We start from the raw sequence: 56,517 nt of genomic DNA on the forward strand, positions 1-56,517 counted from the left end.
GGACCGCTTCCGCGTGCTCACCGCGAAGTACCTGGTCTTCAGCATCACGGCCTTCGTGGCCACCACACTGTCCGTCTTCGTGGTCGGGATCGCCGCCTCCCTCGTGCACGGCGGCGCGGCCGCCGGTGCGCACACGGCCGACGAGTGGCTGGGCGCCGTGGCCGGCTGTCTCTACGTCACCCTGCTCGGCGTGCTCGCCCTCGCGATCGGCGCCCTGGTGCGGCACTCCGCGGGGGCGATCGCCGTCATGCTCGGCCTGGTCACGCTGCCGCCGGTGCTGGGGGCCATGCTCATCGTCTGGGAGGCCGTCGCCCCCATCGGGCGGGAGATCCTCCAGCGCAACGTGCCCGTCGCGCTGAGCCAGCTGTTCGGCATGGCGGAGGGCGGCGACCTGGGCGCGGCGCCCAGCAACCTCTCCAACGTGCTGATCATCCTGCTGATCACGGGAGCGACCGTGGCCGCCTCGTACGTCGTCGTCGGCCGCCGGGACGTCTAGGGCCGCGCCGGAGGTCAGTACTTCGGCGCGTTGCGGGACCGCTGCACCTTCGTGGTGCGGCGGTCCTTCGCGTTCCAGCATGCCTTGTGCCAGTGCCGCCGGTCGTCCACGCCGCCGTACTCCGGCCACGCCACCAGGTGCGGGGTGCCGGAGGGGATCTCCTGGTCGCAGCCGGGGCAGCGGTAGCGCTTGCCGGCCGCGCTTGCGCCCGCGACGTGTCTGACCTTCCAGTCCTCGCCCTGGTACTCCTCGGTGCGCTCCAGCCCGAAGCGGTCCAGACCGATGCCGGGGCGGTCGTCCGGGTTCTCGCCGCCCCTGGGGCGGTTGTTGCGCGGTGACACGTATACCTCACGGATGGGCCGACGGCAGTGACTTTCTTCCAGACTACGCGCAGCGAGGCCGGGTACCCGCAGGGTGTCCACGGGAGGACGGGCCGACGGCCGGGACTCGCCCGACAATCCCAATAACTTTCCTGTCAGCCCGTGCCTTTGGCACGTGTCAGACGTTGTTGCCATAGGAAGAACCGGTCCACCTGGGGGAGGCCGCGTCAGCCGCGAGGAGGCAGAAGGCGATGCGCGTAGGAGCGTTTGTACTGGCGGCCCAGTTCCCGGGCCAGGGACAGGGCGAGGCACTGCACCGGGCGGTGCGCACCGCGGAGGTGGCCGAGGAGGCCGGGCTCGACTCGGTCTGGCTGGCCGAGCACCACTTCGTCCCGTACGGGGTCTGCCCGTCCGCGGTGACCCTGGCGGGCCTGATGCTGGGCCGGACCCACCGGCTGCGGGTGGGCACGGCGGTGAGCGTGCTGCCGAGCACGCACCCGGTCGCCCTCGGGGAGCAGGCGGCCCTGCTGCACATGGCTTCGGGCGGCCGTTTCACCCTCGGGGTGGGGCGCGGCGGGCCGTGGGTCGACCTGGAGGTCTTCGGGAGCGGCCTGGACGCCTACGAGAACGGCTTCCCGGAGTCCCTGGACCTGCTGCGGCGATGGCTCACCGAGGCGCGGGTGGGCGCCGCCGGCGAGCGGTACTCCTTCCGCGAGGTGGCCGTCGTACCGCGGCCGTCGGAAGCCCTGGACGGCGACGGGTCGGGCCCGGAGGTCATCGTGGCCTGCACCTCGCCGTCGTCGGTGCGGATGGCCGGGCGGCGGGGGCTGCCGATGCTGCTGGGCATGCACTGCGGCGACGAGAACAAGGCCGAGATGGTCGCGCTGTGGCGCAGCACGGCGCTCGCGGCGGGCCACTCCCCCGAGCACGTGGCCGCGGCCGGGCACGTCTCGGCGGGCGTCTGCCAGATCGCGGACAGCGCCGCGGACGCGCGCGAGACCCTGCTGAAGTCCATGCCGGGCTGGCTCCGGCTGGGCCTGGACGCGCACGTGACCGTGGACGGCCGCGTGCGCGCGATGCGGGATCCGGTCGCGTACACGGAACTGCTCTGCGACCTGCACCCGGTGGGCACCCCGGAGCTTGCGGCGGACCGTCTGGCGGCCACCTCCGCGCGCACCGGGATCACTCGCTTCGCCCTCATGACGGAGGGCTCCGGAGACCTCGCCGCGACGGAGGAGAACGTACGACGGCTCGGCGTCGAGGTCCTGCCCCGTCTCGGCTGAGATCTACCGGCTCCGGCCCTGCTCAGCAGTCGCGCAGTTCCGGCGACTGGTTGAGCAGCTGACCGCGGATCGAAGTGAACTTGGCCAGCCGGTCGTCCACCGAGGGATCCAGCGGGAAGACCGCCACCCGGTGGCAGTTCTGGAATGCCAGGCGCACTCCGAAGTGCCGCTGCAGCGCACCACGTATCGCGTCACTCGCGAGTGCGCGCAACAGCTGCCCGCGCGCCTGCTCGTCCGGCGGCGGCGTCTGGTTGTCGGCGAACTGTCCGCCGTCCACCTTCAGCTGGGCCACCAGCGAGCTGATCATCTCCCATGCGTAGGGCAGGGAGGTCCGGACGCAGTCGACGAAAGCGGCTTCGTCGACCTCGCCTCGCTCGGCCTGTTCGAGTAGGGCCGGTGAGACGTCGAGCGACATGGGTTCTCCTCTCGCGACCCCGGCTGACTGGTTGCCGGAGTCTTACGGGCAGGGAAGGAGATCGCGACGCAGAGTGCACGCTCGACGACCTCCCGCTCACCACGGTAGGCGCCCCATGGGTGACGCACCAGGAGAATGCGCATACAACGCGCCATCGGCGAACGGGGCTTTCAGGGGCGAATCGCGTGGAGGGCGGTAGGTCGAGTAGCGTTGCCGACCATGCGTCTCGTGATTGCCCGGTGCTCCGTCGACTATGCGGGTCGGCTCACCGCCCATCTGCCCTCGGCACCCCGTCTGATCCTCGTGAAGGCCGACGGCAGTGTCTCGATCCACGCGGACGACCGGGCGTACAAACCGCTCAACTGGATGTCGCCGCCGTGCACCCTCAAAGAGGGGAGCGGTGACGACGCCGGTGTGTGGACGGTCGTCAACAAGGCGGGCGAGAAGCTCATCATCACCATGGAAGAGGTGCTCCACGACTCCTCCCACGAGCTCGGCACCGACCCGGGTCTCATCAAGGACGGCGTCGAGGCACACCTCCAGGAGCTGCTCGCCGACCGCATCGACACACTGGGCGAGGGCTACACCCTGATCCGGCGTGAATACATGACGGCGATCGGCCCGGTCGACATCCTGTGCCGGGACGCCTCGGGCGCCACGGTGGCCGTGGAGATCAAGCGCCGCGGCGAGATCGACGGTGTGGAGCAGCTGACCCGCTACCTGGAGCTGCTCAACCGCGACCCGCACCTGGCACCGGTCCGGGGCGTCTTCGCCGCGCAGGAGATCAAGCCGCAGGCGAAGGTGCTGGCGACGGACCGCGGGATGGACTGCGTGGTCCTGGACTACGACGCGCTGCGCGGCATCGAGGACGACAAGCTCCGCCTGTTCTGACCGGCCCGGAAGACCAAACGGCTCCGCCCTCGGGGACGGAGCCGTTGTGCGTTCAGGGCCCGGTGACCGGGGAGGTGGCGGTGGCCGTGGCCGTGCCCGTCGCTGTCCCCGTAGCGGTTTCCGTGGGCGTCGGCGCGGCGGTCTCCGTCGGCTGCTGGGTCGGCGCCTGGGAGGTCGTCGGGGACGAAGAGGGCGTCGGAGCCTGGGAGTTGGGGGCCGTCGTGGACGGGCGCCTGGACGGTGTCCGGCCGGGCGTACGGCCCGGGGCCGGGGCCGCGCTCACCCCCGCGGCCGGGACCGTGGCGTCCTGCGAGGGTGCCGTTGCGGGCGGCTCCGGCGCAGGATCGTTCCCTTCGGTCTGCCGGGTGGTGGAGGGCGTCCCCGGGGATGTCGGCGTCGAGGACACGGCCGGCCCCTGCGCGGGCGGCTCGGTGTCCGAGGGGCTCATCGCGAGGCTCACGACGGTGCCCAGCGCCACCACCGTCAGCGCTCCCGCCGCGACCAGCAGCACGCGCCTGCGGCGGCCGGCGTCCCGGCCGGGCGGTGCGGCCGGTGCGGGGGCGGGGGGCCCGTCCTGCTTCGGCGTCAGCGGGAAGGCGTCCTCGAACACCGCCGAGAGCGTCGTGGGCGGCTCCGCGCCCCGGGTCACCGGCACCACCGGGGTCATCCGCGTGAGCGCCTCAGAGGAGACGGGCACGGCCGGGGCGGCGGGGGCCGCGGGCGCCCCGGAGGCCGGCGTCGAGGGCGCGACGGCCGGGACGGTCCGGGCGGCCGGGGCCGGCCGGGCGGCGGAGTCCTCGCGGGCGGCCGGGGCCGCCGGGGTCGCCACGGTCGGCGCCTCGGTCGCCGACTCGGCCGCCGGGGTCGCCACGGTCTCCGCCTCGGTCGCCGACTCGGCCGCCGGGGTCGCCACGGTCACGGCCTCGGAGGCCGCCGAGGGCGTCCCGGGGGCCTCCAGCCGCAGCGGCGGCGACGCCGCCCCCGCGGCCTCCCGGTCCACGACGAGCGCCAGTGCCCGCCGGCCCGCCACGGTGCCCCGCTTGTCGGCCAGCGCGCCCCGCAGCCCGATCGAGGTCTCCAGCTCGGCGCGGGCCCGGTCCAGGCGCCCCTCGCACAGGGCGAGCACCCCGAGTTCGTGGTGGAAGTACGCCTGCTCGGCGACCTCTCCCGCCTTGCGCGCGGCCTCGGCTCCCGAACGCAGCACCCGCTCCCAGGCCTCCCAGTGCAGCGAGGCCGCGAAGGCGGGGGCGGCCGTACGCGCCAGCACGGCCGCGGCCACCACGTCCGCTCCGGCCAGCGCCGCGAGCACGGCGTCCGCCTCCGCCGCCACCCGCTCCGGTACCACCGAGGCGTGTCCGGTCCACCAGGCGTAGTGCCGGGCGGCCGTACGGGCCTCCTCCGACACGGTCTCCCCGTAGCCGACGTCCTCCAGCTGGCGCGCGACGCCGACCGCGAGCCGGTAGCGCGTCCCGACGGGCGTCAGCAGCCCGCAGGCCAGCAGTTCCGCCACTGCCGTGTCGGCGTGGGTGTCCCCCACGAGGGCCGGCAGGTGGGCGTGGTGCGGCAGCTCGCCGCCCAGCGCGCACGCGATCCGCAGGGCCGCGCGCGCCGACTCGCTGACCCGCGAGGCCAGCAGCTCCGCCGGGGCCGCGCCCTCGGCGAGCGTCGGCAGCGGCACCGCACCGCTGTCGCGCGGGCGCTCCTCGAAGACGCCGGGCTCCTCGTCGTCGTCCTCGGCGCCGTGGTTGAGCTCGTCCCGCTGCCGCAGCATCGCGGCGGCCTGTACGAAGCGCAGGGCCAGCCCCTCGGAGGCGAACCGCAGGTCTTCCGCCCAGGCCGTCTCCTCGTCCGTCAGGGGGCGTCCCACGCCCGCCTCCAGCAGGGCCACGCAGTCGGCCCGGCCGAGGCCGGTGAGGAAGACCTCCTCGATGTGGGAGTCGTCGGAGGGGGCCTTGGTGTCGGGGGTGGCCGCCAGCAGGTAGGCGCATTCGGGGGTGGCGCGCAGCAGCTCGTCGAGGGCGCTGCCGCCCATCTCCAGGTCGTCGAGGAGGACGACGGCCCCGATGTCGCGCACGCGGGCGAGGAGCTCGTCTTGTGCGGGGCGTTCCCGCGGGGCCTCGTACACGGCCGCGTGGAGCGCGTGGAGCAGTTCCGCGGGCTGCTGGTGTCCGTACCCGCTGAGGCGGACGACGCCGTCGGGCGCGACGCCCGTGCACCGGGTGGCGACCGCGTCGAGCAGTGCGCTGCGTCCGGATCCGGAAGGCCCGGTCAGGCGTACGGAGCGGCCGCGGCCCAGGAGCCGGACGAGGCGCTCCAGTTCCTGGTCCCGGGCGAGCAGGGGCCGGGCGGATATCGGGGGGCCCGGCAGTGCGGGCGGGCGGGCGGCGGCGTCGCGGGCCGCGCGGGCGGCGGCGTCGCGCCGGGCGGGGCGCCCGCGTTCGGTGCCGGGACGCAGCGTTTCGATCTCGCTGCCGTCGACGGGGTTGACGGTGAGGGTGAAGTCTCCGGCGGTCAGGGTGACCACCCGCGCGGGACCGGCGGGGGCGGGCGCCATCGGCCCGGGGGACGCGGGTGCGCAGGCGGGGGACGGCGACGCGGAACCGCCCGTGGCCTGCTTGCCCTGCCCGTTCTGCCCCTGTGTACGGTCCATGACCCACTCCCCCGATCGCGGGCCGCGCGCCTCGCCGTCGTGCCTCCCGGCCGTCGCGCACCCGCTGTCGCCACTGGTCCGGTTCCGCCCGAACCCTAGACCGTGGCCGGTCGTGCGGGAAACCGCAGGGGCACGATCACCACCGGACCGTTACTTTCCGCAGGAAATGCAGAGGTCAGCGGCTTGCGGATCGGACCTGGGTCAGACGCGGGGCAGGGACTCGGCCTCCAGGCCGCCCTCGATCGCGAGGATCCGGTGCAGCCGGGTCGCCACGAGCAGCCGCTGCATCTGCGGCGGCACCCCGCGCAGGACGAGCCGGCGCCCGGTCCGGCCGGCCCTGCGGTGCGCGCCCATGATCACGCCGAGGCCGGTCGCGTCCCAGGAGTCGAGCCCGGTGAGGTCGAGCACGAGGTCGCCCTGCCCGTCGTCGAGGGCGGTGTGGAGGGCCGTACGGGCGTCCGCCGCGCTGCGCACGTCGAGGCGGCCCCCGACAGCGAGTTCGGCGTGGTCGCCCCTGATGTGCATGTGTACTCCCGGCAGTACTGCGTACGTATGGCAACTGGTCCGTGGTCGGCAACTCTCACTGCAACTGACTGCCGCGCGGGCAGGGAAGTTGCCGACCGTGAGCGAACCGATACCTAATTCACCCTGACGGGTGAAGGCGTTCGAATGATGGCGCTCAGTGGCTGGACCGTTCTCAGTGCTTGTAGAAGCCCTGGCCGCTCTTGCGGCCGAAGTCCCCGGCGTCGACCATGCGGCGCATGAGCTCCGGCGGCGCGAACTTCTCGTCCTGGGACTCGGTGTAGATGTTGCTGGTGGCGTGCAGCAGGATGTCGACGCCCGTGAGGTCGGCGGTGGCCAGCGGCCCCATCGCGTGCCCGAAGCCCAGCTTGCAGGCGATGTCGATGTCCTCGGCGGAGGCCACGCCCGATTCGTACAGCTTGGCGGCCTCGACGACCAGCGCGGAGATCAGACGGGTCGTCACGAAGCCGGCGACGTCGCGGTTGACGACGATGCAGGTCTTGCCGACGGACTCGGCGAACGCGCGGGTGGCGGCCAGGGTCTCGTCGCTGGTCTTGTAGCCGCGTACGAGCTCGCACAGCTGCATCATCGGGACGGGCGAGAAGAAGTGCGCGCCGACGACCCGCTCCGGGCGCTCCGTCACAGCCGCGATCTTGGTGATCGGGATGGCGGAGGTGTTGGAGGCGAGGATGGCGTCCTCGCGCACGATCTTGTCGAGGGCGCGGAAGATCTCGTGCTTGATCTCGATCTTCTCGAAGGCCGCTTCCACCACGATGTCGACGTCGGCGACCGCGTCCAGGTCCGTGGTGGTCGTGATGCGCGCGAGCGCCGACTCGGCGTCCTCGGCCGTCAGCCTGCCCTTGGAGACGAACTTGTCGTACGAGGCCTTGATCCCGTCCGTGCCCCGGGTCAGCGCGGCGTCGGTGACATCGCGCAGCACGACGTCCCATCCCGCCTGAGCGGAGACCTGAGCGATCCCGGAACCCATCAGTCCCGCACCGATGACGGCGAGCTTCCCAGCCACTGCACACCCCTCGTTGTTCTCAAATACGGCACGGCTTCGCAGCCACTCCGGCGGAGACTAGCGCCCGGGCGGTGCGGTGTGACCGTGAAGTAACACGCGTCACGTCTCAGATGACGGACATCACACCGGTACGGCCCAGCAGCCCTGCCCCGCCGCCCAGTTCATGCGACGGGGGTCCCCGCGTACCGTCCGGCCAGTGCGCGCGGCCGGCGCGGCGCCCCGCGCGCGGCGCCCGGACGGCCTCGGCCCCGCCCGCCGCAGGTGGTACGTCGAGGCCACGCGGCCCCTCCGGGTTCCCGGGGGCCTTGCGGCCACGTCGGACCGTACGCGGGCGGTGGCGACCGCACCCGGAACTTCCCCGGCGGGCCCGTCTACCCTGGCCGCATGGTGAACCTCACGCGCATCTACACCCGTACCGGCGACCAGGGCACGACCGCCCTGGGCGACATGAGCCGCACGGCCAAGACCGATCTGCGCATCTCCGCCTACGCCGACGCCAACGAGGCCAACGCGGTCATCGGGACGGCCATCGCGCTGGGCGCGCTGCCCGCGGAGGTCGTGAAGGTCCTGGTCCGGGTGCAGAACGACCTCTTCGACGTCGGCGCGGACCTGTGCACCCCGGTGGTCGAGAACCCGGAGTACCCGCCGCTGCGCGTGGAGCAGTTCTACGTCGACAAGCTGGAGGCCGACTGCGACGTCTTCCTGGAGCAGGTGGAGAAGCTGCGCAGCTTCATCCTGCCCGGCGGCGCCCCCGGGGCGGCCCTGCTGCACCAGGCCTGCACGGTGGTCCGGCGTGCCGAGCGGTCGACGTGGGCGGCGCTGGAGGTGCACGGCGAGACGATGAACCCGCTCACCGCCACCTACCTCAACCGCCTCTCCGACCTCCTGTTCATCCTGGCCCGGGTGGCCAACAAGGAGGTCGGGGACGTGCTGTGGGTGCCGGGCGGCGAGCGGTAGGCCGCCCGGAGCCCCTGTCAGCGGGACTTCACCGGCGAGCGCCGGTCCTCCTCCGCCTCCGCCGGGGCCTTGCTCGGCCACACCGTGTAGGCGACGGCGACGAGGGCGTGGATGCCGACCACGCGCAGGGCGCCGCCCTGCCAGGCCCGCAGCGAGCTGATGTCGCCCGCGTCGCCGACGTACCAGATCGCCGCCTGGAGCAGGACGAGGGCGACGGCGGCGCCGAGGACGGTGCGGGCCCACAGCTTCCATTCGTGGACGGCCCGCGCCCTCCCGTGGCCGGCGCCGGCCGGCTTGGGTCCGCCGGCCAGGCGGTGGGCGGCATGCCCGTCGAGCCACTTGACCGTGTAGTGCCCGAAGGCGACGGTGTAGCCGATGTAGAGCGCGGCGAGACCGTGCTTCCAGTCCGGTTCGGCGCCGTTCTTGAGGTCGATCGTGGTGACGACCAGCAGGATCAGCTCCATCAGCGGCTCGCACAGCAGGACCGCGGCCCCCAGCCGGGGCATCTTCGCGAGGTAGCGAAGGGCCAGCCCTGCGGCCAGCAGGACCCAGAATCCGACCTCGCAGGCGATGATCAGAGCGACGATCACGGGATTCTCCGTCCGCTCGGGTGCGTCGTTCCCCCCAAGCCTCCCGTCCGCCGGCGGCCGATACGTCGTCGCCATTGACCATGTGCGCCTGCATCCTTCGATGTAGCCGCGCCTCGGCCGCTCCGCCGACGTGCGGGGGCCGCGGACCCTGTTGGATGGGAACGTGATCGACGAGAGCCTGCGCCCCCACCGTGACGACGTCCTCCTCGCGGTGGTCAGCGTGACCGCGGGCCTGGCGTTCTGGTCGCTCGGGGTCTACAGCAGCCCCGGGCGCGGCTCCCTGCCGGCCTGGGCGGCCCTGGTGCCCCTCGTGGCGCTCGGCGCGATGGAGCTGCTGCGCCGCACCGCACCGCGGGTGACCCTGACCGTCGGCACCGTCGGGGTGATCGCCGACCAGTTCACCGTCGGCAGCCTGGCCACCGTCATCATCTTCACCGACCTGATGTACGCCGCCGTGGTCTACGGAAAACCGGCCATGGCCCGGCGGCTCCCGGTCACCACCGGACTGATCACCGTTGTGGTCACCGTCGCCTCGCTGGCCTGGCTGCGCACCCCGCAGGCCCTGCTGATCGGCGCGGTCACCGGCATCGTGAGCTTCGCCCCGGCCCTGACCGGCGCCACGCTGCGCAACCACCGCGAGGCCGCCGAGGCCGCCCGGCTGCGCGCCGAGCAGACGGCTCTGCTGGCCGAAATGGACCGCAGTCAGGCCGTGGCCGCCGAGCGCGCCCGGATGGCACGCGAGCTGCACGACATGGTGGCCAACCACCTCTCCGCCATCGCCATCCACTCCACCGCCGCGCTCTCCATCGACACGGCCGAGACCAGCCGTGACGCGCTCGGGGTGATCCGCGAGAACAGCGTGCAGGGGCTGGCCGAGATGCGGCGCCTGATCGGGCTGCTGCGCGATGCCGGCGGCGACCAGGAGCCGGTGGCGGTGCCCTCGCTGGACGGCCTGGACGCCCTGATCGGACAGGCCGGGACCAACGGCTCGGCGAGCGGGCTGACCTTCGTCCTGCACGACGACCGGCCGTCCGGGCGGCCCGCGGCGGCCCCCGTGGAGCTGGCGGCGTACCGGATCGTCCAGGAGTCCCTGACCAACGCCCTCAAGCACGCCGCCCCCGGCACGGTCACGGTCCGCGTGGCGCACGAGGACGGCCTGCTGAGCGTGGTGGTGGACTCGCCCTACGGGGACCGCCCCGGACCCCGCGCGCCCGGTTCGGGCGCCGGGCTGATCGGCATGAGGGAGCGGACGGAACTGCTGGGCGGGGAGTTCACGGCGGGCCTGGCGGGCACCGTCTGGCACGTGCGGGCGATCCTGCCCGCCGAGGAGAAGGCGGTGGAGATTTGACATCCTCCCCGCCCTAAAGGACGGGGATCCCTGGCTCACGTTGGCCGGGGACCAGCGGTCCACCGGCGCTTACACGATCAGCACCAGCCGGGTTGAGACCAGCCCGGACGAGCATCACGCGGGCGGAGTTCTTGTCTCTGGGGGACACGGCTCCGCACGCGGTGCAGGCGTAGGTACGTTCCGAAAGAGGTAGTGCGTGCTTGGTTCTCGCTCCGCACTGCGCGCAGTCCATGGTGGTGTGCGCGGGGTTCACCAGGCGGATGTCCCGCCCGTGTTTGCGGCCCATCTCGATCAGGGCCGTCTTGGTGGCGCCGATCGCGGCGTCGGCTGCTGTGCGGGCCATGGTGGTCCTGGCGAGGAACTTCGGCCGGAAGTCCTCGACGGCGATCACGTCGTGGTCGCGGACGATGCGCCTGGCCCACTTGCGGCCGGTGTCCCGGCGCTGCCGGGCGATCTTCTTGGAGACCTTCGCGGCGGCGGTGCGGGCCTTGCGGTAGCCGGCGGTGTCGGGCCGGTTCTTCGGGGTGGCGCGGCGGGCCATCATCCGCTGGTAGCGGGCCAGCTTCTGCGCGGCGGTCTTCCCGTGCTGCGGGTGGGGGAGGTCGTGGGCGTCGGAGGTGGTGGTGGCGGTCTCGCGGACGCCCCAGTCGATGCCGATGGCCCGGCCGGTAGCGGGCAGCGGCTGCGTCTCGACGGCGACGACGAACGAGGCGTACCAGTGGCCGAGGCTGTCGCGGTAGACGCGGACCGATGTCGGGTCGGCGGGCAGCTCGCGGGACCACACCACGGTCAGCGCAATGCCGCCGGCCAGGTGCAGGCGCCCGTCCTTGAGGCGGAACCCGCGGCGGGTGTAGTTCAGCGACGGCGCGGACTCCCGCTTGCGCTTGATGCGGGGCATCCCGGCGCGCTGCCGCATCGGAAGCCGGGCCTTGATGTCCTTGAGCGCCTTCGCGCGGGACTTGGCGAAGTCCCGGATGATCTGCTGCTGCGGCACCGACGCGCCCTCGCGCAGCCAGGCCATCGCGGTGCGGGCCCCGGTCAGCATCCTGTCGAGCTGCGCCGGGCCGCACGTCGTCTTCTCGCCGGTCTCCCGGTTCGCGGCGTGGACCTTGCGGGACATGGCCACGCACTCGTTCCACACCCACCGGCAGCGCGCCCACTCGGCTTCCAGACCGGCCCGCGCGGTGGACGACACACGCAGGCGGTAGGTGTACCGGGCGTGCCCGGTCTCCTCCGCCAGTCGCGGTGTCGCCATGGTGTCACCCTAGCACTACGATCAAGGGCATGGACCATGAATCACGCATCACGCTGCGCCTCCCCGCCGACCTCCACGCATGGCTGGTCGCCCAGGCGAAGGCCGCCCACCGGTCACTCAACTCCGAGATCGTCCACCGGCTTGAGGGCGAGCGCGCCGCCACCCGGGATCACGCCGAATCGCCCTGACGGCGATTCGGCTTTCCCTGCCCTGCTCCGCAGGAGTCCGATTCCTCCCCGGCCTGAAGGCCAGGGCATCCTCGGAGGAACCCTGTGACCATCCGGGTGGTGGTGGCCGAGGACCAGGCCGCGGTGCGGGCCGGGCTGGTGCTCATCCTGCGCAGCGCGGGCGACATCGAGGTGGCGGGCGAGGCGGCCGACGGTGAGGAGGCGGTGCGCCTGGCCCGCGAGCTGCGGCCGGATCTCGTCCTCATGGACGTGCAGATGCCCCGGCTCGACGGGGTGTCCGCGACCCGCCGGGTCGTCGAGGACGGCCTGGCGGACGTACTGGTGCTGACCACCTTCGACCTCGACGAGTACGTCTTCGGGGCGCTGCGGGCGGGCGCCGCGGGCTTCCTGCTGAAGAACGCGGACGCGGCCGAGCTGATCGAGGCGGTACGGACCGTCGCGCGGGGGGAGGGGCTGATCGCCCCGGCGGTGACCCGGCGGCTGATCGCCGAGTTCGCCGCGCCCCGCCCGGCGCGTACCGCCGCGGCACCCGAGCGGGCGGCGGCGGTCGCCTCGCTCACCCGGCGGGAGCGGGAGGTGCTGGGCGCCTTGGGCGAGGGTCTGTCGAACGCGGAGATCGCCGAACGTCTGGGCATGGCGGAGGCGACGGCGAAGACGCACGTCAGCCGCCTGCTGGGCAAGCTGGAACTGCGCAGCAGACTCCAAGCTGCGGTCCTGGCACAGGAGTTGGGGATCTGACGGCTGCGGGCGGCACCGGTCTGGACCTCTTGACGGTTGGTCCAGACCTTTCTACGCTCGCGGCAACACTGTGGTGAGCATGCCATGACAAAGCGTGCTCACGGGCGGCGCAGGTCCCACCCCCATGTCGCAGTCGGCCCCACGGCCGCGACGGACCTACGGAGGAGCACCCTTGAGCACAGCATCCCCACCCCCCACCAGGCGCACCCGGTTCTTCACCAGGGTCGCGGCGGTCGTCGCCGCACTCGCCCTCCCCGTCACCGGGCTCGTGGCCCTGGCCGGCCCGGCCCAGGCCGCCGCCGCGGCGACCGCCACGTACACCAAGGTCTCCGACTGGGGTTCCGGCTTCGAGGGCAAGTGGGTGGTGAAAAACACCGGCACCACCACGCTCAGCAGCTGGACCGTGGAGTGGGACTACCCGGCGGGCACCTCGGTCACCTCGGCCTGGGACGCCACCGTGACGAGCTCGGGCACCCACTGGACCGCCAAGAACGTCGGCTGGAACGGCACCCTCGCCCCCGGGGCCACCGCCAGCTTCGGCTTCAACGGTTCCGGCTCCGGCGCCCCGAGCGGCTGCAAGATCAACGGCGCCTCCTGCGACGGCGGCACCCAGCCCGGCGACACTCCCCCCACCGCTCCCGGCACCCCCGCCGCGAGCAACGTCGCCGACACCTCGCTGACCCTGGCCTGGACCCCGGCCACCGACGACAAGGGCGTGAAGAACTACGACGTCTACCGGGGCTCCGCCAGGATCGCCACGGTCACCGGTACCAGCTACGCGGACTCGGGCCTGACCAAGGGCACGACGTACACCTACAGCGTCACCGCCCGCGACACCATCGACCAGACCGGCCCCTCCTCCGGCTCCACCACGGTCACCACCACGGGCGGGGTCATCCCCCCGGACCCGGGCGACAAGGTCAAGCTCGGCTACTTCACCAACTGGGGCGTCTACGGACGCAACTACCACGTGAAGAACCTGGTCACCTCGGGTACGGCAGGCAAGATCACGCACATCAACTACGCCTTCGGCAACGTCCAGAACGGCCGGTGCACGATCGGTGACGCCTACGCCGACTACGACAAGGCCTACACCGCCGCCCAGAGCGTCGACGGCGTCGCCGACACCTGGGACCAGCCGCTGCGCGGCAACTTCAACCAGCTGCGCAAACTGAAGAAGCAGTACCCGCACATCAAGGTGCTGTGGTCCTTCGGCGGCTGGACCTGGTCCGGCGGCTTCCCGCAGGCCGCCGCCAACCCGGCCGCCTTCGCCCAGTCCTGCTACGACCTGGTCGAGGACCCGCGCTGGGCCGACGTCTTCGACGGCATCGACCTGGACTGGGAGTACCCGAACGCCTGCGGCCTGTCCTGTGACAGCAGCGGCCCGGCCGCCTTCAAGAACCTGATGCAGGCCGTGAAGGCCCGGTTCGGCGCGAACAACCTGGTCACCGCCGCCATCACCGCCGACGCCTCCGACGGCGGCAAGATCGACAAGGCGGACTACGCGGGCGCCGCGCAGTACACCGACTTCTACAACGTCATGACGTACGACTTCTTCGGCGCCTGGGCGGCCCAGGGCCCGACCGCCCCGCACTCCCCGCTCACCTCGTACGCGGGCATCCCGCAGGCCGGCTTCAACTCGGCCGACGCCATCGCCAAGCTCAAGGCCAAGGGCGTGCCCGGCGCCAAGCTCAACCTCGGCATCGGCTTCTACGGCCGCGGCTGGACCGGGGTCACCCAGGCGGCCCCCGGCGGCGCCGCCACCGGACCGGCCCCCGGTACGTACGAGCAGGGCATCGAGGACTACAAGGTGCTCAAGAGCAGCTGCCCGGCCACCGGCACCGTCGCCGGCACGGCCTACGCCAAGTGCGGCAGCAACTGGTGGAGCTACGACACCCCCGCCACCATCGCCGGGAAGATGACCTGGGCCAAGCAGCAGGGCCTCAGGGGAGCCTTCTACTGGGAGTTCAGCGGCGACACCACCAACGGTGAGCTCGCGAACGCGGTCCACACCGGACTCCAGTAGCACGACGGAAGCCGGGGAGACGGGTCCGCCCCCCGTCTCCCCGGCTTCTCCATGCCATCCCGGCGTGGGACCCCCCAGGGGTACCTACGCCACGTTCACCCGCTGGCCGGGCGGAGCCGCCTCCAGCCACGCCAGGAAGCCCGTCAGCGCGTCCTCGCTCATCGCCAGCTCCAGGCGCGTCCCCCGGTGGAGACAGCCGAGCACGACGGCGTCGGACAGCAGGGCCAGCTCCTCCTCGCCCTCCGGGGCGCGGCGGGCCAGGACCTCGATGGAGGAACGCTCCAGCAGACGGCGCGGGCGCGGGGAGTACGAGAACACCCGGAACCACTCGATCCGGTCACCGCTGTAGCGCGCGACCCCGTAGACCCAGCCCTTGCCGGAGGCGTCCGGCTCCTCCGAGACACCCCAGCGCATGCTGCAGTCGAAGGTGCCGCCGGACCGCTGGATCAGTCTGCGGCGCAGTCCGAAGACGAACAGCCCGATCACCACCAGGGCTACGACCAGGCCGCTCACAAGCAGAGCGAGGAGCATCTTCACCGACCTCCTCGCTCATCGAATACGCATGAGAAAAAACAGACCTGCATCGCCTCAGCCGCGACCCGGTCTGGAAAATTCCAGAACGGACCGCGGCTGAGGTCTGCCGGGCCCCGGAGGTCGCCCTCCCGGACTCAGCGGTTGAAACTCCGACGGGCGTTCAGCCCGTTACGGCGCGCAGCCGGACATCCGCGCGACGCTCGGCGGCCGCGTCGGCCTCCGCCTTCGCGCGCTCCAGTGCCCGCTCCGCACGCTGGACATCGATCTCGTCCGCGAGCTCGGCGATCTCGGCCAGCAGGGACAGCTTGTTGTCCGCGAACGAGATGAATCCGCCGTGCACCGCGGCGATGACAGTGTTGCCCTCGCTGGTGCGGATGGTCACCGGGCCCGATTCCAGCACACCGAGAAGCGGCTGGTGACCGGGCATGACGCCGATGTCGCCGGACGTGGTGCGGGCGACAACAAGGGTGGCCTCGCCGGACCAGACATTGCGGTCCGCCGCGACCAGCTCGACGTGCAGCTCAGCAGCCAAGGTGGCTCCTCGGGTCACCACCCGGCGGGTCGGCCGGGTGTTGGGTCAAATTCTAATGGGCGTGGGGAGAGGGACGGGACACACCCGCCCCTCTCCTTCCGGGGGCACCTCCCAGCGGTAGCTGGGGGGCCTGCGAACCGGATGCGCTCCTCGCGGAGCGCGCCGGATCAGGAGACGCCCAGCTCCTTGGCGTTGGCCTTCAGGTCCTCGATGCCACCGCACATGAAGAACGCCTGCTCGGGGAAGTGGTCGTACTCACCGTCGCAGATCGCGTTGAACGCGGTGATCGACTCGTCGAGCGGAACGTCCGAACCGTCCACACCGGTGAACTGCTTCGCCACGTGGGTGTTCTGCGACAGGAAGCGCTCGACGCGACGGGCACGGTGGACAACGAGCTTGTCCTCCTCGCCCAGCTCGTCGATACCGAGGATCGCGATGATGTCCTGGAGGTCCTTGTACTTCTGCAGGATCCCCTTGACACGCATGGCGGCCGCGTAGTGGTCCGCCGCGATGTACCGCGGGTCGAGGATGCGGGACGTCGAGTCCAGCGGGTCCACGGCCGGGTAGATGCCCTTCTCGGAGATCGGACGGGAGAGAACCGTCGTCGCGTCGAGGTGGGCGAAGGTGGTCGCCGGCGCCGGGTCGGTCAGGTCGTCCGCGGGGACGTAGATCGCCTGCATCGAGGTGATCGAGTGACCACGGGTCGAGGTGATGCGCTCCTGGAGGAGACCCATCTCGTCGGCCAGGTTCGGCTGGTAACCCACCGCGGAGGGCATACGGCCGAGCAGGGTCGACACCTCGGAACCCGCCTGGGTGTACCGGAAGATGTTGTCGATGAAGAAGAGCACGTCCTGCTTCTGCACATCGCGGAAGTACTCCGCCATGGTCAGACCGGCCAGGGCGACGCGAAGACGGGTGCCCGGGGGCTCGTCCATCTGGCCGAAGACAAGGGCGGTCTTGTCGATGACGCCCGAGTCGCCCATCTCCTCGATGAGGTCGTTGCCCTCACGGGTACGCTCACCGACGCCCGCGAACACCGACACACCGTCGTGGTTGTTGGCGACGCGGTAGATCATTTCCTGGATCAGAACGGTCTTGCCGACACCGGCACCACCGAACAGACCGATCTTTCCACCCTTGACGTACGGGGTGAGAAGGTCGATGACCTTGACGCCGGTCTCGAACATCTCCGTCTTGGACTCAAGCTCGTCGAAGCTCGGGGCCTTGCGGTGGATGGGCCAGCGCTCGGTGACCTCGGCGTTCGCCTCGGGGTAGTTGAGCACCTCACCCAGGGTGTTGAACACCTTGCCCTTGGTGAAGTCGCCGACGGGGACGGTGATGCCCTCGCCCGTGTCGGTCACCGGGGCCTGGCGGACCAGACCGTCGGTGGGCTGCATCGAGATCGTGCGGACCAGGCCGTCACCCAGGTGCTGGGCGACCTCAAGGGTCAGCGTCTTGAGCGCGCCGTCCTCGGCCGGGTCGGCGACCTGGACCTTCAGCGCGTTGTAGATGTCGGGCATCGCGTCGACGGGGAACTCCACGTCGACGACCGGGCCGATGACCCGGGCGATGCGGCCCGTGGCAGCGGCCGTCTCAACAGAGGTCGTCATTACTTGTCACTCCCCGCGGTCGCGTCGGCCATGGCGCTGGCGCCACCGACGATCTCGCTGATTTCCTGGGTGATTTCGGCCTGGCGGGCCGCGTTGGCAAGCCGGGAGAGGCTCTTGATGAGGTCCCCGGCGTTGTCGGTCGCCGACTTCATCGCGCGGCGGCGGGCGGCGTGCTCGGAAGCGGCCGACTGCAGCAGTGCGTTGTAGATCCGGCTCTCGACGTAGCGCGGCAGAAGGGCGTCGAGGACGTCCTCCGCCGACGGCTCGAACTCGAACAGCGGAAGGATCTCGCCCTTCGCACCGTCCTCCTCCGCAGCCTTGTCGAGGCTGAGCGGCAGCATCCGGCCGTCGACCGCGTTCTGCGTCATCATCGACACGAATTCCGTGTAGACGATGTGCAGCTCGTCGACGCCGCCCTCGGCCGTTTCCAGCTGGATGGCCTCGATCAGCGGACCCGCGACGCGCTTGGCGTCGGCGTAGGCCGGGCTGTCGGTGAAGCCGGTCCACGAGTCCGTGACCTTGCGCTCACGGAAGCCGTAGTAGGCGACACCCTTACGGCCGACGATGTAGCTGTCGACCTCCTTGCCCTCGCCGCGCAGCCGCTCGGTGAGCCGCTCCGCCTGCTTGATGGCGTTCGAGGAGTAGCCGCCGGCCAGACCGCGGTCGCTCGTGATGAGCAGGACCGCGGCGCGGGTCGGCGTCTCCACCTCGGTGGTCAGGGCGTGCTTGTTGTTCGAGCCGGTCGCCACCGCGGTCACCGCACGGGTGAGCTCGGTCGCGTACGGCATCGACGCCGCCACCTTGCGCTGCGCCTTGACGATGCGCGAGGCGGCGATCATCTCCATCGCCTTGGTGATCTTCTTGGTCGCCGTGATGGCACGGATGCGACGCTTGTAGACCCGGAGCTGCGCTCCCATGAGTCAGGTCCCTTCCGTCGTCACTTGGAGACGTTGACGGCCGGCACGTCCTCGCCCAGGAGCTTGCCGTCCGAGGTCTCGAACTGGCGCTTGAAGGCCGCGATGGCGTCGGCGATCGAACCGAGGGTGTCGTCCGACATCTTGCCGCCGTCGGCGATGGAGGTCAGCAGGTCCTTGCGCTCGCGGCGCAGGTGCTCCAGCAGCTCCGACTCGAAGCGACGGATGTCGGCGACCGGGACGTCGTCCATCTTGCCGGTGGTGCCGGCCCAGACGGAGACGACCTGCTCCTCGACGGGCATCGGCTGGTACTGGCCCTGCTTCAGCAGCTCGACCATGCGCTTACCGCGCTCCAGCGAGGCCTTCGACGCGGCGTCCAGGTCGGAACCGAAGGCGGCGAACGCCTCCAGCTCGCGGTACTGGGCCAGGTCGACGCGGAGACGACCCGAAACCTGCTTCATGGCCTTGTGCTGGGCGGAGCCACCGACGCGGGAGACGGAGATACCGACGTTCAGCGCCGGGCGCTGGCCCGCGTTGAACAGGTCGGACTCCAGGAAGCACTGGCCGTCGGTGATGGAGATGACGTTGGTCGGGATGAACGCCGACACGTCGTTCGCCTTGGTCTCGACGATCGGCAGACCGGTCATCGAACCGGCACCCATCTCGTCGGACAGCTTCGCGCAGCGCTCCAGCAGACGGGAGTGCAGGTAGAAGACGTCACCCGGGTAGGCCTCACGGCCCGGCGGGCGGCGCAGCAGCAGCGACACGGCGCGGTAGGCGTCGGCCTGCTTCGACAGGTCGTCGAAGATGATCAGGACGTGCTTGCCGGCGTACATCCAGTGCTGGCCGATGGCGGAACCGGTGTACGGCGCCAGGTACTTGAAGCCGGCCGGGTCGGATGCCGGGGCCGCGACGATCGTCGTGTACTCGAGCGCGCCGGCCTCTTCCAGGGCGCCGCGAACGGACGCGATGGTCGAGCCCTTCTGGCCGATGGCGACGTAGATGCAGCGGACCTGCTTGTTCACGTCGCCCGAGCGCCAGTTGTCGCGCTGGTTGATGATCGTGTCGACGGCCAGAGCGGTCTTGCCGGTCTGACGGTCACCAATGATCAGCTGACGCTGGCCACGGCCGATCGGCACCATCGCGTCGACGGCCTTGTAGCCGGTCTGCATGGGCTCGTGCACCGACTTACGGACCATGACGCCCGGGGCCTGCAGCTCGAGGGCGCGGCGGCCCTCGGTCGCGATCTCGCCGAGGCCGTCGATCGGGTTGCCGAGCGGGTCGACGACACGGCCGAGGTAGCCCTCGCCGACACCTACGGAGAGAACCTCACCGGTGCGCTGCACCGGCTGGCCCTCCTCGATACCGCTGAACTCGCCGAGGACGATCGCACCGATCTCGCGCTCCTCAAGGTTGAGGGCGAGACCGAGGGTGCCGTCCTCGAACTTCAGCAGCTCGTTCGCCATGGCGGAGGGCAGGCCCTCCACCTTCGCGATGCCGTCGCCGGCAACGCTGACCGTTCCGACCTCCTCGCGCGAGGCCGCGTCCGGCTGGTACGACTGGACAAAGTTCTCCAGTGCGTCCCGGATCTCCTCCGGCCGGATCGTGAGCTCCGCCATCTGGGTTCCCTGCTCTCCTTGTTGGGCCTGAAGCTTCTTAGGGGTCTGGGGGCGACCCCCAGGAATCTTCTGCAAGTTCTGCACGGCCCAACCGGGCCGCTAGGAATGCTTTGTACTTGTGGTGGCTGGTCAGCCGGCCATGCGGCGGGACGCCTCGGCGAGGCGGTCCGCGATGGTGCCGTCGATGACCTCGTCGCCGACGCGCACCGAGATCCCGCCGAGGACCTCGGGGTCCACGTCCAGGTTCAGGTGCATCTGGCGGCCGTACAGCTTGGCCAGCACCGCGCCGAGACGCTGCTTCTGCACGTCGCTGAGCGGAACCGCGCTGGTCACGGTGGCGACCATGCGGTCACGGCGCTCGGCGGCGAGCTTGGAAAGGGACTCGAGTCCCGCTTCCAGGCTACGTCCACGCGGGTGGGTGACAAGACGGATCACCAGGCGCTCGGTGACGGCGCTCACCTTGCCATTGAGCAGGCTGCGCAGCAGCTGGCTCTTGGCGGAGGTGGTCGCCCCGCGGTCGGTCAGCGCGGCACGCAGCTCGGTGTTCGAGGACACGATCCGGCCGAAGCGGAAGATCTCGTCCTCGACGTTGTCGAGCACCTCTGCCTGCTGGGCCGCCGTGAGGTCGGCGGTGGCCGCCAGCTCCTCCAGCGAGTCCACCAGGTCGCGGGACTGCGACCAGCGGGACCGGGCCATGCCGGACACCAGGTCGAGGGTCTCCCCGCCGACCTGACCGCCGAGCAGCCGAGCGACGAGCTCGGCCTTGGCCTCGCCGGACTGCGCCGGGTCCGTGATGACCCGACGCAGCGAGACCTCACGGTCGAGCAGCGCGGTGACAGCGGCCAGCTCACCGGCGAGCTTCGCCGCGTCGACGGACGTGTTGTCCGTCAGCGCGTCGAGACGCTCGCGCGCGGAGGCCAGCGCCTCGCGGCTCGCTCCGTTCATCGGGCCGCCTCGGCCTTCTCCTCAAGCTCGCTGAGGAAGCGGTCGATGGTGCGGCTCTGCCGGGCGTGGTCCTCAAGGGACTCGCCGACGAGCTTGCCGGCCAGGTCGGTGGCGAGCTTGCCGACGTCCTGACGCAGCGCCTGAGAGGCGGCCTTGCGGTCTGCCGCGATCTGGGCGTGGCCGGCAGCGATGATCTCCTCACGCTGCCGCTGGCCCTCTGCGCGCAGTTCTTCCTTCAGCGCAGTGCCCTGCTCCAGCGCTTCCTGGCGCAGGCGCGCGGCCTCGTGCCGGGCTTCGGCGAGCTGGGCCTTGTACTGCTCCAGGACGCTCTGGGCCTCGGTCTGAGCGGCTTCCGCCTTCTCGATACCGCCCTCGATGGCCTCGCGGCGCTCGTCCAGAACCTTGTTGATGTTCGGGAGGAGCTTCTTCGCGAGGAAACCGAAGACGATGACGAAGGCGATCAGACCGATGACGAGCTCGGGGAGCGGCGGGATGAGAGGACTCTGAACTTCCTCGGCCGCGAGAACCATGAGGTTCACATCAGTGCCTTTCGTCTAGTGGTTGGTCGTGAATCCGAAGATCACGGACCGTAGACGAACGGCATGACCAGACCGATGAGGGCGAGCGCCTCACAGAAGGCGAAGCCGAGGATCTGGTTGGCGCGGATCAGACCGGCCGCCTCGGGCTGACGAGCAAGAGCCTGGGTGCCGTTACCGAAGATGATGCCGACGCCGACGCCGGGGCCGATGGCGGCGAGGCCGTAACCGATGGAGCCGAGGGAGCCGGTGACGGCGGCAAGGGTCTGGGACATGCCAGTTCTTCCTTCTCTTTCACGGACCGGTGGGGGTTGGCCACCGGACGACTAAGGGTTCAGGGGGATGGTCAGTGGTGCTCGGCGAGCGCGCCCTGAATGAAGCTGCAGGCCAGGAGCACAAAGACGTACGCCTGGACGGCCTGGATGAAGAGCTCGAAGGCGGTCATCACGATGACCATGACGAACGAGACGCCGGCGTAGGCGATGCCGATGCCGTTCAGCAGGTACCAGCTGGCGATCGTGAAGAGCAGCAGCAGGGTGTGACCGGCGAACATGTTCGCGAACAGTCGGACCGCGTGGGTGAAGGGGCGGACCAGGACGTTCGAGAAGAACTCGATGACCATGACCATCGGGAGGACCGGGCCGAGCGACTTGTCGTAGCCGGTCAGGTTCTTGAAGCCCCCGACGAAGCCGTGACGCTTGAAGGTCACGCTCATCCAGATCACGTACACGATGGCCGCGAGGGCCGCGGGGTACGCGATGATCGCGGTCACCGGGAACTGGGCCAGCGGAATGATGGACCAGAGGTTCATCATCCAGACGAAGAAGAAGATCGAGACCATCAGGGGGACGTACTTCTCGCCCTCCTTCTTGCCCAGCGTCTCGTAGACGATGCCGCGGCGCACGAAGTCGTAGCCGGCCTCGGCGACCATCTGGAGCTTGCCCGGGACGACCTTCGGCTTCCGGAACGCGGCCCAGAAGAACCCGACGATGATGATCGAGCCCAGCAGGGCCAGGAGCATCGTCTTGTTGAAGTACAGGCTGCTGTCCGCGTCACCGAAGATCGGCTCGAACAGGAACGAGTGCAGGCCGGGAGCCGGGAAGCCACAACCGTCGAAGATGTGGCAATCGGTCTCGAAGGCGAGCACCGTCGTCGGGTCAGCACTCACCGCGGGCTCCTTCAGCGTGGCGCATAGGTACGGCAACCTCGTTGTGTCGGCGCGGCGCACAGCCGCTGTTCGGCACTGGACTGGTGTTACGGATGATGTGGCGGCGATCAGGCATCGAGCCTCGCGATGGGACAGGCGTCAGCTCAGATGCCCGCGCCCGCAGTGCCGCAGTTGGCACCGGACGATAGCAGGATCTCGAACGCCCACTTATCCCGGCCCTACCCTTCACGACTTCGGCCCCGGATTTTCGGGCTTGTCGCCCTTCACCGAGTCCGGTTCGACGTAAAGGATCTTGGCCTTCATGTGGGCACGCGTCTGCGCGGCGATCCACACCAGGGTGGTGGCGACGAGCGTGATGGCGAAGGCCTTGGGGTTGAACAGCGTCGTGTTCTTGAACGCTGCGACAAAGACGAAAAGCAGCAGGATCTGGGCCGTGTAGAGCATGAGCCCCATGGCCTGGAAGAGGTGCGGAAGCGATTTCGCCGTGCGCTGCAGAACGACGAATCCGATGCCCATGAACAGGATCACGACCAGCGTCGCGACGACGGCTCCGACCGCGCCCTTGCCGCCGACGACAAGCCCGCTGACCAACGCGGCGAGTGCGCCGGCGACGGCCGTGGGCACGGCGGCTTGCAGAAGGGATCGGACGTCATCTGACCGCATGGCGGTTTGCTCCGCGTGGTGGTGGGGGCACTGGACTCGTACGGGACGAGCGTAAGCCCGGTCCGAGAGAGAACCTCGGGCCAAGGGACCGTCGCACTACGGTCCTTCGGCTCTGTCGCCGGGTTTAGTGAACGGTATCACAAACTATTTGATGAGAGCTTTACCTGCCGGGTGTGCCGACTGTCACACATGAGAGTGACCCTGCGCGTGTGTGCGCGACAGGAGGGTCGACTGTCTGCTAATGGGCGACGATGTCGGACATGTGACGCCGGTGTCAGCGAGTGGATTCAGCCTTACGCCGCTCGGGGAAGCGCGAACGGGGGCCCACGGCGGTCGCCCCGTTGACGCCCGAGACGCCCGCGGCGATCGGCCGGGCGGGCTGCGGCCCGGCGCCCGAGGCATCCCGCGCGGCCGCCTCCGCAGCCGCCTCCGCCGCCCGTGCGGCGTGCCGGTAACGCGGCGGGACCAGGCGCTCGGCCCAGACCGGGGTACGCGGCGTGAAGCGCGGCAGGAGCAGCAGGAACAGCCCGATCGCGCTGAGCACGGCGATCACCAGCACGATCCACATCGCGGCGGAGTGCACGGAGTAGGCCACGGTGCCGAAGGCGATCAGGCCCGACCAGAAGTACATGATCAGGACCGCACGGCTGTGCGAGTGGCCCAGTTCCAGCAGCCGGTGGTGCAGGTGCCCGCGGTCGGCCGCGAACGGCGACTGGCCCTTCCATGTACGGCGCACGATGGCCAGCACCAGGTCCGCCATCGGGATCGCGATCACCGTCAGCGGCAGGATCAGCGGGATGTAGGCGGGGAGCATCGCGTGCGTCGCGTTGCGCTCACCACCGGCGAACAGCGCCAGCGCGTCCGGGTCCACCTGGCCCGTCAGCGAGATCGCCGCGGCGGCCAGCACCAGCCCGATCAGCATCGAGCCGGAGTCCCCCATGAAGATCCGGGCGGGGTGCATGTTGTGCGGCAGGAAGCCCAGGCACATGCCCATCAGGATGGCCGCGAAGAGGGTGGCGGGCGCCGCGGACTCGATCCCGTAGCCGAACCAGATCCGGTAGGCGTACAGGAAGAGCGCCGCGGCGGCGATGCAGACCATGCCGGCGGCGAGGCCGTCGAGGCCGTCGACGAAGTTCACGGCGTTGATGGTGATCACGACGAGGGCCACGGTGAGCAGGTTGCCCTGCCACTGGGTGAGCGGGACCGTGCCGATGAAGGGCACCGGGATCCACAGGATCGTCAGTCCCTGCATGACCATCACACCGGCGGAGATCATCTGCGCGCCGAGCTTGATCAGGGCGTCGAGCTCGAACTTGTCGTCCAGTACGCCGATCAGCCAGATCAGCGCGGCACCGGAGAGCAGTGCGCGCGGTTCGTTCGACTTCTCGAAGACCGCGTTGAGGTTCTGCAGGTGGTCGGCGACCAGCAGACCCGCGCACAGGCCGCCGAACATCGCGATCCCGCCGAGGCGCGGCGTCGGCTCGCGGTGCACGTCGCGGGCGCGGATCTCCGGCATGGCCCCGGCCGCGATCGCGAACTTCCGCACGGGCCCGGTCAGCAGGTAGGTCACCGCGACCGTGACGCAAAGCGTCAGCAGATATTCACGCACTGGCTGCCCCAGATGTATCGCCGGCCATCTCAGCCCCACACATTAGCTGCGATGTCCCCTCTCCCGAGGACGCGAGGGGGCGGTAGACCGGTTCCACTACACCCCCCTTGCCCCATTTACTCCCCGTAAGGGGGAAATCCCTCCGTGAGCTCGCCGACCTCCGTACGTGTCTTCGCGGCTTCCCCGTGCAGCGCGGCCGTGAACAACTCCGCGATCCGGCGCATCTGCGTCTCCCCCATGCCCTGGGTGGTCACGGCGGCCGTTCCCAGCCGGACGCCCCGCTGGTCCCCGTACGGCAGGACGCACGTGTCCAGCACGATCCCGGCGGCGGCCAGCCGGCCGCGGGCGGTCGGGCCGTCCACGCCCAGCGGCGCCGGGTCCGCGGTGATCATGTGAGTGTCCGTGCCGCCGGTGGTCACCGTGAACCCGCGCTCCTCCAGCGCCCCCGCGAGCACCCGGGCATTGGCGACCACGCGGTGGGCGTAGGTGGCGAAGGCCGGCCGGGCCGCCTCGCCGAAGGCGACGGCCTTGGCGGCGATGGTGTGCATCTGGGCGCCGCCCTGGGTGAAGGGGAACACCGCCCGGTCGATGCGCTCGGCGAACTCGGCACCGCACAGGACCATCCCGCCGCGCGGCCCGCGCAGCACCTTGTGGGTGGTCGCGCACACGACGTCGGCGTACGGCACCGGACTCGGCGCGGCCCCGCCCGCCACCAGCCCGATGGGATGGGCGGCGTCGGCGATCAGATACGCCCCGACCTCGTCGGCGATCTCCCGGAAGGCGGAGTACTCGGGGTGGCGGGGGTAGGAGATGGACCCGCACACGATGGCTTTCGGCCGGTGCGCCCGGGCGAGGTCCTGCACCTGCCGGTAGTCGATGAGCCCGGTCCCGGCGTCGACCCCGTACCCGACGAAGGTGAACCACTGCCCGGAGATGTTGGCCGGCGAGCCGTGGGTGAGGTGTCCCCCGTACGGGAGCCCCATCGCCAGCACGGTGTCCCCCGGCCGCAGCAGCGCCGCGTAGGCGGCCAGGACGGCCGAGGAACCGGAATGCGGCTGCACGTTCGCGTGCTCGGTCCCGAACAACGCCTTGGCCCGCTCGGTCGCCGTCTTCTCGGCCAGGTCCGCGTACTCGCACCCGCCGTGGTAGCGGGCGCCGGGGTAGCCCTCGGCGTACTTGTTGGCGAGCGGGGACCCCAGCGTTGCCAGTACGGCCGTCGAGGTGAAGTTCTCCGCCGCGCTCAGCTGCAGCGTCCTGGCCTGCCTGCGGGACTCCCCGTCGAGCACGTCGGCCATCTGCGGGTCCTGTCGGCGCAGCAGGTCCGTGGGCTGGGTGATGACGCTCATGGCGCGGCTCCAGGGGGTACCGGGTTACCAGCCACTGTAGGCCCGCACCCCCCACGACGCCCTGCCGACGCCTCCCGGCGCGCCCCTCGGCCCGGCGGGCCTCCCCGGCTTCGGCCCGCTGCGCCGGCCTCCGGCCGCCGAGGTCAGCGACGGGCCGCCACACCCGTCAGAGCCGTCACCACGGGATCCAGCGCCTGGTTGATCTCGTCGCCGATGGAGCGGAAGAAGGTGATCGGCGCGCCGTACGGGTCGTACACCTCGTCCGCGTCGGGCGACGGCGCCAGCAGCCATCCGCGCAGCGCCGCGGCGGCCCGTACGAGCGCCCGCGCCCGCTCCGCCACGCCGTCGTCCAGCGGTGGCAGCGTGGCCGGATCTATGGCCCGGACCAGCCGGGTGAACTCCTTGAGCGTGAAGGTGCGCAGCCCCGCCGAATGCCCCATCGAGATGACCTGCGCACGGTGGTCGCGCGTGGCGGTCAGCACCAGGTCGGCGCGGATGACGTGCTCGTCGAGCAGCTCGCGGCCGGTGAACCCGGTCGCGTCGGCCCCGAAGTCGGCGAGCACGGCCGCCGCGTTCGCCTCCATCGGGGCGCCCTCGTGGCCCCAGGTGCCGGCGCTCTCCACGATGAGGTCCCCGCCGACGGGGCCGCCGAGGCGGTGCGAGAGGGCGTGCCGGGTCAGCCGCTCGGTGATCGGCGAGCGGCACACGTTGCCCGTGCTGACGTGGAGTATGCGGAAAGTGCTTCCCCCTGCTATGCCACGCCCCTCAGGGCTCACGGGGCCACCTCGAGGTCGGGTACGACCTCCCGCAGCTGGTCGGCGCTGAGCGCTCCCGCGCGCAGCAGCACGGGAACCTTCCCCGTGACGTCGACGATCGACGACGGCTCGATGCCGGGCGTCGGACCGCCGTCCAGGTAGACGGACACCGAGTCGCCGAGCATCTCGCGCGCCGCGTCGCAGTCCTCGGGAGCCGGGTGCCCGGAGAGGTTGGCCGAGGACACCGCCATCGGGCCGACCTCCGTCAGCAGCTCGATCGCGACCGGGTGCAGCGGCATGCGGACGGCGACGGTGCCCTGGGTGTCGCCGAGGTCCCACGCCAGCGACGGCTGGTGCTTGGCGACCAGCGTCAGCGCGCCGGGCCAGAAGGCGTCGACGAGCTCCCAGGCCTGCTCGGAGAAGTCCGTGACGAGGCCGTGCAGGGTGTTCGGGGAACCGATGAGCACCGGAGTGGGCATGCCGCGGCCGCGTCCCTTGGCGGCGAGCAGGTCGTGCACGGCCTCCGGGCTGAAGGCGTCCGCGCCGATCCCGTAGAGGGTGTCGGTGGGCAGCACGACGAGCTCGCCGCGGCGCACGGCGGATGCGGCTTCACGCAGGCCCGTCTTGCGGTCCGTCGCGTCGTTGCAGTCGTATCGCCGGGCCATCAGCGGGCCTCCTCGTGCAGCAGGGGGGTGGCGGGGTTCGTCGCGCCGGTCACGGCAGTGCCTTGCGGGCCGTGGCGAAGCGCGGGCGGTTGTTGAGGTCGGGGTGGTCGGCCGCGTCGGCCCAGCCCCGTTCCTCGGCGAAGATCCACGGGACCTGGCCGCCCTGGGTGTCGGCGTGCTCGACGACGACGATGCCGCCGGGCCGCAGCAGCCGGTGGGCGGTGCGCTCGATGCCCCGGATGGTGTCGAGTCCGTCCTCGCCGGAGAAGAGCGCCATCTCCGGGTCGTGGTCGCGGGCCTCGGGCGCCACGTACTCCCACTCGGTGAGCGGGATGTACGGCGGGTTGGAGATGACCAGGTCGACCTGGCCGTCGAGCTCGGGCAGCGCGCTCAGGGCGTCGCCCTGGTGGACGGTGACCCGGGAGCCCTCGGCGTTCTTGCGGGTCCACCGCAGGGCGTCCTCGGACAGCTCGACCGCGTGCACGCGCGAGCGCGGCACCTCCTGGGCCATGGCCAGCGCGATCGCGCCGGACCCGGTGCACAGGTCGACGATCAGCGGCTCGACGACGTCCATGGCCCGGACGGCCTGTATGGCCCAGTCGACGACCGACTCGGTCTCGGGCCGGGGTACGAACACCCCGGGCCCGACCTGGAGCTCCAGGTAGCGGAAGAAGGCGCGGCCGGTGATGTGCTGGAGCGGCTCGCGCGCCTCGCGGCGGGCGACGGCCTCCCAGTAGCGGGCGTCGAAGTCCGCGTCCTTGACGTGGTGCAGTTCCCCCCGTTTGACGCCGTGCACGAAGGCGGCGAGCTCCTCCGCGTCGAAGCGCGGTGAGGGCACGCCGGCGGCGGCCAGCCGCTGGGTGGCCTGGGCCACCTCGGCAAGCAGCAAGTTCACGCTGGTCCTCCGGGCTGCTGTCGTACGGGGGGTGGTGCGGGGTTCTGTCAGTTCGCGGCGGCGAGCTTGGCCGCGGAGTCCGTGTCCACGCAGGCCTGGATGACCGCGTCGAGGTCACCGTCGAGCACCTGGTCCAAGTTGTACGCCTTGAAACCGGTGCGGTGGTCCGAGATCCGGTTCTCCGGGAAGTTGTACGTACGGATCTTCTCGGACCGGTCGACGGAGCGGACCTGGCTGCGGCGCACGTCCGAGGCCTCCTGCTCGGCGGCCTCCTGGGCGGCGGCCAGCAGGCGGGAGCGCAGGATGCGCATGGCCTGCTCCTTGTTCTGGAGCTGGCTCTTCTCGTTCTGGCAGGAGGCGACCACACCGGTCGGGATGTGCGTGATGCGCACGGCCGAGTCGGTGGTGTTGACGGACTGGCCGCCGGGGCCGGAGGAGCGGTACACGTCGATGCGCAGGTCGTTCGCGTTGATCTCGACCTCGACCTCCTCGGCCTCCGGGGTGACGAGCACGCCGGCGGCGGAGGTGTGGATGCGGCCCTGCGATTCGGTGGCCGGAACGCGCTGGACGCGGTGCACGCCGCCCTCGTACTTCAGGCGGGCCCACACGCCCTGGCCGGGCTCGGTGGCGCCGTTGCCGCCCTTGGTACGGACGGAGACCTGGACGTCCTTGTAGCCGCCGAGCTCGGACTCGGTGGCGTCGATGATCTCGGTCTTCCAGCCCACCCGCTCGGCGTAGCGCAGGTACATGCGCAGCAGGTCACCGGCGAACAGGGCGGACTCGTCGCCGCCCGCTCCCGCCTTGACCTCCAGGAGCACGTCCTTGTCGTCGCTGGGGTCGCGCGGGACGAGCAGCAGGCGGAGCTTCTCGGTGAGCTCCTCGCGCGCCTGCGTCAGCTCCTTGACCTCGGCGGCGAAGTCCGGGTCGTCGGCCGCGAGCTCCTTCGCCGTCTCGATGTCGTCGCCCGTCTGCTTCCAGGCACGGAAGGTCGCGATGATCGGGGTCAGCTCCGCGTAGCGCTTGTTCAGCTTGCGCGCGTTGGCCTGATCGGAGTGGACCGAAGGGTCGGCGAGCTGCTTCTCGAGGTCGGCGTGTTCGCCGACCAGTTCCTCGACCGCCTCGAACATCGGGGGACTCCTGTGGTGAAAGTGCGGGGGGACTGCACGGGTGACGGGCTTGAACGACGACAAAGGCGCCGGTCCGGCCGCCCCCGAGTGGACAGGGGGCGGCCGGAGACCGGCGCCTGGGTCGCGCTACTTCTTGGCCGCGCCCTTGCCGAAGCGCGCCTCGAAGCGGGCCACACGGCCACCGGTGTCGAGGATCTTCTGCTTGCCCGTGTAGAACGGGTGGCACTCGGAGCAGACCTCGGCACGGATGGTGCCCTCGGTCAGGGTGCTACGGGTCGTGAACGACGCGCCGCAGGTGCAGCTGACCGCGGTCTCGACGTACTCGGGGTGAACATCGCGCTTCAAGGTGTCTCCTAGATTCGGGAGGGCGCCGGGTCGCAGGAGCCGAATTGCTATGTGCGTGAACCGGGGCCGACAGACCAGTCTGCCAGGACCGGGCCGCCTGTCAAAATTCTGAGGACGTCTGCTTCAACGGGAAGGGGTCCCGGTCTATTCCGGGGTCCGTTCCGCCGGGCGCGCCCGGTCACCGCACTACTGCACGAGGGTCCCCGCGGCGCTCTTGTCGCCGGTGGAGTTCGCGGTGGCCTCGGCGGGGATCGGCCGGTCGGCCAGCAGGGCGTCCCAGACCATCCTGGACTCCTTCCGCAGGGGTGTGACGCGGTTCGCGTCGAGCGCGTCCGTGGTCACGGGCAGGGTGATCATCTGCAGGTCACCGGGGTCGATGCCCTGGAGGCTCTGCGCGAGACCGGCGAGGGACTTCACGTCGCCGAGCGCCTTGTCGGTGGTGAGCGCCCTGGTCCCGGCACCGGCGAGGTCGAACAGCTTCTTGGGGTTGTCGAACACGCCGACGCCCTTGACCTGCTTGATCAGCGCCTTGATGAAGGCCTGCTGCAGCTGTATTCGGCCGAGGTCGCCGCCGTCCCCGACGCCGTGGCGGGTACGGACCAGGCCCAGGGCCTGCTCGCCGTTCAGCTTGGCGGGACCGGCCGGCAGGTCGAGGTGGCTGTACTCGTCCTTGATCGGCTCGGTGGTGGTGACCTCGACGCCGCCGAGGGTGTCGATGATCTTCTTGAACCCGGTGAAGTCGACCTCGATGTAGTGGTCCATGCGGATACCCGACATCTTCTCGACGGTCTTGACCGCGCAGGCGGCGCCACCGACGGTGTAGGCCTCGTTGAACTGCCGGCGCTGGCCGCCGGGGTCGGCCCTCCCCTTGCCCGTGGGGCACTCGGGACGGGAAGTCATGGTGTCGCGGGGTATGGACACGACACTGGCCTTCTCGTGCCCCTCGTACAGGTGGACGACCATCGCGGTGTCGGAGCGGGCGGAGCCGCCGTCGTCCTGGCCGTGCGCGCTGTTGGCGCCGCCACGGGAGTCCGAGCCGAGGACGAGTATGTCCATCGAGCCGTTGCCGACATCGGCGGGGCGGTCGGTACCCAGCGCCTGGTCGATGTCGACGGTCTTCAGGTTGCCGTTGAGCGTGAAGTAGAGGTAGCCGGCGCCCGCCCCGCCCAGCAGGACCACCGCCGCGGCGCTCCAGGTGGCCACGACGAGGGCCCGGCGGCGCGTCGCCGGTTCGCGTCGGCGGCGGCCCGCGGCCCGCCGGCCCCGGCCCTTGCTGTCCTCGGTCATGCTCTCTTCACTCCTGAGTCCGGTCCCCGGGTCCGTACAGGCCCGCCGCCCGCCCCGCGGGTCCTCTGACACAGACGGGCGAATGCCGTGAAGGGTTCCACGTCGGATGCAAGCCCCTCACGGCAGGCGCTTACCCATGAACCAGGACAAACACTGCATAGCGTGGCTTTCACCTGCGGTTTCGGGGTGCGCACCCGGGAGCCGCGCAGCGGGTGTGACGTGGCGAAGCTCGCAGGGGTCCGAACGGCTCCCCGGAGGCGCTCCGGAGCCCTCCGGAGCCCTCCGGGGCGCTCCCGTCGGCCTCGGAACGCACGGCAGCCCCCGCCGCGCGGTGCGGACGGGGGCTGCCGTGGCGATGCCTCACCACCGGCGCGGGGCGCCGGAGGAGGGACCTCAGTCGTCGTTCTTGCCCGACGGGGTCGTCTTCGCGATCTGCATCAGGAACTCGGCGTTCGACTTCGTCTGCTTCATCTTGTCGAGGAGCAGTTCGATCGCCTGCTGCGAGTCGAGCGCGTGCAGCACCCGGCGCAGCTTCCAGACGATGGCGAGCTCCTCCGCGTTGAGGAGGATCTCCTCCTTGCGGGTGCCCGACGGGTCGACGTCGACGGCCGGGAAGATGCGCTTGTCGGCGAGCTTCCGGTCGAGCTTGAGCTCCATGTTGCCGGTGCCCTTGAACTCCTCGAAGATCACCTCGTCCATGCGCGAGCCGGTGTCGACCAGCGCGGTGGCCAGGATGGTCAGCGAGCCGCCGTCCTCGATGTTGCGCGCGGCACCGAAGAAGCGCTTCGGCGGGTACAGCGCGGTCGAGTCGACACCACCGGACAGGATGCGGCCGGAGGCGGGCGCCGCGAGGTTGTACGCGCGGCCCAGACGGGTGATGGAGTCCAGCAGGACGACCACGTCGTGGCCCAGCTCGACGAGACGCTTGGCGCGCTCGATGGCCAGCTCGGCGACGGTGGTGTGGTCCTCGGCCGGGCGGTCGAAGGTCGAGGAGATGACCTCGCCCTTGACCGACCGCTGCATGTCGGTGACCTCTTCCGGACGCTCGTCGACCAGGACGACCATCAGGTGGCACTCGGGGTTGTTGGTGGTGATCGCGTTGGCGATCGCCTGCATGATCATGGTCTTGCCGGTCTTCGGCGGGGCCACGATCAGACCGCGCTGGCCCTTGCCGATCGGCGACACGAGGTCGATGATGCGGGTGGTCAGCACGCCCGGGTCGGTCTCCAGACGCAGCCGGTCCTGCGGGTACAGGGGCGTCAGCTTCTGGAACTCCGGTCGGCCGCGGCCGGATTCGGGCGCCATGCCGTTCACCGAGTCGAGGCGCACCAGGGCGTTGAACTTCTCGCGGCGCTCGCCGTCCTTGGGCTGGCGCACGGCACCCGTGGTGTGGTCGCCCTTGCGCAGACCCGCCTTGCGGACCTGGGCGAGGGAGACGTACACGTCGTTGGGACCGGGCAGGTAGCCCGAGGTCCGGATGAACGCGTAGTTGTCCAGGATGTCGAGGATGCCCGCGACGGGGATCAGCACGTCGTCGTCGGCGACCTGCGGCTCGTTCGGCGCGAACTCGTCGCGGCCGCGACGGCCACGGCGGTCGCGGTAGCGGCCGCGACGGCCACGACGGCCGCCCTCGTCGTCGAAGTCGTCCTGCGGGCCACCGTCCTGGCGGCCCTGCTGGCCCTGGCCCTGCCCCTGACCGCGGCCGCCCTGCTGCTGGCGGTCCTGACGGTCGGCGCGGTCCTGGCGACCGCCGCCCTGGCCGCCCTGCGCGGCCTGGCCCTGACCCTGGCCGCCCTGGCCCTGGTCGTCGGCCTTGGCGCCGCGCTCGCGACGGTCGCGCTGGCGGTCGCCGCGCTCACGACGGTCGCGGCGACCGCGGCCCTCGCCGTCCTGGCCCTGGGCCTGGCCCGCGGAGACCGCCGTGGCGGCCTCCGCCCTGGTCTCGGCGGGCGCGGTGGCGGTGGCCGTGTCGGCCTTCTGCTCGACCTGTACGGAGACGGGGGCCGAGCCCTCCGGGCTGCCCGAGGGGGCCGTGGCGCGGCGGCGGCGGCGCTCGCCGGCCGGGGCCTCTTCTCCCCCGCTCTCGGCTGCGCTCGCGCGGGAGGGGCCCCCTGCCGGCTGGCCCGGGATCTCGATCTGCGTCTGCGCGGCGGCGGGCTTCTCGGCGGGGGCCGCGGGGGCCTCCGCCGGTGCGGCGTCGGCGGCAGCCGTACGGGCCTTGCTGGTGGCGCGGCGCTTCGGCTTGGCCTCGGCGGTGTCCGCGGCGGAGGCGGCGGCCTTGGGGGCGCCGCTGCCCGCCTGCGCCTCCTTGATGACCTCGATCAGCTGGCTCTTGCGCATCCGCGCGGTGCCCCTGATACCGAGGCCCGACGCGACCTGCTGCAGCTCGGCGAGGACCATGCCGTCAAGGCCGGTGCCGGTGCGACGACGCTTGGGCGCGGCGCCCGCGGCGGGGGCACTGGCGTCGACAGAGGTGTCGGCAGCGCCCATCAGATCGGTGGTGTCGCTCACGAAGGGTCCTTCCCTGGAGCGGACGTCGGCCTGTCTGGCTCGGCGACCGGTTGTGCTGTCCGACGACGGTCCTAGGTGTGGACCGTGCCGGGGCGGTGGTCCGCCGAAAGGGGATACGGCGGAAAGAAACGTGCGTGGGTTCCGGCGAGAAGCCCCCCAGCTGAAAGCGTGGGAAAATCACGCCGATTCCGGAGCGTGCTCGAAACTGCTGGAGGTGATCAGAGCAGTCGGGGAGGCTCCCGGAAGAAATGTGGTCCCGGATGGGGACACTGAGCACCGAGCCATGGCGGCTTCCGATGCGCACTTGAGACTAACACTACCGGATCCAATAGATATTCCCCCTCTCAATCACCGGCAACCGCGCACTTCCGCGCGGGCGGCCTGCCCCGGCCGCCCGCCCCGAACCGGCCGGGCCTGTCGAAGGACAGGCCTAGCCGCCCTGGGTACCCAGCGGAAGTACGCTCGCGCCCGCGGCGTCGAGGGCGAGCCGGTTGGCCGCCCACCCCTCGCCGGCGAGCTGCGCGACCTTGTCGGCCGCGTCGTTGTCGACCAGCGCGAGGACCGTGGGGCCCGCGCCGGAGATGACCGCGGGGATGCCGTCCGCCCGCAGTCGGTTGACGAGTGCCACGCTCTCGGGCATCGCCGGGGACCGGTACTCCTGGTGGAGCCGGTCTTCGGTGGCCGGCAGCAGCAGCTCGGGACGCCTGGTCAGGGCTTCCACGAGCAGGCCCGCGCGGCCCGCGTTGACGGCCGCGTCCACGTGCGGCACGGTGCGCGGCAGCAGGCCGCGCGCCGTCTCGGTGAGGACCGGCCGGGAAGGTACGAAAACCACCGGAACGATGGAGTCGGCAGGCTCCATCCGGATCGCCCGGGCACTGCCCCCGTCCATCCACGCCAGCGTGAACCCGCCGAGCAGGCAGGCGGCGACGTTGTCGGGGTGGCCCTCGATCTCGGTGGCGAGCTCCAGGAGCGCCGCGTCGTCGAGCTTCGCCTCGCCGCCTATGGTGACGGCGCGGGCGGCGACGATGCCGGCGCAGATGGCGGCGGAGGAGGACCCGAGGCCGCGGCCGTGCGGGATCCGGTTGGCGCAGACGACCTCCAGGCCGCGCGGCTGTCCGCCCAGCAGGTCGAAGGCGGTGCGCATGGAGCGTACGAGCAGGTGACTCTCGTCCCGCGGGAGGGTGTCGGCGCCCTCGCCCGCGATGTCGATGTTCAGGCCGGAGTCGGCCACCCGGACGACGACGTCGTCGTAGAGCCCCAGGGCCAGGCCCAGAGCGTCGAACCCGGGGCCGAGGTTGGCACTGCTGGCGGGGACGCGCACCCGTACGGCGGCGGCGCGGAACGCTGGACCGGCCATCGTCCGATGACACTCCTTGTGACTGTGCGAGGACTTCGCTCTTCGCTGACTCGCTGTGAATGTACTGGAGAACGTACGACACCCGAAGGCCCTCGGGGCAGCACCGCAGTCATATGCGCGGTGGCGGATGTAAGTACAGCCTATCGAAGGAAGGTTCTCTCGCGACATAGGGCGCACAGGAGGCGCACGATGCGTGTCGCGGGCTTCGACCGGGTTGGACCCGCTTCAGCCGCACTTCTGCCGTCGTACGGGGTGAGTTGCCGGGCTCCGGAGGGTCCCTGGAGTGCCGTCGGGGCACTCGGGAACCCTCCGGAACCCGGCTCTCACGGTCGGGCGGTCGGACCGGTCAGACCAGCCCGAGGCGCACGGCGGCGGCTTCGGCGTCCACCGGAACGGTGACGGGCTGCGGAGCCCCGGCGACCGCCCAGTCGGGGTCCTTGAGGCCGTTGCCCGTGACGGTGCATACGATCTTCTGGCCCGGGTCCACCAGGCCCAGCTCCGCGGCCTTGAGCAGACCGGCCACGGACGCGGCCGAGGCGGGCTCGACGAAGACGCCCTCCTGGGAGGCCAACAGCCGGTACGCGGCCAGGATCTGGCGGTCCGTCACCTCGTCGATGAAGCCGCCCGACTCGTCCCGCGCCTGCAGGGCGTAGTCCCAGGAGGCCGGGTTGCCGATACGGATCGCGGTGGCGACGGTGTGCGGCTCCTTGACGACCTCACCGCGCACGATGGGCGCGGAACCGGAGGCCTGGAAACCCCACACGCGGGGCGTACGGGAGGCCAGGCCGTCGGCCTTGTACTCCTTGAACCCCTTCCAGTACGCGGTGATGTTGCCCGCGTTGCCCACCGGCAGCACGTGCACGTCCGGGGCGTCGCCGAGCGCGTCGACGATCTCGAACGCGGCCGTCTTCTGGCCCTCGATGCGCACCGGGTTGACGGAATTGACCAGCGCCACCGGGTAGTTGTCGGACAGCGCGCGGGCGAGGTCGAGGCAGTCGTCGAAGTTCCCGTCCACCTGCAGGATCTTGGCGCCGTGCACGAGGGCCTGGCCCATCTTGCCGAGCGCGATCTTGCCGCGGGGCACGAGCACCGCGGAGACCATCCCGGCGCGCACCGCGTACGCGGCGGCGGACGCCGAAGTGTTGCCGGTGGAGGCGCAGATGACGGCCTTGGCGCCGTCCTCCTTGGCCTTCGTGATCGCCATGGTCATGCCGCGGTCCTTGAAGGACCCGGTGGGGTTCGCCCCCTCGACCTTGAGGTGTACCTCACAGCCGGTGCGCTCGGACAGCACCTGCGCGGGGACGAGGGGAGTGCCACCCTCACGGAGCGTCACCACAGGGGTCGTGTCCGTCACCGGCAGGCGGTCCCGGTACTCCTCGATGATGCCGCGCCACTGGTGGGTGCGATTGCTGCTCATGGGTCCTTACTCCCCTTCAACACGCATGATGCTGGCGACACCGCGCACGGTGTCCAGCTTCCGCAGCGCCTCGACGGTCCCCGAGAGGGCGGCGTCGGCCGCGCGGTGGGTGACGACGACGAGGGAGGCCTCATGGCCGACCCCGTCTGGACGACCTTGCTGCCGGACGGTGTCGATGGAGACACCGTGCTCCGCGAACGTGGTCGCCACCTGGGCGAGGACGCCCGGCTTGTCCGCCACATCGAGGCTGATGTGGTAGCGGGTGACGACGTCGCCCATGGGGCTGACCGGCAGCTGGGTGTACGCCGACTCGCCGGGCCCCGTTGCCTCGGCGAGCTTGTTGCGGGCGACGGCGACGAGGTCGCCGAGGACCGCGGACGCGGTCGGGGCACCGCCCGCGCCGGGCCCGTAGAACATGAGCCGCCCGGCGGCCTCCGCCTCGACGAAGACGGCGTTGTACGCCTCGCGGACGGAGGCGAGCGGGTGGCTCAGCGGAATCATCGCCGGGTGGACGCGGGCGGTGACGGACTCGCCGTCCGCGGCGCGCTCCAGGATGGCGAGGAGCTTGATGGTGCAGCCCATCCGCTTGGCGGAGGCGAAGTCGGCGGCGCTGACCTCGGTCATGCCCTCGCGGTAGACGTCGTCGAGGCGGACCCGGGTGTGGAAGGCGATACCGGCCAGGATCGCGGCCTTGGCTGCGGCGTCGTAGCCCTCGACGTCGGCGGTCGGATCGGCCTCGGCGTACCCGAGGGCCGTGGCCTCGTCGAGCGCCTCCTGATAGCCGGCGCCGGTCGAGTCCATCTTGTCGAGGATGAAGTTCGTCGTGCCGTTGACGATGCCCATCACGCGGTTGATCTTGTCGCCGGCGAGGGACTCGCGCAGCGGGCGGACCAGCGGGATGGCGCCGGCGACGGCGGCCTCGTAGTACAGGTCGCGCCCGTGCTGCTCGGCGGCGGCGTGCAGCGCGGCGCCGTCCTGGGCGAGCAGCGCCTTGTTCGCCGAGACCACGGAGATGCCGTGCTCGAAAGCGGTGGTGATCAGGGTGCGGGCCGGCTCGATGCCGCCGATGACCTCGATGGCGATGTCGATGTCGCCCCGTTTGAGGAGGGCGGTCGCATCGGTGGTGATCAGCGCCGGATCGACGCCCTCACGGACCTTGGAGGGGCGGCGCACGGCCACGCCGGCGAGCTCGACGGGCGCGCCGATCCTCTGCGTGAGGTCGTCGGCGTGCGTCGTCATGATGCGAGCCACCTCTGAGCCGACCACTCCACAGCCCAGCAGCGCCACCTTCAGCGGACGCGTACGCATCATTCGACCTACGCCTTTCGATCTTCCATCAATACCCCGCGCGCGGTTTTGCGCGCGGGGTGTGAACCAGTCTCACTCAATGGACAGCACTTTCCATCTTCGGTCCATTTCGTGAGACACCTATTTCATCATCCGAGGTCGAGTCGCAGGAGATCCTCCTCCGTCTCGCGGCGAACGATCACTCGGGCCTGTCCGTCACGCACGGCGACCACCGGCGGGCGGAGCGCGTGGTTGTAGTTGCTGGCCATGGAACGGCAGTACGCGCCGGTCGCGGGCACCGCCAGGAGGTCCCCGGGCGCCAGGTCGGCCGGCAGGAACGCGTCCTTCACGACGATGTCACCGCTCTCGCAGTGCTTGCCGACGACGCGCACGAGCATGGGCTCGGCGTCGGAGGTGCGGGAGACCAGCGCGATCGAGTATTCGGCGTCGTAGAGGGCCGTACGGATGTTGTCGGACATCCCGCCGTCGACGCTGACGTACGTACGGAGCCCCTCCAGCGGCTTGATCGTCCCCACCTCGTACAGCGTGAACGCGGTCGGGCCGACGATGGCGCGGCCGGGCTCGACGGAGATCCGGGGGGCGCGCAGCCCGGCGCTCTCGCACTCGCGGGCCACGATCTCGGTGAGCGCCTTGGCGATCTCGTGCGGCTCACGGGGGTCGTCGTTCGAGGTGTAGGCGATACCGAGGCCGCCACCGAGGTCGATCTCGGGCAGTTCGACGCCGTGCTCGTCACGGACCGCGGCGAGCAGCCGCACGACGCGCTTGGCGGAGACCTCGAAGCCGGCCATGTCGAAGATCTGCGAGCCGATGTGGGAGTGGACGCCCAGCAGCTCCAGCGAGTCGTGGCCCAGGGCGCGGCGCACGGCCTCGGCGGCGGACCCGTCCGCGACGGCGATGCCGAACTTCTGGTCCTCGTGGGCGGTGGCGATGAACTCGTGCGTGTGCGCCTCGACGCCGACCGTCACACGGATCTGCACCGGCTGCCGTACGCCCAGCTCACGGGCGATATGCGCGACGCGGGCGATCTCCTGGAAGGAGTCCAGGACGATGCGTCCGACGCCGGAGCCGACGGCCCGCCGGATCTCGCCCTCGGACTTGTTGTTGCCGTGGAAGGCGATCCGGTCGGCGGGCATCCCGGCGGCGAGGGCGGTCGACAGCTCCCCGCCGGAGCACACGTCGACGTTCAGCCCCTCCTCCTTCAGCCACTTCACGACGGCCTTGGACAGGAACGCCTTCCCGGCGTAGAAGACGTCGGCGTCCTTGCCGAAGGCGTGCGCCCAGGCCCGGCACCGGGCCCGGAAGTCCTCCTCGTCGAGGAAGTAGGCGGGCGTACCGAACTCCTCGGCGAGCCTGGTGACTTCGATGCCGCCGACGGAGACGACGCCGTCGGCCCCGCGCCGCACGGTGTGGGACCAGACCTTCTCGTCGAGCGCGTTCAGGTCGGCGGGCGGCGGTGCGTAGTGCCCTTCGGGCAGGACGTCGGCGTGGCGGGGCCCGGCGGGGTGCGCGGAACGGCTCATCGGCTTCTCTCTTCGCGGTTCATAGGCGTTCGGGTGCGTCCATGCCGAGCAGGGCCAGGCCGCCGGCCAGCACCGTCCCGGCGGCTTCGGCGAGTGCCAGCCGGGCGCGGTGGGCGGCCGAGGGTTTCTCGTCCCCCTGGGGCAGTACGCGGTACTGGAAGTCGAGCAGCGCGTCGGCCAGCTCGACGAGGTGCCGGGCGAGCCGCTCGGGCGCGCGGTGGTGCGCGGCGGCTTCGAGGACGAGGGGGTGGTCGGCGAGGAGGCGCAGCAGGGCGGGGGCGCCGTCGACGTCGCCGGGCTCGGGGCGGAAGCCCAGCTGGGCGGCGTTGCGTACGAGGGCCCGGCTGCGGGCGTGAGCGTACCGGACGCGGAAGACCTCGCTGGCCTCGCCCTGTACGAGCAGGACGTCGGAGAAGGAGGGGGTCTCGCGGGCGGGTACGGCGAGCATCGCCCAGCGGGCGGCGTCGGGGCCGTAGCGGGCGACGACGTCGCCGTCGCGCCTGGCCACGGGGGCCACGGCGGCCAGGGGGGCCACGGTCGGAGCGGCGGGCTCCGTGGCGCCCTGGACGCGCAGGAGCCGCAGCACACTCCGGCGTACGACATGCTCACGCAGCCCGGGCCCGGACCCTGGCTCCGGCTCGCTGCCGTCGGCGGGGAGGCCGCGGCCGGCCCCACCGCACGCCTCCCGGATGACGACATCACGCATGATCGCGTCGGCTATGACCGCGGGCGCGGAGGGGGCGGGGAGCACGAAGTTGAGGAACCCGGCCCCGGTGACCTCGACGCGCTCGATGCCGGGCTCCGCGCCGAGCCGGCGGGCCAGTACGCCGGCCACCTCCCGCGGCGGGCATCCGGCGGCCTTGGCGACCTGGAAGGCGACGGGGGTGGCGTAGTCCCCCACCCCGCCGGGCCTGGTCCGCTCGACGACGACCCGCCCGGGCGCCGCCGCACCGGCCGCCAGCTCCCCGTCCGCGACGGCGCAGCGCACGGCGCGTACGACGCAACGGGAGAGGTCTGCGGGGGTCACGGGACCAGCCTAGGGGAGACGCCCCGTCATCCCGCGAAGGGTTTCGCCATGTGAACAGCGGGCCCGGCCCGGACGGGGGTCAGCCCCGCCCTCTCCCGGCGGGAGCCCCTTTCCTCCCGTCGCGCCGGTCCTTGCGCTCGGCGAGCCGGCGGACGACGCGTACGAGCTCGGTGGGCTCGAAGGGCTTGGCGAGGAAGGCGTCGACCCCGGCGGCGATGCCGGACTCGACCTCCTGCTGCGTACAGGCACTGACGATGGCGACGGGCACGTCCCGGGTCCGCGGATCGGCCCGCAACTGCGCGGCGGCCCCGAACCCGTCCAGGCGGGGCATGACCACATCAAGGGTGATCACGTCGGGGCACACCTGGTGTACCACGTCCAGGCACTCGGCACCGTCGTTCGCGGTCACGACCTCGAAGCCCTCCAGCTCGAGATTGACCTTGATCAGCTGCCGGATGACCTTGTTGTCGTCGACAACGAGGACCCGGCCCGAGACGCCTGGCACAACTCGAGAGTAGGTCGACGCAGGCCCCCGCGTCCGGGTTTTCAGCACTTCCACCCCGTGCGGGCGACGCACTCACCCCTCCCCCACAAACGGGTTCCTGATCACCCCATGGAAGCTGGTAGTGTTCAACCCGTCGCCGCACCACAAGCGACACGCCCCCGTAGCTCAGGGGATAGAGCAACGGCCTCCGGAGCCGTGTGCGCAGGTTCGAATCCTGCCGGGGGCACTTCCGGAAAAAAGGCCTGACCTGCGAAAACGCAGGTCAGGCCCTTTCTCGTACATGCCAAAACATAAACGGCCTTTCGGGTTGCCCTCTTTGACGGTCTTGGCTCACCGGCCGCTGGATCCGGCGTGGCCGACTCGCGGGTTTTCGCAGGTCAAAGCGGCTGCACCAGCCGCCCAGGCGTCGCAACGACCCGTCGTGGGTGGCCACTCGGAGATCACGGCCGACTTTCGCTCGGTAGTGCGGAATCCGCGTGTGACCTGCCCGGATGCGTGGGAAGCGTAAACGGTCTGGTGGGTCGTTGCCGTTTCGGAGCCCCAGCGTGTAACAGGAGTCACTTGAATACCTCGTGGCCATGGCGGCTCGGGCGTCACGGCATAGAGGTCTGAACTTCCCGTACCTCCAAGGTGGCCGAAGGATGCAAGCCCGCTGACCGGTTGATCGGCGCCGCGTAGGCTCCCGCGTCAACTGCGGGAGCTCCGCCCTGCCGGGCGGCCAAGGCCGGTCCTCCGTACGGGCACCCCGCGGGTTGCGTAGTCGGCCCCGAGCGCGGTGATGGCACCCGGGCGCTCAGCTGAGTTCGGTGAAAGCCTCCACATCCCCGGTCTTGCCGGTGACGATGATGACGTCGCCTTTCGCCACGACGGTTTCGGCCGTGGCGTGGGTGAAGTCGTGCCCGGGGCGTTTGATGCCGACGACGGTGATGCCGTATTTGGTGCGGACGGCGCTCTGTCCGAGGGGGACGCCGGTGATCGCGTTCGGGGTGATGGTCTTGACGAGGGCGTAGTCGTCGTCGAACTCGATGAAATCGAGCATACGGCCGGTGACGAGGTGGGCGACGCGTTCGCCCATCTCGTGTTCGGGGAGGACCACGTGGTGGACTCCGAGGCGTTCGAGGATCTGGCCGTGCTGGCGGCTGATGGCCTTGGCCCAGATGTTGGGGACGTTCTCCTCCAGGAGGTTGGAGGCGATCAGGATGCTGGCCTCGATGTCGGTGCCGATACCGACGACCACGCTGGGGAACTCGCCGACGCCGAGCTGTCGGAGCACCTCGGGGTCGGTGCAGTCGGCGATGGCGGTGTGGGTGAAGATGTCGCTGTGCTTCTGCACGAGAGCAGCGTCGGTGTCGATGCCCAGTACGTCCCAGCCGCGCCGGGTCAGTTCGTTGGCCAGGGAGCTGCCGAACCGGCCCAGTCCGATGACGGCCACGCGCTGGTCACCGACTGCGGGGGTGCTGGTGTCCAGGAGCCGCTTGCGGCGGCGACGGCGCAGGGAGTGCAGGTAGTTACCCAATGACGGGTCGCTCCTCGGGTAGCTGGTAGCGGCGGGTCCGCTCGCGCAGGGCGAGCGAGGACACCAGGGTGATGGGGCCGAGGCGGCCGACGAACATGAGGAGGATAAGGATCAGCTGGCCGGAGACGGGGACGTCGGCGGTGATGCCGGTGGACAGGCCGACGGTGGCGAACGCGGAGACGGCTTCGAAGAGGACGGCCTCGAAGGAGGCCTTCGTGACGGTGAGCAGGGCGAGGGTCGCGGCGATGACGAGCCCGATGGCGAGCAGTGCCACGGTCAGCGCCTGGCGCAGCACGTGCGGGGCGAGACGGCGGCCCATCACGGTGGAGTTGGGCTCTCCGCGTACTTCGGCGAGCATCGCGGCGGCCAGGACCGCGAAGGTGGTCACCTTGATGCCGCCCGCGGTGCCCGCGCTGCCGCCGCCGATGAACATCAGGGCGCAGGTGAGCAGAAGGGTCGCCGCGTTCAGGGCGCCCATGTCGATGGCGTTGAACCCGGCGGTGCGGCTCATCGCGGAGTAGAAGAAGCCGTTGAGGAGCTTCTCGTCCCAGTCGAACGCGCCGAGGGTGCCCGGGTTGGTCCACTCCAGCAGGCTGGTGAGCACGGTGCCGATGAACAGCAGGGCGGCGCTGGTGAGGAGCGTCAGACGGGTGTGCAGCGACCAGTTGCGGCGGCCGGTGGTGCGGCGCCGGGTGCGGTGGCGCAGGAGTTCCAGCAGCACGGGGAAGCCGAGGCCGCCCAGGATCACGGCCACGGCGATCGGCAGGGTGACCCAGGGATCCTGGGCGTACGGAGTGAGGCTGTCGCCGTGCAAACCGAAGCCGGCGTTGTTGAACGCCGAGACCGCGTGGAAGAGACCGGAGTAGGCGGCTTCGGTGATGGAACGGCCGTATCCGAAGCGCAGCCGGAGGGCCAGGAAGGCGCCCACCGCGAGTTCCACGATGAGCGTGCAGCCGGCGACGCCGAGGAGGACGCGGCGTACGTCGCCGATGCCCAGGCTCTTGGTCTCCGCTGCCGCGGTCAACTGCATGCGCAGCCGCAGTTTCCCTGAGACCAGCAGGGCCAGCAGGGACGCCAGGGCCATGATGCCGAAGCCGCCGACCTGGATCAGCGCCAGGATGACGCCCTCGCCGAAGCCGCTCCAGTGCGTGGCGGTGTCCACGACGACCAGCCCGGTCACGCACACCGCCGAGGTGGAGGTGAACAGGGCGGTCACCAAGCTGGTGGCGGAGCCGTCCTGGGAGGAGACGGGCAGCATCAGCAGTACCGTGCCGATGGCGATCACCAGCGCGAACGCGGACACCACCGTGCGGGCCGGATGAGTGGTGAAAAGCGAATGCCACACTCTTGCCGCGCGTCCGGCCACTCGACCGACTTCCCTCCGACTCGGCGCTGCCATCGGGCCCGAGCGTCAGGAGTGCGTCAAGGACCAGCGGCGTCACCCTACCCCGGCGGCTGTCGGCACTCGAACAGGGCACGTCCGTCCAGGTGAGGCGGCAAGCAGGGCCGAGTTGCCCGGCCTGTCAGGTGAGAGCTGCCTTGGGGAGTTCGGGGGCAGGCCTCGGGCCTGTTTTTGCGATGGGCAGGGTGAGGACCATGGTCAGGCCGCCGCCGGGGGTGTCCTCGGCGGTGAGGGTGCCTCCGACGGCTTCGGTGAAGCCGCGGGCGACCGCGAGGCCGAGGCCCACTCCGGTGCCTGCCGGGGCGTCTCCGTAGCGCTGGAAGGGCTCGAAGATACGGGCTTTCTCCCCGTCCGGAACTCCTGGCCCCTGGTCGATGACGCGCAGTTCGAGGCGGTCGCCGAGAACACTGGCGGAGACGAGGACAGGCCGGCGGTCGGGGCTGTACTTGACGGCGTTCTCGACGATGTTGGCGACCGCGCGTTCCAGGAGCCCTCGGTCGACGGCGACCATCGGGAGTGTCTCGGGGATGTCGAGTTGGACGCTGTCCTCGGGTACGCCGGCCAGTGCCTTGGGGACCACTTCGTCGAGATCTGTCTCGCGGATCAGCGGGGTGACGGTGCCGGTCTGGAGGCGGGACATGTCGAGGAGGTTGTCGATCAGGGCGGAGAGGCGGTCGGCTCCCTCTTCGATGCCTTCGAGCAGGTCCGCACGGTCGTCTTCCGACCATTCGACGTCGTCGGAGCGCAGTGAGGTGACGGAGGCCTTGATGCCGGCCAGTGGGGTGCGCAGGTCGTGGCTGACGGCGGCGAGGAGTGCGGTGCGGATGCGGTTGCCCTCGGAGAGCCGTTCGGCTTCCGCGGCCTGGTCCACCAGGCGTTGGCGATCGAGTACGACGGCGGCCTGGGCGGCGAAGGCGCCGAGGACCCGGCGGTCCTCGGCGGGCAGGACACGGCCGGTCAGGGCCAGGGCCATGTTCTCGCCGATCGGCATGTCGACGTCGGCGTCCTCGGGGCGGGAGACCTGGGAGGGCCCGGTGCCGGCCGCGATCGTCCACGGCTCGACCTCGCTCTCACGTTCCAGGAGTGCCACGGAGTCCATGGCGAAGGTTTCGCGCAGCCGCTCCAGCAGGGCGTCGAGGGAGTTCTCGCCGCGCAGGACGCTGCCGGCGAGGAAGGAGAGGATCTCGGACTCGGCGCGCAGCCGGGCGGCCTGGTGGGTGCGGCGGGCGGCGAGGTCGACGACGGAGGCGACCGAGACGGCGACGGCGAAGAAGACCGCGATGGCGACGATGTTCTTGGGGTCGGCGATGGTCCACAGGTGCAGCGGCGGGGTGAAGTAATAGTTGAGGAGGAGGGAGCCGAAGGCGGCGGAGGCCAGCGCGGGCAACCGTCCGCCGAGCAGCGCGGCGGCCACGGTGAACGTCAGGAAGAGCAGCATGTCGTTGGCCAGACCGAGGTCGGGGAGCCCGAGCCGCAGCAGGACGGTCAGCAGGACCGGTCCGGCGATGCCGGCCAGCCAGCCCCAGATGATCCGCGAGCGTCCCAGCCGGGCGCCCCGCGCCACGGGAAGGCCCCGGCCCTTGGCGGCCGCGTCGTGGGTGACTATGTGGACGTCGAGATCGGGCCCGGACTCGCGGGCGACGGTGGCACTGACGCCGGGTCCGAAGACGTACTGCCAGGACCGGCGGCGGCTGACGCCGAGGACGATCTGGGTGGCGTTGACCCCGCGGGCGAATTCGAGCAGCGCCTGGGGGATATCGTCGCCGATGACGTGGTGGAAGGTTCCGCCCAGGTCTTCGACGAGGGTGCGCTGGACGGCGAGTTCCTTGGGCGAGGCGGAGGTCAGTCCGTCGCTGGCGGCGATGTAGACGGCGAGGACCTCGCCGCCGGAGCCCTTCTCCGCCAGGCGGGCGGCGCGGCGGATGAGCTGGCGCCCTTCCGGGCCGCCGGTCAGGCCGACGATGATGCGTTCGCGGGCCTGCCAGGTGGAGCGGATGTTGTGCTCGCCCCGGTACTCCTGGAGGTACTCGTCGACGCGGTCGGCGACCCACAGCAGGGCGAGCTCGCGCAGGGCGGTGAGGTTGCCGGGGCGGAAGTAGTTGGACAGGGCCGCGTCGACCTTGTCCGGCTTGTAGATGTTGCCGTGCGCCATGCGCCGGCGCAGCGCCTGCGGGGACATGTCGACCAGTTCGATCTGGTCGGCGCGGCGCACCACCTCGTCCGGCACGGTCTCCCGTTGGCGGACGCCGGTTATGGTCTCGACGACGTCACCCAGCGATTCGAGGTGCTGGATGTTGACGGTGGTGACGACGTCGATGCCGGCCCGGAGGAGTTCCTCGACGTCCTGCCAGCGCTTGGCGTTGCGCGAGCCGGGCACGTTGGTGTGGGCGAGCTCGTCCACCAGGGCCACGGCGGGGCGGCGCGCCAGCACCGCGTCCACGTCCATCTCCGTGAACGTCGAGCCCCGGTACTCCAGCTCTCGCCGCGGGACCTGCTCCAGGCCGTGCAGCATCACCTCCGTGCGCGGACGGTGGTGGTGCTCGACGAAGGCGACGACGACGTCGGCGCCCCGCTCGATGCGACGGTGGCCTTCGGAGAGCATGGCGTAGGTCTTGCCGACGCCCGGTGCCGCGCCGAGGTAGATCCGGAATGTGCCGCGTCCCATGTGATTCAGCCTTCGAAGCGGTAGCCCATGCCGGGCTCGGTGATCAGGTATCTCGGGTGCGAGGGGTCCGCTTCCAGTTTGCGCCGCAGCTGGGCCATGTAGACGCGCAGGTAGTTCGCCTTGTCCCCGTACGTCGGGCCCCACACCTCCAGCAGCAGCTGGCGCTGGCTGATCAGCCGGCCGGGGTGGGTGATGAGGATCTCCAGCAGGTGCCACTCGGTGGGGGTGAGCCGGACATCGCGGCCATCGCGCCGGACCTTCTTGGCCACCAGGTCCACGGTGAAGTCTTCGGTCGTGACCAGCACCGTTTCCTCCGAGGGCTCGGGGGACTCGGAACGGCGGACGGCGGCGCGGAGCCGGGCGAGCAGTTCGTCCACGCTGAAGGGTTTGGTGACGTAGTCGTCGGCTCCGGCGTCCAGCGCCCTGATCTTGTCCTCGGAGGTGTGCCGGGCGGAAAGGACGAGGATGGGGACACGGCCGGTCTGGCGTACGGCCTTGATGACGTCGATGCCGTCCATGTCGGGCAGGCCGAGGTCCAGCACGATGACGTCCGGTGTGCGGGTGGCGGCGAGCCGGAGCGCGGTGCCGCCGTCGGTAGCCGATTCGACCTCGAACTTGCGTGCCTGGAGGTTGATCCTCAGGGCTCGGACGAGCTGCGGGTCGTCTTCCACCACCAGGACCCTGGTCATTGGTGTGGCGCCTCCCTTCCGTGGTGGGCGTGCTGGATACGGGGCGAGCCGACGGGAGGCGGAAGTACCGCGTCCCGCCGGCTCCGGAGCCCGCTCGGGCTGGGGATCAGCTCTTGGTCAGTGCCTTGAGGGCGAGGTTGAGCTTCAGGACGTTGACGTGCGGCTCGCCGAGGAAGCCGACGGTGCGGCCCTGAGTGTTGTCCTCGACCAGCTTGGCCACCTGTTGCTCGGTGAGGCCGTTCTCCTTGGCGACGCGCTTCACCTGGATCTGCGCGTACTCCGGGGAGACGTGCGGGTCGATGGCGGAGGCGGAGCCGGTGACCGCGTCCTTGGGCACCTCGGATGCGGGAACACCGTTGAACTCGGCCGCCTGCTTCTTCGCGTCCTTGACCGCCTCTACGAGTCTGGGGTCGGAGGCGCCGAGCTGGCTGGAGCCGGTGGCCAGCGGGTCGTAGCCGCTGTTGGAGGGGCGCGGCTGGAACCACTTGGGGTCCGGCCGGGCGGCCTCGTTCTCGTCTTCCGGGTTCTGTTTGGGCAGGTCCCAGCTCTGTCCGATCAGCTCGGAGCCGACTTCCTTGCCCTCGACCTTGACGAGGGAGCCGTTGGCCTTGTCGTGGAAGAGTGCCTGGGCGATGCCGGTGACGGCGAGCGGGTAGAGGATGCCGGTGACGACGGTCAGCACCAGCAGCATCCGCAGCGCGGCGCCCAGGAGGCGGCCCGTGTTGGAGACGGATTTGTTCATGGCAGATCAGCCGATTCCGGGGATGAGGGAGATGAGAAGGTCGATGAGCTTGATGCCGATGAACGGCGCGACCAGGCCGCCCAGGCCGTAGATGCCGAGGTTGCGGCGGAGCATCTTGTCCGCGCTGCTCGGCCGGTACCTGACGCCTTTGAGGGCCAGTGGCACGAGCGCGATGATGATCAGCGCGTTGAAGATGACGGCGGAGAGGATCGCCGACTCGGGTGAGGCCAGGCCCATGATGTTGAGCTTGTCCAGGCCGGGGTAGGCGACCGCGAACATGGCCGGGATGATCGCGAAGTACTTCGCGACGTCGTTGGCGATGGAGAAGGTGGTGAGGGCGCCTCGGGTGATGAGGAGCTGCTTGCCGATCTCGACGATCTCGATGAGCTTGGTGGGGTTGGAGTCGAGGTCCACCATGTTCCCGGCCTCCTTGGCGGCCGAAGTGCCCGTGTTCATCGCGACGCCCACGTCGGCCTGGGCCAGGGCGGGTGCGTCGTTGGTGCCGTCGCCGGTCATCGCGACGAGCTTGCCGCCCGCCTGCTCCCGCTTGATCAGGGCCATCTTGTCCTCGGGCGTCGCCTCGGCGAGGAAGTCGTCGACGCCCGCCTCGACGGCGATGGCCTTCGCGGTCAGCGGGTTGTCACCCGTGATCATGACCGTCTTGATGCCCATGCGGCGCAGCTCGTCGAACCGCTCCCGCATGCCCTCCTTGACCACGTCCTTGAGGTGGATGACGCCCAGGACCCGGGCACCCTTGTCGTCCTTGACGGCTACCAGCAGCGGCGTGCCGCCTGCCTGGGAGATCCGGTCCGTAAGGGCCTGCGCGTCCTCGGCGACCCGGCCGCCCTGCGTCTCGACCCAGGCGGCGACCGAGCCGGTCGCCCCCTTGCGGGTCTGCCTGCCGTCCACGTCGACACCCGACATGCGGGTCTGCGCGGTGAACTCGATCCACGCGGCGTGCGCCAGCTCACCCTGGTGGCGTTCGCGCAGCCCGTACTTCTCCTTCGCCAGGACCACGATGGAACGGCCCTCGGGGGTCTCGTCGGCGAGCGAGGACAGCTGGGCCGCGTCGGCGAGCTCGGCCGCGGTGGTGCCCTTGACCGGCACGAACTCGGCGGCCTGGCGGTTACCGAGGGTGATGGTGCCCGTCTTGTCCAGCAGCAGCGTGGAGACGTCACCCGCGGCCTCCACCGCACGGCCGGACATGGCCAGGACATTGCGCTGGACCAGGCGGTCCATGCCGGCGATCCCGATCGCGGACAGCAGCGCGCCGATCGTGGTCGGGATCAGGCAGACCAGCAGCGCGGTCAGCACGATCATCGAGGTCTGCTCGTCGGCCCCGGCGTAGATCGCGAACGGCTTCAGCGTGACGACGGCCAGCAGGAAGACGATCGTCAGCGATGCCAGCAGGATGTTGAGCGCGATCTCGTTCGGCGTCTTCTGCCGGGCCGCGCCCTCGACCAGGTTGATCATCCGGTCGATGAAGGTCTCGCCCGGCTTCGTCGTGATCTTGATGACGATCCGGTCGGAGAGCACCTTCGTGCCGCCGGTGACGGCCGAGCGGTCGCCGCCGGACTCGCGGATCACCGGAGCGGACTCGCCCGTGATCGCGGACTCGTCGACCGACGCCACACCCTCGACGACGTCGCCGTCGCCGGGGATGATGTCGCCTGCCTCGCAGACCACCAGGTCACCGATCTTCAGCTCGGTGCCGGGGACGCGCTCCTCGTTCGTGCCGTTGATCCGGCGGGCGACCGTGTCGGTCTTGGCCTTGCGCAGGGTGTCTGCCTGCGCCTTGCCGCGGCCCTCGGCCACCGCCTCCGCGAGGTTCGCGAAGATCGTGGTCAGCCACAGCCAGGCGGTGATCGCCCAGCCGAACCAGTCCGTCGGGTCCTTGATCGCCAGGGCGGTGGTGACCACCGAGCCGACGAGGACCACGAACATGACCGGCGACTTGATCATGATGCGCGGGTCGAGCTTGCGGACGGCGTCCGGGAAGGACTTCAGCAGCTGCTTGGGGTCGAAGAGCCCCGCGCCGACGCGTCCGCTCTCGGGCTTGTGACCCGTGGGCACGTCGCTGTGCGGCGCCGGGGTCGGGGTGGCGGTGGACATCGAGTCCTCGTGCTTCTTCGTGTTCGTGGTCATGACCCCAGCCCTTCGGCGAGCGGGCCCAGCGCCAGGGCGGGGAAGAACGTCAGACCGGTGATGATCAGGATCGCGCCGACGAGGAGCCCGGTGAACAGCGGCTTCTCGGTGCGCAGGGTGCCCGCGGTCTCCGGGACGGGCTTCTGCTCGGCGAGCGAGCCGGCCAGGGCCAGCACGAACACCATGGGCAGGAAGCGGCCCAGCAGCATGCACAGGCCCAGCGTCGTGTTGAAGAACGGCGTGTTGGCGCCGAATCCCGCGAAGGCCGAGCCGTTGTTGTTCGACGCGGAGGTGTAGGCGTACAGGACCTCGGAGAAGCCGTGTGCCCCGATGTTGGTCATGGCCTCCTTGCCGTCGGGCAGGGCCATGGCCACCGCGGTGCCGACCAGGACCAGGGCCGGGGTGATGAGGATGTAGCAGGCCGCGAGCTTGATCTCGCGGGTGCCGATCTTCTTGCCCAGGTACTCGGGCGTTCGGCCCACCATCAGGCCCGCCAGGAAGACCGCGATCACGGCCATGATCAGCATGCCGTAGAGGCCGGAGCCCACACCGCCCGGGGCGATCTCGCCCAGCATCATCCCCAGCAGCAGCACACCGCCGGACAGCCCGCTGAAGGAGTCGTGGAAGGAGTTCACCGAGCCGGTGGACGTCATGGTGGTGGACACGGCGAACAGGGAGGACGCGCCCTCGCCGAACCGCTGCTCCTTGCCCTCCATCGCGCCGCCCGCGAGCTGCGAGGCGGTGCCCGGGTGCGCGTACTCGATCCAGGTCACCAGGACCACACCGACGAACCAGATGCTCGCCATCGCGGCGAGGATCGCGTAGCCCTGCTTGACGTTGCCGACCATGCGGCCGAACGTGCGGGGCAGCGAGAACGGGATCACCAGAAGCAGGAAGATCGTCAGCAGGTTCGAGAAGCCGTTGGGGTTCTCGAAGGGGTGGGCGGAGTTGGCGTTGAAGTAGCCGCCGCCGTTGGTGCCCAGGTCCTTGATGGCCTCCTGGGAGGCCACCGCGCCCGGCGAGATGCTCTGGGTCTGCCCGGTCACCGTGGTGAGCTCGTGGATGCCGCCGAAGTTCTGGATCGCGCCGGCGGCGACCAGCAGGATCGCGGCGATCACCGAGATCGGGACCAGGATGCGGACGATGCCGCGCACCAGGTCGGCCCAGAAGTTGCCCAGCTCACCGGTGCGGGAGCGGGCGAAGCCGCGTACGAGGGCCACCGCGACCGCGATGCCGACCGCCGCCGACACGAAGTTCTGCACGGCCAGTCCGGCGGTCTGGGTGACGTGGCTCATCGCCGTCTCACCCGAGTACGACTGCCAGTTCGTGTTCGAGACGAAGGACGCGGCGGTGTTGAACGCCTGGTCCGGGCTGATCGCCTCGAAGCCGAGCGAAAGCGGCAGGACGTCCTGGAAGCGCTGGAGCGCGTACAGCAGCAGCACGCTCACGGCGGAGAAGGCGAGGACCGCGCGCAGGTAGGCCGACCAGCGCATCTCGGCGTTCGGGTTGGCACCGACGCTGCGGTAGATCCACTTCTCGACCCGCAGGTGCTTCTCGGAGGAGAAGACGCGGGCCATGTAATCGCCCAGGGGGCGGTGCACCAGGGCCAGGGCGGCGATCAGCGCCGCCACCTGGAGCACGTCAGCAAGAACGGGGCTCATGTCGGGGCTCAGAACCTCTCCGGCTTGACGAGGGCGAGGACGAGATATCCCAGCAGAGCGACGGCCACGACCAGGCCGGCAATGTTCTCGGCAGTCACAGCTTCGTCACCCCCCTGGCGATGAGAGCCACCAGCGCGAAGACCGCGATCGTGGTGACGACGAAGGCCACATCGGCCATCGTGAGCTCCTGGGGAAGTGGAAATAAGGATTCGGCCAGCTGGCCGAACCTGAGCTAACCGCATCCCGGCAGCGCCGCTAAGAGGCCTTGACGGCTCCCATACGCCGGGCGCGGCGGCTTTGACGGAATCCTTACGCGACACGGCACGCAGGCCCGCTCCACCTTCGGGGAACGGCGCGGCGGGAATCAGCCGTCGCCGGGCAATGCCGCCGTGTCGAGGGCCGAGCCGGTCAGGTCGGCGAGCGTCGCGGCCACCCGGCGTGCCTGGGCGGACGGCGCTGAACCCGGGTTGGGGGTGAGCATGAACCGGCCGTAGTAGTGACCGTTGCCGCTGGCGCGCAGTTCGATCTCGCCCTCGGGCCAGCCGCTGCGTTCCAGATCCCAGGCGCGGCGGCCGACCGACACGCTGCCGTCGGGTTCCAGCCGCGGCGGACGGCCGATCAGGGTCCCGTACTCGAAACGGCAGCCGCGCAGCCCCAGCAGCTCGGTGAGCTCGCCCCGTACATGGTCCACCACGGCCTCGGGAGAGCCCGCACCCTGGGCGAGACGGGCGGTGGCGTGCAGACGCGAGAGGTGCTCGGCGTCTGTCACCGTCACCACTTCGAGCCGTCGCACCCGTACGGCCAGCTGGGCGACGAGAAGGCCGACCACCAGCAGCAGGACGGCGGTCTGGATGTCGTCCGGGTCGGTGATCGTGAAGCGCTGGGCCGAATCACTGCGCCGGGCGCGCACCGACACGGTCGCGCTGCGGCTGCGCCACTGGACGTACGGGATGAACCTCCGGCACGCCGAGACCGAGGCCGTCTCCCCCGCCGACCTCCAACCCCTCGACGTGGTCCTCGTGGAGGCCCGGAGATCAAGGACAAGGCCGGCATCCCCTACCCCAACGCCATCCGCATACCCGCCCGCGACGGGAGGCGGGCGCGGAACGCCGACGGCTTCCAGGTGGGCGAGGACAACCTCGGCTGGTTCGGCCAGCTCCTGGCCCGCACCGGCACCGCCGGCCTGACCGCATTCGCCGGCGGCGGACAGAAATCAGCCCAGTACCTCACCACACGCCAAGGCCGAGAGCACTACGACATCCCCACCTTCGCCGCCACATCCAGCCACCACAACGCGGAAATCACGGTCGGCGGCACGAAATTCGTCGGCACCGACCACGTCTTCCGCATGGAGACCGTACGCATCGAGGCGTTCTCCGGCATGGCGTCGGACCTGTACGCCCTCCTCAAAAGACGACCGCCCCTCGAAACCGACTCGCGCGGGACATACGCGGGACGCGAGGGCCGCGTGGACCGCTCGGTTTGCCGCGAGGAGTGCGACGGATCCTCAGTTGCGTTCGTCCAGGAACGCGTCGACGCGCCTGTTGGCGAGGGCCTGGCGGCCGTGGAGACACTTCGCGTACCGGGTCATGAGCACCTCGATGCTGTTGCCCGCCCGTTCGTCGGTCTGGGGCGCCGCCCCCTCACGGTCCAACCACGAGGGCTGGACGCGGTCCGTGTCCTTCGCGGCGGAGCGCTATCGCCGGTCCGCCGGTGCCGTCGGGCGGGCCTCCTCCAGAGGCTCGCCGATCCTCGCGAGCACCTCACGGGACAGCGTCTGGAACTCCTTGAAGCAGGTCTTCACGTACTGCTGGGTGCTGCCCAGAGCGCCGTCGGCCGGCCTCAGGTCGAACATGGGCTTGCGAGCGTCGTGTGCCAAAGGCATGAGGCTCCGGTAGTTCCGCATGGTCGCGATGCGGTGCAGGTCGTCCTCACGGGTGGGTTCCACCTCGTTGAGGACTGCCGAGGAGTAGACCCACGGAATGCGCTTGAGCCACCGTTCGTACGCCTTGACGGGCCGGTCGAGGCGCATCTCCGGCTGCATGATGACGTACCCGAGGGGACGCATCTCGGCCTGGGGCGCGGAGATGTTCGCGGGCACCCTGGGCAGGACGAGCTGCTGCCAGTCGGCGCGCCACTGGCGCAGCGTCGGCCCCAGGTTGCTGAGGCCCTTGAGCGAGAACAGGTCGGCGGCCAGCGGCATCAGCACCGTGTCGGCCGAGATCAGGGCGGCGCGGTTGATGGCCCCCAGGTTGGGGCCGACGTCGATGAGTACGACGTCCGCCCCGACGGCCCCAGTGGCCTGCTCGATGATCCGATGGAACGACGTGGACGTACGGATCGCCGCGATGTCACCTGCGTAGGCGCGGGACCATTCGTTGGACAGCTTGTCCTCGAAGCGGCTGAGGTCGAGGCTCCCCGGCAACAGCCAGAGCCCCGGCTGGAGCTCGACGGGCTCGACGGCCGCAATGTCACCGGTGCCTTCGAGGATGGGACGGACAGCGTCGGCGATGGTCTGTCCGCTGCGCACCCGCCCGGTACCGGGGAGCCCCGCCTTCGCCGCACCCTGGTTGATGAGTTCGGAGGGGTTCTCCCACAGGTCCTCGATCTCGGTCTCGTCCAGGCACATGGAGGTCAGGTTGGCCTGAGGGTCCAGATCGACGGCCAGCACGCTCAGGCCGAGGCGACGGATCATGTGGGCCAGGTGGTAGGTGAGGGTGGTCTTTCCCACGCCTCCCTTGTTGTTGAACAGCGCGATCGACGTCATGCGGCTCTCCTGATCACGACGACCCACGACGAATCGTCCACCTGGAACTCGGCGGGCGGATTCCCGTTGTCCTCCAGCGCCCTTCTCACCCGGCCGATACCGCGGCCGAATCGGTTCACGTATCCGAGGCCCTTCAGCGCGGCGGCCAGGGACGGATTGCGGTAGTCGGTGACACGGTCGAAGTTGTCCTCCCGGACCTGGCCGAAGGGGCCACCGGGGTTGGTGATCTCGATCCGGTCGTCGAACCAGACGATGCGGGTCGGCGCATACGACGTCTCATAGTTCCGGTGCATGAGGGCGTTCATGCAGAGCTCACGCAGCGCCTCCAGCGGATAGTCCGGGCGCGGGGTCTCCCGGAATCCGTCCTCCACGAGCCGGGTGCGGAGGTTGCTGCGCAGGAGTGGTTCCAGGCGCGCCGAGAGCCCCACCAGGTTCTGCCGGAGCTCCTGCTCGTCGGCGATCGGGGCGTCCAGGTCGGTGCCCTGGTAGCGGACGAACTGGACGTACGCCCCGGGTACCTGGCTGGTCGGATCCAGTCCGACGGCCAGGACGCCGAGCGTGGTCGGCGTGCCGGCCGGGGTGGCGAGGTGGAGCGAGGAGAGCTGAAGGTCGATGGATCTCGGCCAGGTCCGCCTCTTCGTCGCTCACGGGCCCATTCTGCCGTGCGGATTCACTCTCCGACCGCCCACGCACGGGCCCGCCTCTCAGCCACTCGCCGGGGCTGTGCGCCCAAGGACCGCGCGAGGGCCGTCGACCGGTATCCGCCGTCGACGGCCCTCTGTCCCTCAGGCAGGACCAGGATCGAAGATCTCGTGTCCGCCCACGCGGCGCCAGATGATGTGAGGCTCACCCGCGCGGACCTCGTCCGCGTACTGCCAGGTGGCACGCCCATCAGGCGCCCAGGTCATCTCCATGACGGGACGCGCGCCTGCGGGGAGCGGAACCCCCTGAACCGGCTTGACCCGGAGGCCGGGCCGAAACCGCCCGCTGGTCACATCCGGCACGAACTTGTCCCGAATGGTCGCCTGGAACCGCGCCCGCTCCTCCGGAAGGAGCTTCCTGAAGTCGCGGTCGAAGCGAGCGGTCGTCTCGAAAGTCGGCAATGGGCCTCCCAGGGGGCGGGGTCAGTTCTCCTTGCCGAGGTGCGCGAACATCTCGTCCACGTCCTCGTGACGGGTCGTACGTCCGGCCGCGATGTCCTCGCTCGCCTCGCGCTCCCCCGCCTGCCACCGCTCCGTCCAGAACCACGCCTGATCGGTGCGGATCTTCCGCAGCCCGTGAACCTCGACGACCCCCGCGTCGTTGATCGCGAACTCAAGCTCGTCGCCCGGGGAGACTCCCAGCGCCTCGCGCACCCCTGCGGGCAACGTCAGCTGCCCCTTGTCGCGCACGCTGGCATGGAACGTGGTCGCGGCCATGAGTGACCTCCCTCTCTCCATCCCATGTCTTCTTCGTCCCCCCAGGCTACCCAGAACCGGAAGAAAGTGCGAGCTTCCAACTTTCCGAGATTCCCACATTCTGCCATCGGCGGGTCGGCGGTGCTTCCAGATGCCTTGAAGTGCTCTCCCGGCTGAAGCCGGGAGATTCCTGCTTACCTTGCGGCAGCGGGCTTGACGCGCTTCGCGCGCCTGACGACTGCCCTCCCGGCAGCCGGGATGAGCGCGAGGCCCATCCGGTACAGGTGCAAGACGTTCCGGGCTGCGTTGTGGTCGGCGTTGCCCGACCAGCCGCAGTCCGGGTTCTTGCACACGAACACGGCCTGGGACTCCCGGCTGCTGGGCGTGGTGAAGCCGCACTCTGAGCAGCGCCGGGAGGTGCCGGGGGCGGGGACCTTGACCAAGGTGCCGCCGTGCTGGGCGGTCTTGTACGCCAGCATGGTGACTGTGCGGCCCCAGGCCTCCCCGCTGATGGACCGGTTCAGCCCAGATTTCTGGGCAACGTTCCTCCCCGGCTCTTCGACCGTTCCCTTGGCGGACTTGACCATGTTCGTGATGGTGAGTACTTCGACCACGACCGTGCCGTACGTGCGGGC

General features: G+C 70.4%; 56 protein-coding genes and 1 tRNA gene (2 of these 57 running past the window's edge). 9 read left to right on the forward strand and 48 right to left on the reverse strand.

Annotated elements, in window-relative coordinates:
* Window positions 1-496 carry the 3' portion of an ABC transporter permease gene (locus ACIPXC_RS09880; RefSeq protein WP_401615361.1) on the forward strand. 341 nt of this gene lie to the left of the window's left edge, so only the last 496 of its 837 coding nucleotides appear in the window; its start codon lies off the left edge, out of view; its stop codon occupies window positions 494-496.
* Between the two features lie 14 nt (window positions 497-510).
* Here ACIPXC_RS09880 and ACIPXC_RS09885 read toward each other — a convergent pair whose 3' ends face one another.
* A complete protein-coding gene (locus ACIPXC_RS09885) occupies window positions 511-837 on the reverse strand; it encodes a hypothetical protein (protein WP_031148297.1) in 327 nt (108 codons plus the stop codon).
* A gap of 230 nt (window positions 838-1,067) precedes the next feature.
* Between ACIPXC_RS09885 and ACIPXC_RS09890 the strand changes: the two genes are divergently transcribed.
* Complete coding sequence (locus ACIPXC_RS09890; RefSeq protein ID WP_401615363.1) at window positions 1,068-2,099, forward strand: LLM class flavin-dependent oxidoreductase; 1,032 nt, start codon at window positions 1,068-1,070, stop codon at window positions 2,097-2,099.
* 22 nt (window positions 2,100-2,121) lie between these two features.
* Here ACIPXC_RS09890 and ACIPXC_RS09895 read toward each other — a convergent pair whose 3' ends face one another.
* On the reverse strand, window positions 2,122-2,514 hold the full coding sequence (locus tag ACIPXC_RS09895; RefSeq protein ID WP_030660337.1) for an SCO5389 family protein: 393 nt from the start codon (window positions 2,512-2,514) through the stop codon (window positions 2,122-2,124).
* 219 nt (window positions 2,515-2,733) lie between these two features.
* Here ACIPXC_RS09895 and nucS point away from each other — a divergent pair, with 219 nt between their 5' ends.
* Window positions 2,734-3,405: an endonuclease NucS gene (gene nucS, locus ACIPXC_RS09900; protein WP_401615365.1), complete on the forward strand. Its 672-nt coding sequence runs from the start codon at window positions 2,734-2,736 to the stop codon at window positions 3,403-3,405.
* Window positions 3,406-3,457: 52 nt separating this feature from the next.
* On the opposite strand, the gene ACIPXC_RS09905 is transcribed toward nucS, so the two are convergent.
* From ACIPXC_RS09905 to ACIPXC_RS09915, 3 genes are all read right to left on the reverse strand, one after another.
* Window positions 3,458-6,055 carry an ATP-binding protein gene (locus ACIPXC_RS09905; RefSeq protein WP_401615366.1) on the reverse strand — a complete coding sequence of 866 codons (2,598 nt, stop codon included), beginning with the start codon at window positions 6,053-6,055 and terminating at the stop codon, window positions 3,458-3,460.
* Between the two features lie 201 nt (window positions 6,056-6,256).
* Window positions 6,257-6,580: an STAS domain-containing protein gene (locus tag ACIPXC_RS09910; RefSeq protein WP_030386930.1), complete on the reverse strand. Its 324-nt coding sequence runs from the start codon at window positions 6,578-6,580 to the stop codon at window positions 6,257-6,259.
* A 172-nt stretch (window positions 6,581-6,752) separates the two neighbouring features.
* Window positions 6,753-7,601, reverse strand: coding sequence for a 3-hydroxyacyl-CoA dehydrogenase family protein (locus ACIPXC_RS09915; protein ID WP_401615368.1), 849 nt, complete (start codon window positions 7,599-7,601; stop codon window positions 6,753-6,755).
* Between the two features lie 384 nt (window positions 7,602-7,985).
* Between ACIPXC_RS09915 and ACIPXC_RS09920 the strand changes: the two genes are divergently transcribed.
* Entirely contained in the window at window positions 7,986-8,558 is a 573-nt protein-coding gene (locus ACIPXC_RS09920) for a cob(I)yrinic acid a,c-diamide adenosyltransferase (protein ID WP_401615370.1), read from the forward strand.
* 17 nt (window positions 8,559-8,575) lie between these two features.
* On the opposite strand, the gene ACIPXC_RS09925 is transcribed toward ACIPXC_RS09920, so the two are convergent.
* Entirely contained in the window at window positions 8,576-9,148 is a 573-nt protein-coding gene (locus tag ACIPXC_RS09925) for a hypothetical protein (RefSeq protein WP_401615372.1), read from the reverse strand.
* A gap of 166 nt (window positions 9,149-9,314) precedes the next feature.
* Between ACIPXC_RS09925 and ACIPXC_RS09930 the strand changes: the two genes are divergently transcribed.
* Window positions 9,315-10,496 (forward strand): sensor histidine kinase, encoded by a 1,182-nt coding sequence (locus ACIPXC_RS09930; RefSeq protein WP_401615564.1) that lies wholly within the window; start codon window positions 9,315-9,317, stop codon window positions 10,494-10,496.
* 13 nt (window positions 10,497-10,509) lie between these two features.
* On the opposite strand, the gene ACIPXC_RS09935 is transcribed toward ACIPXC_RS09930, so the two are convergent.
* A complete protein-coding gene (locus tag ACIPXC_RS09935) occupies window positions 10,510-11,751 on the reverse strand; it encodes an RNA-guided endonuclease InsQ/TnpB family protein (RefSeq protein WP_401615374.1) in 1,242 nt (413 codons plus the stop codon).
* Between the two features lie 29 nt (window positions 11,752-11,780).
* Here ACIPXC_RS09935 and ACIPXC_RS09940 point away from each other — a divergent pair, with 29 nt between their 5' ends.
* The 3 genes from ACIPXC_RS09940 to ACIPXC_RS09950 all read left to right on the forward strand — a co-directional run bounded on the left by ACIPXC_RS09940 (window position 11,781) and on the right by ACIPXC_RS09950 (window position 14,703).
* A complete protein-coding gene (locus tag ACIPXC_RS09940) occupies window positions 11,781-11,939 on the forward strand; it encodes an Arc family DNA-binding protein (protein WP_079025647.1) in 159 nt (52 codons plus the stop codon).
* A gap of 84 nt (window positions 11,940-12,023) precedes the next feature.
* Window positions 12,024-12,677, forward strand: a complete 654-nt coding sequence (locus tag ACIPXC_RS09945; RefSeq protein WP_401615376.1) for a response regulator — start codon at window positions 12,024-12,026, stop codon at window positions 12,675-12,677.
* Window positions 12,678-12,801: 124 nt separating this feature from the next.
* Window positions 12,802-14,703: a glycosyl hydrolase family 18 protein gene (locus ACIPXC_RS09950; protein ID WP_401615378.1), complete on the forward strand. Its 1,902-nt coding sequence runs from the start codon at window positions 12,802-12,804 to the stop codon at window positions 14,701-14,703.
* Window positions 14,704-14,787: 84 nt separating this feature from the next.
* Here the strand turns inward: ACIPXC_RS09950 and ACIPXC_RS09955 are convergent, their stop codons facing one another.
* The 25 genes from ACIPXC_RS09955 to ACIPXC_RS10075 form a co-directional block, all read right to left on the reverse strand.
* On the reverse strand, window positions 14,788-15,234 hold the full coding sequence (locus ACIPXC_RS09955; protein WP_401615380.1) for a DUF2550 domain-containing protein: 447 nt from the start codon (window positions 15,232-15,234) through the stop codon (window positions 14,788-14,790).
* A gap of 163 nt (window positions 15,235-15,397) precedes the next feature.
* Window positions 15,398-15,769 carry a F0F1 ATP synthase subunit epsilon gene (locus tag ACIPXC_RS09960; RefSeq protein ID WP_030027381.1) on the reverse strand — a complete coding sequence of 124 codons (372 nt, stop codon included), beginning with the start codon at window positions 15,767-15,769 and terminating at the stop codon, window positions 15,398-15,400.
* Window positions 15,770-15,936: 167 nt separating this feature from the next.
* Window positions 15,937-17,379: a F0F1 ATP synthase subunit beta gene (gene atpD, locus ACIPXC_RS09965; protein ID WP_183067350.1), complete on the reverse strand. Its 1,443-nt coding sequence runs from the start codon at window positions 17,377-17,379 to the stop codon at window positions 15,937-15,939.
* Window positions 17,379-18,296, reverse strand: a complete 918-nt coding sequence (locus ACIPXC_RS09970) for a F0F1 ATP synthase subunit gamma (protein ID WP_030853614.1) — start codon at window positions 18,294-18,296, stop codon at window positions 17,379-17,381. The genes atpD and ACIPXC_RS09970 overlap by 1 nt, the downstream gene beginning before the upstream one ends.
* A gap of 20 nt (window positions 18,297-18,316) precedes the next feature.
* Window positions 18,317-19,912 (reverse strand): F0F1 ATP synthase subunit alpha, encoded by a 1,596-nt coding sequence (atpA, locus tag ACIPXC_RS09975; protein WP_030660299.1) that lies wholly within the window; start codon window positions 19,910-19,912, stop codon window positions 18,317-18,319.
* 129 nt (window positions 19,913-20,041) lie between these two features.
* Window positions 20,042-20,857, reverse strand: a complete 816-nt coding sequence (locus tag ACIPXC_RS09980; RefSeq protein ID WP_401615382.1) for a F0F1 ATP synthase subunit delta — start codon at window positions 20,855-20,857, stop codon at window positions 20,042-20,044.
* Window positions 20,854-21,387: a F0F1 ATP synthase subunit B gene (locus ACIPXC_RS09985; RefSeq protein WP_030768904.1), complete on the reverse strand. Its 534-nt coding sequence runs from the start codon at window positions 21,385-21,387 to the stop codon at window positions 20,854-20,856. Before ACIPXC_RS09985 ends, ACIPXC_RS09980 begins: the two co-directional genes overlap by 4 nt.
* Window positions 21,388-21,437: 50 nt before the next feature.
* Window positions 21,438-21,668: an ATP synthase F0 subunit C gene (gene atpE / locus ACIPXC_RS09990; RefSeq protein WP_030768902.1), complete on the reverse strand. Its 231-nt coding sequence runs from the start codon at window positions 21,666-21,668 to the stop codon at window positions 21,438-21,440.
* Between the two features lie 71 nt (window positions 21,669-21,739).
* Window positions 21,740-22,576: a F0F1 ATP synthase subunit A gene (gene atpB / locus ACIPXC_RS09995; RefSeq protein ID WP_401615566.1), complete on the reverse strand. Its 837-nt coding sequence runs from the start codon at window positions 22,574-22,576 to the stop codon at window positions 21,740-21,742.
* A 210-nt stretch (window positions 22,577-22,786) separates the two neighbouring features.
* Window positions 22,787-23,224, reverse strand: a complete 438-nt coding sequence (locus ACIPXC_RS10000; protein ID WP_401615384.1) for a hypothetical protein — start codon at window positions 23,222-23,224, stop codon at window positions 22,787-22,789.
* Between the two features lie 274 nt (window positions 23,225-23,498).
* Window positions 23,499-24,833 (reverse strand): MraY family glycosyltransferase, encoded by a 1,335-nt coding sequence (locus tag ACIPXC_RS10005; protein WP_401615386.1) that lies wholly within the window; start codon window positions 24,831-24,833, stop codon window positions 23,499-23,501.
* Window positions 24,834-24,949: 116 nt separating this feature from the next.
* The gene (glyA, locus tag ACIPXC_RS10010) at window positions 24,950-26,179 is read right to left on the reverse strand and encodes a serine hydroxymethyltransferase (RefSeq protein ID WP_401615387.1); all 1,230 of its coding nucleotides are present in this window, start codon (window positions 26,177-26,179) and stop codon (window positions 24,950-24,952) included.
* A gap of 143 nt (window positions 26,180-26,322) precedes the next feature.
* A complete protein-coding gene (locus tag ACIPXC_RS10015; protein WP_401615388.1) occupies window positions 26,323-26,955 on the reverse strand; it encodes a protein-tyrosine-phosphatase in 633 nt (210 codons plus the stop codon).
* Complete coding sequence (locus tag ACIPXC_RS10020) at window positions 26,952-27,599, reverse strand: L-threonylcarbamoyladenylate synthase (RefSeq protein ID WP_401615390.1); 648 nt, start codon at window positions 27,597-27,599, stop codon at window positions 26,952-26,954. Before ACIPXC_RS10020 ends, ACIPXC_RS10015 begins: the two co-directional genes overlap by 4 nt.
* A 49-nt stretch (window positions 27,600-27,648) precedes the next feature.
* The gene (prmC, locus tag ACIPXC_RS10025; protein ID WP_030660273.1) at window positions 27,649-28,494 is read right to left on the reverse strand and encodes a peptide chain release factor N(5)-glutamine methyltransferase; all 846 of its coding nucleotides are present in this window, start codon (window positions 28,492-28,494) and stop codon (window positions 27,649-27,651) included.
* 47 nt (window positions 28,495-28,541) lie between these two features.
* The gene (gene prfA / locus ACIPXC_RS10030) at window positions 28,542-29,621 is read right to left on the reverse strand and encodes a peptide chain release factor 1 (RefSeq protein WP_046776164.1); all 1,080 of its coding nucleotides are present in this window, start codon (window positions 29,619-29,621) and stop codon (window positions 28,542-28,544) included.
* Window positions 29,622-29,747: 126 nt separating this feature from the next.
* Window positions 29,748-29,966 carry a 50S ribosomal protein L31 gene (gene rpmE / locus ACIPXC_RS10035; RefSeq protein ID WP_030008686.1) on the reverse strand — a complete coding sequence of 73 codons (219 nt, stop codon included), beginning with the start codon at window positions 29,964-29,966 and terminating at the stop codon, window positions 29,748-29,750.
* A 186-nt stretch (window positions 29,967-30,152) separates the two neighbouring features.
* Complete coding sequence (locus ACIPXC_RS10040) at window positions 30,153-31,253, reverse strand: LCP family protein (RefSeq protein ID WP_401615393.1); 1,101 nt, start codon at window positions 31,251-31,253, stop codon at window positions 30,153-30,155.
* A 393-nt stretch (window positions 31,254-31,646) separates the two neighbouring features.
* Entirely contained in the window at window positions 31,647-33,764 is a 2,118-nt protein-coding gene (gene rho / locus ACIPXC_RS10045; protein WP_401615395.1) for a transcription termination factor Rho, read from the reverse strand.
* 430 nt (window positions 33,765-34,194) lie between these two features.
* Window positions 34,195-35,121: a homoserine kinase gene (thrB, locus tag ACIPXC_RS10050; protein WP_030768872.1), complete on the reverse strand. Its 927-nt coding sequence runs from the start codon at window positions 35,119-35,121 to the stop codon at window positions 34,195-34,197.
* 346 nt (window positions 35,122-35,467) lie between these two features.
* On the reverse strand, window positions 35,468-36,538 hold the full coding sequence (gene thrC, locus ACIPXC_RS10055; protein WP_401615397.1) for a threonine synthase: 1,071 nt from the start codon (window positions 36,536-36,538) through the stop codon (window positions 35,468-35,470).
* Between the two features lie 6 nt (window positions 36,539-36,544).
* A complete protein-coding gene (locus ACIPXC_RS10060) occupies window positions 36,545-37,849 on the reverse strand; it encodes a homoserine dehydrogenase (protein ID WP_401615399.1) in 1,305 nt (434 codons plus the stop codon).
* Between the two features lie 125 nt (window positions 37,850-37,974).
* Window positions 37,975-39,366: a diaminopimelate decarboxylase gene (gene lysA / locus ACIPXC_RS10065; protein WP_401615401.1), complete on the reverse strand. Its 1,392-nt coding sequence runs from the start codon at window positions 39,364-39,366 to the stop codon at window positions 37,975-37,977.
* A 19-nt stretch (window positions 39,367-39,385) separates the two neighbouring features.
* Window positions 39,386-40,393: an ArgS-related anticodon-binding protein NrtL gene (gene nrtL, locus ACIPXC_RS10070; protein WP_401615402.1), complete on the reverse strand. Its 1,008-nt coding sequence runs from the start codon at window positions 40,391-40,393 to the stop codon at window positions 39,386-39,388.
* 79 nt (window positions 40,394-40,472) lie between these two features.
* Complete coding sequence (locus ACIPXC_RS10075; protein WP_401615404.1) at window positions 40,473-40,952, reverse strand: response regulator; 480 nt, start codon at window positions 40,950-40,952, stop codon at window positions 40,473-40,475.
* A gap of 100 nt (window positions 40,953-41,052) precedes the next feature.
* Between ACIPXC_RS10075 and ACIPXC_RS10080 the strand changes: the two genes are divergently transcribed.
* A tRNA-Arg gene (locus ACIPXC_RS10080) sits at window positions 41,053-41,124 on the forward strand.
* 567 nt (window positions 41,125-41,691) lie between these two features.
* Here the strand turns inward: ACIPXC_RS10080 and ACIPXC_RS10085 are convergent.
* The 16 genes from ACIPXC_RS10085 to ACIPXC_RS10160 all read right to left on the reverse strand — a co-directional run.
* Window positions 41,692-42,414, reverse strand: coding sequence for a potassium channel family protein (locus ACIPXC_RS10085; RefSeq protein WP_401615406.1), 723 nt, complete (start codon window positions 42,412-42,414; stop codon window positions 41,692-41,694).
* On the reverse strand, window positions 42,407-43,759 hold the full coding sequence (locus ACIPXC_RS10090) for a TrkH family potassium uptake protein (RefSeq protein WP_401615408.1): 1,353 nt from the start codon (window positions 43,757-43,759) through the stop codon (window positions 42,407-42,409). The genes ACIPXC_RS10085 and ACIPXC_RS10090 overlap by 8 nt, the downstream gene beginning before the upstream one ends.
* A gap of 178 nt (window positions 43,760-43,937) precedes the next feature.
* Window positions 43,938-46,481: an ATP-binding protein gene (locus tag ACIPXC_RS10095; RefSeq protein WP_401615410.1), complete on the reverse strand. Its 2,544-nt coding sequence runs from the start codon at window positions 46,479-46,481 to the stop codon at window positions 43,938-43,940.
* A 5-nt stretch (window positions 46,482-46,486) separates the two neighbouring features.
* A complete protein-coding gene (locus ACIPXC_RS10100; protein ID WP_401615412.1) occupies window positions 46,487-47,170 on the reverse strand; it encodes a response regulator in 684 nt (227 codons plus the stop codon).
* A 106-nt stretch (window positions 47,171-47,276) separates the two neighbouring features.
* On the reverse strand, window positions 47,277-47,912 hold the full coding sequence (gene kdpC / locus ACIPXC_RS10105) for a potassium-transporting ATPase subunit KdpC (RefSeq protein WP_401615413.1): 636 nt from the start codon (window positions 47,910-47,912) through the stop codon (window positions 47,277-47,279).
* A 6-nt stretch (window positions 47,913-47,918) separates the two neighbouring features.
* A complete protein-coding gene (kdpB, locus tag ACIPXC_RS10110) occupies window positions 47,919-50,057 on the reverse strand; it encodes a potassium-transporting ATPase subunit KdpB (protein WP_401615415.1) in 2,139 nt (712 codons plus the stop codon).
* Window positions 50,054-51,718 (reverse strand): potassium-transporting ATPase subunit KdpA, encoded by a 1,665-nt coding sequence (gene kdpA / locus ACIPXC_RS10115; RefSeq protein ID WP_401615417.1) that lies wholly within the window; start codon window positions 51,716-51,718, stop codon window positions 50,054-50,056. Before kdpA ends, kdpB begins: the two co-directional genes overlap by 4 nt.
* A gap of 8 nt (window positions 51,719-51,726) precedes the next feature.
* Window positions 51,727-51,816 (reverse strand): K(+)-transporting ATPase subunit F, encoded by a 90-nt coding sequence (kdpF, locus tag ACIPXC_RS10120; protein WP_401615419.1) that lies wholly within the window; start codon window positions 51,814-51,816, stop codon window positions 51,727-51,729.
* A 266-nt stretch (window positions 51,817-52,082) separates the two neighbouring features.
* Entirely contained in the window at window positions 52,083-52,628 is a 546-nt protein-coding gene (locus ACIPXC_RS10125; protein ID WP_401615421.1) for a hypothetical protein, read from the reverse strand.
* A gap of 341 nt (window positions 52,629-52,969) precedes the next feature.
* The gene (locus ACIPXC_RS10130) at window positions 52,970-53,101 is read right to left on the reverse strand and encodes a hypothetical protein (protein WP_401615423.1); all 132 of its coding nucleotides are present in this window, start codon (window positions 53,099-53,101) and stop codon (window positions 52,970-52,972) included.
* A gap of 124 nt (window positions 53,102-53,225) precedes the next feature.
* Entirely contained in the window at window positions 53,226-53,372 is a 147-nt protein-coding gene (locus tag ACIPXC_RS10135) for a hypothetical protein (protein WP_401615424.1), read from the reverse strand.
* 42 nt (window positions 53,373-53,414) lie between these two features.
* Window positions 53,415-54,485, reverse strand: a complete 1,071-nt coding sequence (locus ACIPXC_RS10140) for a ParA family protein (RefSeq protein WP_401615425.1) — start codon at window positions 54,483-54,485, stop codon at window positions 53,415-53,417.
* On the reverse strand, window positions 54,482-54,913 hold the full coding sequence (locus ACIPXC_RS10145; protein ID WP_401615427.1) for an ATP-binding protein: 432 nt from the start codon (window positions 54,911-54,913) through the stop codon (window positions 54,482-54,484). The genes ACIPXC_RS10140 and ACIPXC_RS10145 overlap by 4 nt, the downstream gene beginning before the upstream one ends.
* A gap of 357 nt (window positions 54,914-55,270) precedes the next feature.
* Entirely contained in the window at window positions 55,271-55,588 is a 318-nt protein-coding gene (locus ACIPXC_RS10150) for a hypothetical protein (protein ID WP_181019171.1), read from the reverse strand.
* A gap of 21 nt (window positions 55,589-55,609) precedes the next feature.
* Complete coding sequence (locus ACIPXC_RS10155; protein WP_128984616.1) at window positions 55,610-55,903, reverse strand: AbrB/MazE/SpoVT family DNA-binding domain-containing protein; 294 nt, start codon at window positions 55,901-55,903, stop codon at window positions 55,610-55,612.
* A 173-nt stretch (window positions 55,904-56,076) separates the two neighbouring features.
* Window positions 56,077-56,517: the final stretch of an RNA-guided endonuclease InsQ/TnpB family protein gene (locus tag ACIPXC_RS10160; protein WP_401615568.1), read on the reverse strand. The gene runs 786 nt beyond the window's last position; only the last 441 of its 1,227 coding nucleotides appear in the window; the start codon falls outside the window, past its right edge — the gene reads right to left on this strand; its stop codon occupies window positions 56,077-56,079.

Origin of the sequence: Streptomyces sp. NPDC090021, from assembly GCF_044748225.1 — a bacterium.
Classification (GTDB): Bacteria; Actinomycetota; Actinomycetes; order Streptomycetales; family Streptomycetaceae; genus Streptomyces.

Coding starts and splice junctions, on each gene's coding strand:
- atpE (WP_030768902.1), bottom strand. CDS start 21,668: ATGTCCCAGACCCTTGCCGCCGTCACCGGCTCCCTCGGCTCCATCGGT.
- ACIPXC_RS10000 (WP_401615384.1), bottom strand. CDS start 23,224: ATGCGGTCAGATGACGTCCGATCCCTTCTGCAAGCCGCCGTGCCCACG.
- ACIPXC_RS09950 (WP_401615378.1), top strand. CDS start 12,802: ATGTCGCAGTCGGCCCCACGGCCGCGACGGACCTACGGAGGAGCACCC.
- ACIPXC_RS09985 (WP_030768904.1), bottom strand. CDS start 21,387: ATGGTTCTCGCGGCCGAGGAAGTTCAGAGTCCTCTCATCCCGCCGCTC.
- ACIPXC_RS09910 (WP_030386930.1), bottom strand. CDS start 6,580: ATGCACATCAGGGGCGACCACGCCGAACTCGCTGTCGGGGGCCGCCTC.
- ACIPXC_RS10155 (WP_128984616.1), bottom strand. CDS start 55,903: ATGGCCGCGACCACGTTCCATGCCAGCGTGCGCGACAAGGGGCAGCTG.
- kdpA (WP_401615417.1), bottom strand. CDS start 51,718: ATGAGCCCCGTTCTTGCTGACGTGCTCCAGGTGGCGGCGCTGATCGCC.
- ACIPXC_RS09890 (WP_401615363.1), top strand. CDS start 1,068: ATGCGCGTAGGAGCGTTTGTACTGGCGGCCCAGTTCCCGGGCCAGGGA.
- ACIPXC_RS10100 (WP_401615412.1), bottom strand. CDS start 47,170: ATGACCAGGGTCCTGGTGGTGGAAGACGACCCGCAGCTCGTCCGAGCC.
- ACIPXC_RS10130 (WP_401615423.1), bottom strand. CDS start 53,101: ATGCCGGAGAACGCCTCGATGCGTACGGTCTCCATGCGGAAGACGTGG.
- ACIPXC_RS09895 (WP_030660337.1), bottom strand. CDS start 2,514: ATGTCGCTCGACGTCTCACCGGCCCTACTCGAACAGGCCGAGCGAGGC.
- lysA (WP_401615401.1), bottom strand. CDS start 39,366: ATGAGCCGTTCCGCGCACCCCGCCGGGCCCCGCCACGCCGACGTCCTG.
- kdpB (WP_401615415.1), bottom strand. CDS start 50,057: ATGACCACGAACACGAAGAAGCACGAGGACTCGATGTCCACCGCCACC.
- ACIPXC_RS10095 (WP_401615410.1), bottom strand. CDS start 46,481: ATGGGACGCGGCACATTCCGGATCTACCTCGGCGCGGCACCGGGCGTC.
- ACIPXC_RS09940 (WP_079025647.1), top strand. CDS start 11,781: ATGGACCATGAATCACGCATCACGCTGCGCCTCCCCGCCGACCTCCAC.
- prfA (WP_046776164.1), bottom strand. CDS start 29,621: ATGTTCGAGGCGGTCGAGGAACTGGTCGGCGAACACGCCGACCTCGAG.
- atpA (WP_030660299.1), bottom strand. CDS start 19,912: ATGGCGGAGCTCACGATCCGGCCGGAGGAGATCCGGGACGCACTGGAG.
- thrC (WP_401615397.1), bottom strand. CDS start 36,538: ATGAGCAGCAATCGCACCCACCAGTGGCGCGGCATCATCGAGGAGTAC.
- ACIPXC_RS09905 (WP_401615366.1), bottom strand. CDS start 6,055: ATGGACCGTACACAGGGGCAGAACGGGCAGGGCAAGCAGGCCACGGGC.
- glyA (WP_401615387.1), bottom strand. CDS start 26,179: ATGAGCGTCATCACCCAGCCCACGGACCTGCTGCGCCGACAGGACCCG.
- ACIPXC_RS10040 (WP_401615393.1), bottom strand. CDS start 31,253: ATGACCGAGGACAGCAAGGGCCGGGGCCGGCGGGCCGCGGGCCGCCGC.
- ACIPXC_RS10020 (WP_401615390.1), bottom strand. CDS start 27,599: ATGGCCCGGCGATACGACTGCAACGACGCGACGGACCGCAAGACGGGC.
- ACIPXC_RS09935 (WP_401615374.1), bottom strand. CDS start 11,751: ATGGCGACACCGCGACTGGCGGAGGAGACCGGGCACGCCCGGTACACC.
- ACIPXC_RS09920 (WP_401615370.1), top strand. CDS start 7,986: ATGGTGAACCTCACGCGCATCTACACCCGTACCGGCGACCAGGGCACG.
- thrB (WP_030768872.1), bottom strand. CDS start 35,121: ATGGCCGGTCCAGCGTTCCGCGCCGCCGCCGTACGGGTGCGCGTCCCC.
- ACIPXC_RS09970 (WP_030853614.1), bottom strand. CDS start 18,296: ATGGGAGCGCAGCTCCGGGTCTACAAGCGTCGCATCCGTGCCATCACG.
- ACIPXC_RS10140 (WP_401615425.1), bottom strand. CDS start 54,485: ATGACGTCGATCGCGCTGTTCAACAACAAGGGAGGCGTGGGAAAGACC.
- ACIPXC_RS09955 (WP_401615380.1), bottom strand. CDS start 15,234: ATGCTCCTCGCTCTGCTTGTGAGCGGCCTGGTCGTAGCCCTGGTGGTG.
- ACIPXC_RS10060 (WP_401615399.1), bottom strand. CDS start 37,849: ATGATGCGTACGCGTCCGCTGAAGGTGGCGCTGCTGGGCTGTGGAGTG.
- atpD (WP_183067350.1), bottom strand. CDS start 17,379: ATGACGACCTCTGTTGAGACGGCCGCTGCCACGGGCCGCATCGCCCGG.
- ACIPXC_RS09980 (WP_401615382.1), bottom strand. CDS start 20,857: ATGAACGGAGCGAGCCGCGAGGCGCTGGCCTCCGCGCGCGAGCGTCTC.
- nucS (WP_401615365.1), top strand. CDS start 2,734: ATGCGTCTCGTGATTGCCCGGTGCTCCGTCGACTATGCGGGTCGGCTC.
- kdpC (WP_401615413.1), bottom strand. CDS start 47,912: ATGAACAAATCCGTCTCCAACACGGGCCGCCTCCTGGGCGCCGCGCTG.